General features: G+C 65.9%; 50 protein-coding genes and 1 tRNA gene (2 of these 51 only partly in view). 15 read left to right on the forward strand and 36 right to left on the reverse strand.

The features are described from left to right. A protein-coding gene (gene sufB / locus AC1M0F_RS01525) for a Fe-S cluster assembly protein SufB (RefSeq protein ID WP_480236442.1) crosses the window boundary here: on the reverse strand, positions 1-263 show its beginning. The gene continues 1156 nt to the left of window position 1, outside the view; only the first 263 of its 1419 coding nucleotides appear in the window; its start codon is at positions 261-263; its stop codon lies beyond the left edge, outside the window. Between the two features lie 271 nt (positions 264-534). Between sufB and AC1M0F_RS01530 the strand changes: the two genes are divergently transcribed. Next, positions 535-1494 carry a COX15/CtaA family protein gene (locus AC1M0F_RS01530; RefSeq protein WP_480236443.1) on the forward strand — a complete coding sequence of 320 codons (960 nt, stop codon included), beginning with the start codon at positions 535-537 and terminating at the stop codon, positions 1492-1494. A 53-nt stretch (positions 1495-1547) separates the two neighbouring features. On the opposite strand, the gene AC1M0F_RS01535 is transcribed toward AC1M0F_RS01530, so the two are convergent. Together AC1M0F_RS01535 and AC1M0F_RS01540 are read right to left on the reverse strand one after the other, a co-directional pair. Beyond that, positions 1548-2114, reverse strand: coding sequence for an NUDIX hydrolase (locus tag AC1M0F_RS01535; protein ID WP_480236444.1), 567 nt, complete (start codon positions 2112-2114; stop codon positions 1548-1550). A gap of 21 nt (positions 2115-2135) precedes the next feature. Continuing rightward, complete coding sequence (locus AC1M0F_RS01540) at positions 2136-3056, reverse strand: heme o synthase (protein ID WP_480236445.1); 921 nt, start codon at positions 3054-3056, stop codon at positions 2136-2138. A gap of 279 nt (positions 3057-3335) precedes the next feature. Between AC1M0F_RS01540 and tkt the strand changes: the two genes are divergently transcribed. From tkt to pgl, 6 genes are read left to right on the forward strand one after another with little or no spacing between them, the layout of a single operon-like run. Then, complete coding sequence (gene tkt, locus AC1M0F_RS01545; RefSeq protein WP_480236446.1) at positions 3336-5426, forward strand: transketolase; 2091 nt, start codon at positions 3336-3338, stop codon at positions 5424-5426. A 22-nt stretch (positions 5427-5448) separates the two neighbouring features. After that, on the forward strand, positions 5449-6561 hold the full coding sequence (gene tal, locus AC1M0F_RS01550) for a transaldolase (protein ID WP_480236447.1): 1113 nt from the start codon (positions 5449-5451) through the stop codon (positions 6559-6561). Further along, on the forward strand, positions 6558-8168 hold the full coding sequence (locus AC1M0F_RS01555; protein WP_480236448.1) for a glucose-6-phosphate isomerase: 1611 nt from the start codon (positions 6558-6560) through the stop codon (positions 8166-8168). The genes tal and AC1M0F_RS01555 overlap by 4 nt, the downstream gene beginning before the upstream one ends. Before the next feature lie 36 nt (positions 8169-8204). Further along, positions 8205-9749: a glucose-6-phosphate dehydrogenase gene (gene zwf / locus AC1M0F_RS01560; protein WP_480236449.1), complete on the forward strand. Its 1545-nt coding sequence runs from the start codon at positions 8205-8207 to the stop codon at positions 9747-9749. After that, positions 9746-10699 carry a glucose-6-phosphate dehydrogenase assembly protein OpcA gene (locus tag AC1M0F_RS01565; protein ID WP_480236450.1) on the forward strand — a complete coding sequence of 318 codons (954 nt, stop codon included), beginning with the start codon at positions 9746-9748 and terminating at the stop codon, positions 10697-10699. Before zwf ends, AC1M0F_RS01565 begins: the two co-directional genes overlap by 4 nt. A gap of 6 nt (positions 10700-10705) precedes the next feature. Beyond that, positions 10706-11476: a 6-phosphogluconolactonase gene (gene pgl, locus AC1M0F_RS01570; RefSeq protein ID WP_480236451.1), complete on the forward strand. Its 771-nt coding sequence runs from the start codon at positions 10706-10708 to the stop codon at positions 11474-11476. Between the two features lie 73 nt (positions 11477-11549). On the opposite strand, the gene AC1M0F_RS01575 is transcribed toward pgl, so the two are convergent. From AC1M0F_RS01575 to uvrA, 10 genes are all read right to left on the reverse strand, one after another. Next, positions 11550-11915: an RNA polymerase-binding protein RbpA gene (locus AC1M0F_RS01575; RefSeq protein ID WP_480236452.1), complete on the reverse strand. Its 366-nt coding sequence runs from the start codon at positions 11913-11915 to the stop codon at positions 11550-11552. A gap of 8 nt (positions 11916-11923) precedes the next feature. Then, on the reverse strand, positions 11924-12175 hold the full coding sequence (secG, locus tag AC1M0F_RS01580; RefSeq protein WP_480236453.1) for a preprotein translocase subunit SecG: 252 nt from the start codon (positions 12173-12175) through the stop codon (positions 11924-11926). 70 nt (positions 12176-12245) lie between these two features. Next, a complete protein-coding gene (gene tpiA, locus AC1M0F_RS01585; RefSeq protein WP_480236454.1) occupies positions 12246-13049 on the reverse strand; it encodes a triose-phosphate isomerase in 804 nt (267 codons plus the stop codon). After that, on the reverse strand, positions 13037-14254 hold the full coding sequence (locus AC1M0F_RS01590; protein ID WP_480236455.1) for a phosphoglycerate kinase: 1218 nt from the start codon (positions 14252-14254) through the stop codon (positions 13037-13039). Before AC1M0F_RS01590 ends, tpiA begins: the two co-directional genes overlap by 13 nt. Before the next feature lie 16 nt (positions 14255-14270). Beyond that, entirely contained in the window at positions 14271-15275 is a 1005-nt protein-coding gene (gap, locus tag AC1M0F_RS01595) for a type I glyceraldehyde-3-phosphate dehydrogenase (protein WP_480236456.1), read from the reverse strand. A gap of 102 nt (positions 15276-15377) precedes the next feature. Further along, positions 15378-16004, reverse strand: a complete 627-nt coding sequence (locus tag AC1M0F_RS01600) for a superoxide dismutase (protein WP_480236457.1) — start codon at positions 16002-16004, stop codon at positions 15378-15380. Between the two features lie 112 nt (positions 16005-16116). Beyond that, positions 16117-17097: a DNA-binding protein WhiA gene (gene whiA / locus AC1M0F_RS01605; RefSeq protein ID WP_480236458.1), complete on the reverse strand. Its 981-nt coding sequence runs from the start codon at positions 17095-17097 to the stop codon at positions 16117-16119. A gap of 48 nt (positions 17098-17145) precedes the next feature. Continuing rightward, positions 17146-18021 carry an RNase adapter RapZ gene (gene rapZ, locus AC1M0F_RS01610; protein ID WP_480236459.1) on the reverse strand — a complete coding sequence of 292 codons (876 nt, stop codon included), beginning with the start codon at positions 18019-18021 and terminating at the stop codon, positions 17146-17148. A 55-nt stretch (positions 18022-18076) separates the two neighbouring features. Further along, complete coding sequence (gene uvrC / locus AC1M0F_RS01615; RefSeq protein ID WP_480236460.1) at positions 18077-19963, reverse strand: excinuclease ABC subunit UvrC; 1887 nt, start codon at positions 19961-19963, stop codon at positions 18077-18079. Beyond that, positions 19964-22855 carry an excinuclease ABC subunit UvrA gene (gene uvrA, locus AC1M0F_RS01620; RefSeq protein WP_480236461.1) on the reverse strand — a complete coding sequence of 964 codons (2892 nt, stop codon included), beginning with the start codon at positions 22853-22855 and terminating at the stop codon, positions 19964-19966. Positions 22856-22911: 56 nt separating this feature from the next. Between uvrA and AC1M0F_RS01625 the strand changes: the two genes are divergently transcribed. Next, positions 22912-23583: a protein-L-isoaspartate(D-aspartate) O-methyltransferase gene (locus AC1M0F_RS01625; RefSeq protein ID WP_480236462.1), complete on the forward strand. Its 672-nt coding sequence runs from the start codon at positions 22912-22914 to the stop codon at positions 23581-23583. Between the two features lie 9 nt (positions 23584-23592). On the opposite strand, the gene uvrB is transcribed toward AC1M0F_RS01625, so the two are convergent. The 10 genes from uvrB to polA form a co-directional block, all read right to left on the reverse strand. Continuing rightward, on the reverse strand, positions 23593-25659 hold the full coding sequence (uvrB, locus tag AC1M0F_RS01630) for an excinuclease ABC subunit UvrB (protein ID WP_480236463.1): 2067 nt from the start codon (positions 25657-25659) through the stop codon (positions 23593-23595). Between the two features lie 211 nt (positions 25660-25870). Continuing rightward, the gene (coaE, locus tag AC1M0F_RS01635; protein ID WP_480236464.1) at positions 25871-26479 is read right to left on the reverse strand and encodes a dephospho-CoA kinase; all 609 of its coding nucleotides are present in this window, start codon (positions 26477-26479) and stop codon (positions 25871-25873) included. Between the two features lie 20 nt (positions 26480-26499). Then, complete coding sequence (locus tag AC1M0F_RS01640; RefSeq protein ID WP_480236465.1) at positions 26500-27159, reverse strand: TetR/AcrR family transcriptional regulator; 660 nt, start codon at positions 27157-27159, stop codon at positions 26500-26502. Between the two features lie 176 nt (positions 27160-27335). Continuing rightward, complete coding sequence (rpsA, locus tag AC1M0F_RS01645) at positions 27336-28781, reverse strand: 30S ribosomal protein S1 (protein WP_480236466.1); 1446 nt, start codon at positions 28779-28781, stop codon at positions 27336-27338. A 178-nt stretch (positions 28782-28959) separates the two neighbouring features. Next, positions 28960-32457, reverse strand: a complete 3498-nt coding sequence (locus tag AC1M0F_RS01650; protein WP_480236467.1) for a hypothetical protein — start codon at positions 32455-32457, stop codon at positions 28960-28962. 111 nt (positions 32458-32568) lie between these two features. After that, entirely contained in the window at positions 32569-33483 is a 915-nt protein-coding gene (locus tag AC1M0F_RS01655; protein ID WP_480236468.1) for an ATP-grasp domain-containing protein, read from the reverse strand. Positions 33484-33498: 15 nt separating this feature from the next. Further along, positions 33499-34485: an epimerase gene (locus AC1M0F_RS01660; protein ID WP_480236469.1), complete on the reverse strand. Its 987-nt coding sequence runs from the start codon at positions 34483-34485 to the stop codon at positions 33499-33501. Next, positions 34482-35132, reverse strand: coding sequence for a DUF4166 domain-containing protein (locus AC1M0F_RS01665; protein WP_480236470.1), 651 nt, complete (start codon positions 35130-35132; stop codon positions 34482-34484). The genes AC1M0F_RS01660 and AC1M0F_RS01665 overlap by 4 nt, the downstream gene beginning before the upstream one ends. After that, complete coding sequence (locus AC1M0F_RS01670) at positions 35122-36798, reverse strand: DUF885 domain-containing protein (RefSeq protein WP_480236471.1); 1677 nt, start codon at positions 36796-36798, stop codon at positions 35122-35124. The genes AC1M0F_RS01665 and AC1M0F_RS01670 overlap by 11 nt, the downstream gene beginning before the upstream one ends. Before the next feature lie 45 nt (positions 36799-36843). Further along, positions 36844-39504, reverse strand: a complete 2661-nt coding sequence (gene polA, locus AC1M0F_RS01675) for a DNA polymerase I (RefSeq protein ID WP_480236472.1) — start codon at positions 39502-39504, stop codon at positions 36844-36846. A 57-nt stretch (positions 39505-39561) separates the two neighbouring features. Between polA and AC1M0F_RS01680 the strand changes: the two genes are divergently transcribed. Further along, on the forward strand, positions 39562-39984 hold the full coding sequence (locus AC1M0F_RS01680; protein WP_480236473.1) for a hotdog fold thioesterase: 423 nt from the start codon (positions 39562-39564) through the stop codon (positions 39982-39984). A 143-nt stretch (positions 39985-40127) separates the two neighbouring features. Here the strand turns inward: AC1M0F_RS01680 and AC1M0F_RS01685 are convergent, their stop codons facing one another. Further along, on the reverse strand, positions 40128-40733 hold the full coding sequence (locus AC1M0F_RS01685) for an ANTAR domain-containing response regulator (RefSeq protein WP_480236474.1): 606 nt from the start codon (positions 40731-40733) through the stop codon (positions 40128-40130). A gap of 38 nt (positions 40734-40771) precedes the next feature. Between AC1M0F_RS01685 and AC1M0F_RS01690 the strand changes: the two genes are divergently transcribed. Beyond that, positions 40772-40854: transfer RNA gene (locus AC1M0F_RS01690), tRNA-Leu, on the forward strand. A gap of 59 nt (positions 40855-40913) precedes the next feature. On the opposite strand, the gene AC1M0F_RS01695 is transcribed toward AC1M0F_RS01690, so the two are convergent. Continuing rightward, positions 40914-41390: a DUF6194 family protein gene (locus AC1M0F_RS01695; protein ID WP_480236475.1), complete on the reverse strand. Its 477-nt coding sequence runs from the start codon at positions 41388-41390 to the stop codon at positions 40914-40916. A 94-nt stretch (positions 41391-41484) separates the two neighbouring features. Here AC1M0F_RS01695 and AC1M0F_RS01700 point away from each other — a divergent pair, with 94 nt between their 5' ends. Next, entirely contained in the window at positions 41485-41934 is a 450-nt protein-coding gene (locus tag AC1M0F_RS01700; RefSeq protein WP_480236476.1) for a hypothetical protein, read from the forward strand. 35 nt (positions 41935-41969) lie between these two features. Here the strand turns inward: AC1M0F_RS01700 and AC1M0F_RS01705 are convergent, their stop codons facing one another. From AC1M0F_RS01705 to AC1M0F_RS01715, 3 genes are all read right to left on the reverse strand, one after another. Further along, positions 41970-43040 (reverse strand): fatty acid desaturase family protein, encoded by a 1071-nt coding sequence (locus AC1M0F_RS01705; protein ID WP_480237343.1) that lies wholly within the window; start codon positions 43038-43040, stop codon positions 41970-41972. A 154-nt stretch (positions 43041-43194) separates the two neighbouring features. Then, positions 43195-43506 (reverse strand): DUF7882 family protein, encoded by a 312-nt coding sequence (locus AC1M0F_RS01710; protein ID WP_480236477.1) that lies wholly within the window; start codon positions 43504-43506, stop codon positions 43195-43197. A 64-nt stretch (positions 43507-43570) separates the two neighbouring features. Beyond that, positions 43571-44446: a transposase gene (locus tag AC1M0F_RS01715; RefSeq protein WP_480236478.1), complete on the reverse strand. Its 876-nt coding sequence runs from the start codon at positions 44444-44446 to the stop codon at positions 43571-43573. A gap of 149 nt (positions 44447-44595) precedes the next feature. On the opposite strand from AC1M0F_RS01715, the gene AC1M0F_RS01720 reads away from it, so the two are divergent. Both AC1M0F_RS01720 and AC1M0F_RS01725 read left to right on the forward strand, forming a co-directional pair. Then, positions 44596-45483: a hypothetical protein gene (locus AC1M0F_RS01720; protein WP_480236479.1), complete on the forward strand. Its 888-nt coding sequence runs from the start codon at positions 44596-44598 to the stop codon at positions 45481-45483. Then, positions 45476-45955, forward strand: coding sequence for a ribosomal maturation YjgA family protein (locus AC1M0F_RS01725; RefSeq protein ID WP_480236480.1), 480 nt, complete (start codon positions 45476-45478; stop codon positions 45953-45955). The genes AC1M0F_RS01720 and AC1M0F_RS01725 overlap by 8 nt, the downstream gene beginning before the upstream one ends. Here AC1M0F_RS01725 and AC1M0F_RS01730 read toward each other — a convergent pair. From AC1M0F_RS01730 to AC1M0F_RS01740, 3 genes are all read right to left on the reverse strand, one after another. Beyond that, positions 45878-46393, reverse strand: a complete 516-nt coding sequence (locus AC1M0F_RS01730) for a CinA family protein (RefSeq protein ID WP_480236481.1) — start codon at positions 46391-46393, stop codon at positions 45878-45880. The genes AC1M0F_RS01725 and AC1M0F_RS01730 overlap by 78 nt on opposite strands. 60 nt (positions 46394-46453) lie before the next feature. After that, on the reverse strand, positions 46454-47422 hold the full coding sequence (locus tag AC1M0F_RS01735; protein ID WP_480236482.1) for a DNA topoisomerase IB: 969 nt from the start codon (positions 47420-47422) through the stop codon (positions 46454-46456). A 69-nt stretch (positions 47423-47491) separates the two neighbouring features. Next, complete coding sequence (locus AC1M0F_RS01740) at positions 47492-48373, reverse strand: SDR family oxidoreductase (RefSeq protein ID WP_480236483.1); 882 nt, start codon at positions 48371-48373, stop codon at positions 47492-47494. Positions 48374-48539: 166 nt separating this feature from the next. Between AC1M0F_RS01740 and AC1M0F_RS01745 the strand changes: the two genes are divergently transcribed. Then, positions 48540-50033 (forward strand): FAD-dependent oxidoreductase, encoded by a 1494-nt coding sequence (locus AC1M0F_RS01745; RefSeq protein ID WP_480236484.1) that lies wholly within the window; start codon positions 48540-48542, stop codon positions 50031-50033. A gap of 1 nt (position 50034) precedes the next feature. On the opposite strand, the gene ku is transcribed toward AC1M0F_RS01745, so the two are convergent. Next, positions 50035-50874: a non-homologous end joining protein Ku gene (gene ku, locus AC1M0F_RS01750; RefSeq protein ID WP_480236485.1), complete on the reverse strand. Its 840-nt coding sequence runs from the start codon at positions 50872-50874 to the stop codon at positions 50035-50037. Between the two features lie 33 nt (positions 50875-50907). Continuing rightward, positions 50908-51444 (reverse strand): DUF6328 family protein, encoded by a 537-nt coding sequence (locus AC1M0F_RS01755; RefSeq protein WP_480236486.1) that lies wholly within the window; start codon positions 51442-51444, stop codon positions 50908-50910. A 152-nt stretch (positions 51445-51596) separates the two neighbouring features. Between AC1M0F_RS01755 and AC1M0F_RS01760 the strand changes: the two genes are divergently transcribed. Beyond that, positions 51597-51767, forward strand: a complete 171-nt coding sequence (locus AC1M0F_RS01760) for a hypothetical protein (RefSeq protein WP_480236487.1) — start codon at positions 51597-51599, stop codon at positions 51765-51767. A 59-nt stretch (positions 51768-51826) separates the two neighbouring features. On the opposite strand, the gene pyk is transcribed toward AC1M0F_RS01760, so the two are convergent. From pyk to gltB, 3 genes are all read right to left on the reverse strand, one after another. After that, entirely contained in the window at positions 51827-53266 is a 1440-nt protein-coding gene (gene pyk / locus AC1M0F_RS01765) for a pyruvate kinase (protein ID WP_480236488.1), read from the reverse strand. A gap of 87 nt (positions 53267-53353) precedes the next feature. Continuing rightward, a complete protein-coding gene (locus AC1M0F_RS01770) occupies positions 53354-54811 on the reverse strand; it encodes a glutamate synthase subunit beta (RefSeq protein ID WP_480236489.1) in 1458 nt (485 codons plus the stop codon). Continuing rightward, positions 54804-57671, reverse strand: the 3' portion of a protein-coding gene (gene gltB, locus AC1M0F_RS01775; protein WP_480236490.1) for a glutamate synthase large subunit. It continues 1710 nt past the right edge of the window; the window shows 2868 of its 4578 coding nt (coding positions 1711-4578); its start codon lies beyond the right edge, outside the window; its stop codon occupies positions 54804-54806. Before gltB ends, AC1M0F_RS01770 begins: the two co-directional genes overlap by 8 nt.

The raw sequence follows: 57671 nt of genomic DNA on the forward strand, positions 1-57671 counted from the left end.
ACGAAATACTTGATGTTGTCGAAGTCGATCTCGGAGAGGTCTGCTCCCCAGGCCGGCATCGGCTTGCGCTCGAACAGGGCGAGGCCCTTGAGGCGCCGTTGCAGCATCCAGTCGGGTTCCGACTTGAGGTTGGAGATGTCGGTGACGACCTCGGGCGAGACACCACGACGGGCGGACGCGCCAGCGGCGTCAGAGTCTGCCCATCCGAATTCGTACTGCCCAAGGCTTGCGAGTTCGGGGCGGTCAATCAGAACATCTGACATGTCAACCTCTTTCCTTCTCAGCTGCGTAACAGGATTTCTGCGCGTCGCATTCCCGCGCACGCCCCAGCAACGATGATTGCTCAGGAATGTGCAGGCGGCTGATTTGCGTATCTACAATTGTTCAAGGACGGGGGCCGCGCTGCTCCCGCGCCGTTCGCTGGCGAGTGCCAGAACTGATTGCTTGAACCTCATGATTCTACAGGTTGTGCAGACAAATAGCAGCAGGGCAGTGACCAGTCACAGCAACAACACAAGTGAGGAACGTTCGAGAGTGAACAAGATCGGCACGTCGGCCAGACGCTTCTGGAACTGGCTTCCCACCCACGTCGACCGCCGCGTCCGCGTGGTGGCGTGGTTGAACCTGGTCGCCCAGACGGTTCTCGTCGGAACCGGAGGCGCTGTGCGGTTGACGGGATCCGGCCTCGGCTGTCCGACCTGGCCGAGGTGCACCGCAGAATCCTTCGTCAGCACGCCGGAGATGGGAATCCACGGCGTCATCGAATTCGGCAACCGGACGCTCTTCTTCGTGCTGCAGGTGATCGCGATCTTCGCTCTCCTGTTCGTGCTCAAGTACCGCGCCGAGCGCAGAGACCTCTTCGTTCTCACCCTCATCCCCGCGTGCAGCGTCCTGCTCCAGGCGGTAGTCGGTGGCATCACGGTGCTCAGCGGTCTCAACCCCTACGTCGTCGGATTCCACTTCGTTCTCAGTGTCGCCCTCGTGGTCCTGGCCGCCGTTCTGGTGTTCCGCGTCTACAACGGGAACGGACCGCGCACGAGGATCGCGCCGGTCTGGCTCGTGGTGACCACCCACGTGGCCTCATTCTTCGTCGCTGTGACCATCATCGTCGGGATCCTCACCACGGGGTCAGGGCCGCACGCCGGTGACAAGGGCGCGGCGCGCAACGGACTCGACCCTGAGGTCCTGCAGCACGTGCACTCCTGGCCGGCGTACATCACCCTCGCCCTCACGATCGTGATCGTCGCAGCCGCTTGGCTCGTCCCCGTGCCTCGCCTCCGGCTGCCGTCCTTCGTGCTGCTCGCGGTCGAAGGGGTCCAGATCGTCGTCGGTGTCGCGCAGGCGCGGATGGGCCTCCCCGAGATCCTCGTCGGCCTGCACATGGTGCTTGCCTGCGTCCTCGCAGCAGCGATGACCGTGACGGTGCTGAACCTCAAGGCCTCTTCCCCCGTCGCGGCCGAGCAGAAGCCGGTCGAGGCGCTGCAGGCGTCATAAACCTCTCGGCCACTCGGTCGCCGTGTGAGGTTCGTGACCCGTTTGGTGGAGCTCTACCGCCGCTCCCGGACGGCGTCGACGATCCGCCTGACCCGGGCAGGGAATCCGGCGGGAACGTCGGCAGGAAGAGCATCGACGGGCCACCACCTCACGTCGTCGCTCTCGTCGCTTGGGACAGGCAGGGACGCGGCAGGGGCCATGGCGGCGAACCCGATGTCCCAGTGCACAGTGCAGCGGCCGAACCGGGTGCTGAGCGCGTGCCTGTCGACATCGAGAGGTCCCTCGGAGACAGGGGCGACGCCGACTCCCCCCTCCTCGACCGCCTCACGGAACGCCGCTGCAGACACCGACCGGTCTGCTGCCTCGATGTGTCCTCCGAGCTGCACCCAGAATCGACCCTTCCTGTGGAAGCACAGCAGGACGCGGGTGAGGTCGGGGGTCAGGACGAAGCAACTGGCGGTGAGGTGCTCACCGTCACTGTGCCTGTCTGCTGCGGCCGGTCCACGCTCGCTCAGGAATACCAGGTAGTCGTCCCGCAGGAGCACCTGGTCACGGGCAGCCGGATGCCACGACGCGAGCTGGTCCGTCAGCGCCTGGACGATCGAAGGATCGTGTGTCACCGTTGCCGTGTTCCGAGTGGATCAGAAGGGCAGGAGCGGGTCGATTCCGACAGCGAGGAACAGCAGCGTGAGGTAGCTGATCGAGCCGTGGAACACCCGCATCGGCGAGACCTTCTCGTGCCGGATGGCCAGGTTGTAGAGGCGGTGCGTCTCGTAGATGAACCAGCCGCCTGAGGCGACGGCAACGACCGTGTACAGGAGTCCCATCGACGCGACGGGGATCAGCAGGAGCGAGCACGCCACGGTCGCCCAGGCGTAGAGGATGACCTGCAGGCCGACTTGCGCGCGGCCGCGGACGACCGCGAGCATCGGGACGCCGACGGACTTGTAGTCGTCGCGGTATTTCATCGACAGCGGCCAATAGTGGGGCGGGGTCCAGAGGAAGACCACGCCGAAGAGGATGAACGGCGCCCAGCTCAGCGAGTTGGCCACTGCCGCCCAGCCGATCAGCACGGGGAAGCAGCCGGCGATCCCGCCCCAGATGATGTTCTGCGACGTCCAGCGCTTGAGCCAGAGCGTGTAGATGACCACGTAGAAGAAGATCGCGCCGACCGAGAGCGCGGCGGTGAGCGGGTTCGTCGTGACGTAGAGCCAGACGGTCGACACAACCGCGAGAACCCACGAGAAGACGAGTGCTTCCCTGGGGGTGAGGACTCCGGTGACGAGCGGGCGGTTGCTCGTCCTCTTCATCACCTTGTCGATGTCACGGTCGATGTAGCAGTTGAACGCGCCGGCCGATCCGGCGCTCAGGGCTCCGCCGATGACCGTTGCGAGGACGAGCCACAGGTTGGGGATCCCGCCGTGCGCGAGAATCATCACCGGGACTGTCGTCACGAGCAGCAGTTCCATCACGCGGGGTTTGGTGAGGGAGACGTATCCCCTGACCTTGTCGACGGCGCTCACACGTGCTGGTGTGACGCGGTCTTCTACAGCAATGTTCATCGCTCCTCTAACCGGTGGATTGCCCCCTCATTCTAGGCGATGCTCTCCGCAGACGGCCTCCAGGATGCTCCGCACGGCCGGTTCGTCGTAATCATCACGGTGTCGACATGCCCTTTCCGTATACTGGGAGTGCTCGCCAAACCGTTCGAGGCGCCCACTCCCCCTGTTCGTTCAGGGGTGAGATGTGTCCGGCGGAGCCAATGAAGCCAATGTGCGTGTTTCGCGCTCAGTCGGCGGGTCAGAGATGGCCCGACGATTCCGATCAGAAGGGTCACTAAAGTGGCAGCTTTGCAATGGGATTCCATTGACAACACGGCGGTAGACACCGCCCGCCTCCTTGCAGCGGATGCGGTAGAGAAGGTCGGCAACGGCCACCCGGGAACGGCCATGAGCCTTGCTCCTGCCGCTTACCTGCTCTTCCAGAAGGTCATGCGCCGTGACCCGAGCGACCAGCACTGGCTCGGACGGGACCGCTTCGTGCTGTCCGTCGGTCACAGCTCGCTGACGCAGTACGTCCAGCTCTACCTCGGCGGATACGGGCTGGAGCTCGACGACCTCAAGGCGCTCCGCACCTGGGGCTCGCTCACGCCCGGCCACCCGGAATACGGTCACACCGACGGCGTCGAGATCACCACGGGGCCGCTCGGCCAGGGACTCGCCTCTGCGGTCGGCTTCGCGTACGCCTCGCGCTTCGAGCGCGGCCTGCTCGACCCGGACACCGCACAGGGCAAGAGCCCCTTCGATCACTTCGTCTACGTGATCGCCGGCGACGGCGACCTGCAGGAAGGCATCACGAGCGAGGCATCCTCGCTCGCGGGCCACCAGCAGCTCGGCAACCTCATCGCCATCTACGACAGCAACCAGATCTCGATCGAGGACGACACGAACATCGCCTTCACCGAGGACGTCGCCAAGCGCTACGAGGCGTACCACTGGCACGTCCAGACGGTCGACTGGAAGAAGACCGGCGAGTACGTCGAAGACCTCCACGCACTCAACGACGCGATCGAAGCGGCCAAGGCCGAGACCGACCGTCCGTCGCTCATCATCCTCCGCACGATCATCGGCTGGCCCAGCCCGAAGAAGCAGAACACCGGAAAGATCCACGGTTCGGCTCTCGGCGCAGACGAACTCGCCGCGGTGAAGGAAGTCCTCGGCTTCGACCCGGCAGAGAGCTTCGTCGTCGCGGACGAGATCCTCGCCCACACCCGCAAGGCCGTCGAACGTGGGCGTGCTGACCGTGAAGAGTGGCAGAAGGGCTTCGACGCCTGGTCGACGGCGAACCCGGACAAGGCAGCCCTTCTCGAGCGCCTCCTCTCCGGCGAGCTGCCCGACGGTGTCGAAGACGCCCTCCCTGTCTTCGAACCAGGCAAGGACGTGTCGACCCGTGCGGCATCCGGCAAGGTCCTCAATGCCCTCGGCCCCGTCATCCCCGAGCTCTGGGGCGGCTCAGCCGACCTCGCCGAGTCCAACAACACGACCATCGAGGGTGCTGCATCGTTCGTTCCGAGCGAGCACTCGACCCACGAGTGGACAGGCAACAAGCACGGCCGTGTGCTGCATTTCGGTATCCGTGAGCACGCGATGGGCGCCATCCTCAACGGCATCGCCCTTCACGGTCCGACCCGCTCGTACGGTGGAACGTTCCTGATCTTCAGCGACTACATGCGTCCGGCCGTCCGTCTGGCCGCGCTGATGAACGTGCCGTCGATCTTCGTCTGGACCCACGACTCCGTCGCACTCGGCGAAGACGGCCCGACGCACCAGCCGATCGAGCAGCTGGCAACGCTCCGTGCGATCCCGAACCTCGCCGTCGTCCGTCCCGGCGACGCGAACGAGGTCGGTTACGCCTGGCAGGAGATCCTCGCCCGCCGGGGTGGCCCTGCAGGCATCGCCCTGACCCGTCAGAACATCCCCGTGTTCGAGCGTGGCGAAGGTGAAGCCTCCGGTGACACCTTCGCGGCGGCATCGAACGTGTCCAAGGGCGCGTACATCCTCGCCGAGGCGCCGAACGGCACGCCAGACGTGATCCTCATCGCCACCGGCTCAGAGGTGCACCTCGCTGTCGAGGCGCGTGAAATGCTCAAGGCCGACGGCGTGAACGCCCGTGTCGTCTCGGTCCCGTGCCTCGAATGGTTCGAAGAGCAGGATGCCGCGTACCAGGAGAAGGTCCTCCCCCGTGCGATCACCGCCCGGGTATCGGTTGAGGCCGGACTTGCGTTGACCTGGAGGGACATCGTCGGAGACGCCGGCCGCTCCGTGTCGATCGAGCACTTCGGTGCATCCGCCGACTACAAGACACTGTTCCGCGAGTTCGGCATCACCACTGAAGCCGTCGTCGCTGCCGCCAAAGAATCGCTCGGCAAGTAGCGCCGGGCACAAGGAGAAGAACATGACTGAATCCACCCCCACCGCCCAGCTCTCCGCCGCCGGCGTCAGCATCTGGCTCGACGACCTGTCCAGAGGCCGCATGGACTCCGGAAGCCTGCAGCAGCTCATCGACACCCGCAACGTCGTCGGCGTCACCACCAACCCGACGATCTTCGCCGGGGCCCTCAGCAACGGCGAGAGCTACGCGGAGCAGGTCTCCGAGCTCGCAGCTGCGGGCAAGGATGTCACCGAGTCGGTCTTCGAGATCACCACGGCTGACGTCTCCCGTGCAGCAGACATCTTCCGGCCGGTCTACGACGCCTCCAACGGCTTCGACGGCCGGGTCTCGATCGAGGTCGAGCCGAACCTCGCCCACGACGCCGCAGGCACCATCAGCGAGGCGAAGCAGCTGTGGGCGAAGATCGACAAGCCCAACGTGATGATCAAGATCCCGGCGACCATCGCCGGCCTCGAGGCCATCACCGCCGCGATCGCCGCAGGCATCAGCGTCAATGTGACCCTGATCTTCAGCCTGCAGCGTTACCGCGAGGTCATGAACGCGTACCTCACCGGTCTCGAGCAGGCGAAGGCGGCAGGGATCGACCTGTCGACCATCCACTCGGTCGCCTCCTTCTTCGTGTCGCGCGTCGACACCGAGATCGACAAGCGGCTCACGGCTATCGGCACCGACGAGGCACTCGGCCTCAAGAGCAAGGCCGGTGTCGCGAACGCGCAGCTCGCCTATGAAGCGTTCGAGCAGACGTTCGCGTCCGAGCGGGCCGCTGGCCTTCTCGCGGCTGGCGCCAACAAGCAGCGCCCGCTCTGGGCCTCGACCGGGGTGAAGGACCCAAGCCTTCCCGACACGCTGTACGTCACGCAGCTCGTCGCAGACGGTGTCGTGAACACCATGCCCGAGAAGACCCTCGAGGCAACGTTCGACCACGGCCAGATCGACGGCGACAGCGTCACCGGCTCTTACGACGAAGCCAACAAGGTCCTCGACAAGCTCGACGGCCTCGGCATCTCGTACGACGAGGTGACCGCTCTCCTGGAGAAGGAGGGCGTCGAGAAGTTCATCGTGTCATGGGACGAACTGCTCGAGACGGTCACCGCAGCTCTGGCGGCCGCAAAATGAGCTTCAAGATCCACGTCTCCGGCGCCGCCAAGGCCGCCGTCGACGCGGTGGTCCCCACCCTCGTGACCGACATGGTCGCGTCGGGGATCACCGGGCAGGACGCCGCGCTGTGGGGCCCTGCGGCTGAGGACGAAGCAGGCAAGCGTCTCGGCTGGACCGAGGCGACCACGGTCTCCCGTCCGCTCGTCGCCGAGATCGAGGCGCTCCGCGCCGAGCTCACGGCAGCAGGGGTCGAGCACATCGTCCTCGCAGGCATGGGCGGCTCGTCGCTTGCGCCAGAGGTCATCACGCGGACGCTCGGCGGGAACCTCACGGTTCTCGACTCGACCGCCCCCGGCCAGGTCCTCACCGCACTGGCCGACCGGCTGGAGGCATCCGCCCTCGTCGTGTCGTCCAAGTCAGGCTCGACCGTCGAAACCGACAGCCAGCGTCGTGCATACGAGAAGGCGTTCACCGACGCGGGGATCGACCCGCGCGGCCGCATCATCGTGGTCACAGACCCGGGCTCGCCGCTCGACGCGTCCGCCCGTGAAGCGGGTTACCGTGTCTTCAACGCCGACCCGAACGTCGGAGGCCGGTACTCGGCTCTCACGGCATTCGGACTCGTCCCCTCCGGACTTGCCGGCGTGGATGTCGGGGCGCTCCTCGACGAGGCAGACTCGGTCGCCGTCGAACTGTCGATCGATGACAAGCACAACCCGGGGCTCATCCTCGGTGCCGCCATCGCCGGCACGTCGCCGTTGCGAGACAAGCTCGCCATCGTCGCAGACGGAACCCACATCGTCGGGTTCGCCGACTGGGCCGAACAGCTCATCGCCGAATCGACGGGCAAACAGGGCACAGGCCTTCTGCCCGTCGTGGTGGACACCGTGGCCCCGGAGATCTCCGGTTCGTACGACGACGTCCAGGTCGTCCGTCTCGTGGACGACGCGGGAACGCTGCACCTGTTCCCCCACGACCGCCACAAGGGCGAGATCCTCGTGTCGGGCACCCTCGGAGCGCAGATCCTCGTCTGGGAGTACGCCACAGTCATCGCCGGCCGCATCCTCGGGATCAACCCCTTCGACCAGCCGGACGTCGAGTCTGCGAAGATCGCGACCCGTGGCCTGCTGGACGCCCGCCCGGAGCCCACCGCTCCCCTGTTCGTTGAGAACGGCATCGAGGTGCGCGGCGACGCCGACGTCCTCGCCGGGGTCTCGACGGTCAAGGAAGCCATCGACGCTCTGATCGGCCGACTCGATGACAACGGCTACCTCTCGGTGCAGGCATACGTCGACCGTGTCGCGCTTCCTCAGCTCGAGGGTGTCCGCGGGATGCTCGCCGGAATCGCCGGTCGCCCGGTCACGTTCGGCTGGGGCCCGCGCTTCCTGCACTCCACGGGGCAGTTCCACAAGGGCGGACCCGCTGTCGGCGTCTTCCTGCAGATCACCCAGGAATCACCGGTCGACCTCGAGGTCCCCGGCCGCCCGTTCACCTTCGGCCAGCTGATCCAGGCCCAGGCACAGGGTGACGGCAGCGTTCTCGCGGATGCCGGTCGCCCGGTCGTCACGTTGAACCTGACCGACCCTGACAACAACATCGTGTCACTGTTCGAGGCGATCAACTAGCTCACGCTGGTTGGTCCGCCGTTACCGAGGAGCCGTATGTCCCCCGTGGATATCACCCCGGAGTTCAACCCGCTGCGGGTGGATTCCGATCGCCGACTGAACCGCATCGCCGGGCCGAGCGGCCTCATCATCTTCGGCGTGACAGGTGACCTGTCTCGCAAGAAGCTGATGCCTGCCGTCTACGACCTGGCGAACCGCGGACTCCTTCCCCCCGGGTTCTCGCTAGTCGGGTTCGCCAGGCGGGACTGGGAGGACCAGGACTTCGAACAGGTCGTGCATGACGCCGTGAAGGCGTACGCACGGACGGAGTACCGGGAGGAGGTGTGGAAGCAGCTCGCCCAGGGCATCCGTTTCGTCTCGGGTGAATTCGGTGACGACGCAGCATTCGAGCACCTCAAGGAAACGGTGGAGAAGCTCGACGAGGAACGCGGAACGATGGGAAACCACGCGTTCTACCTCTCGATCCCGCCGAAGGCGTTCCCCGAGGTGACCGAGCAGCTTCGGCGCTCGGGCCTCGCGGACGCGAGCGAGGGCCAGTGGCGTCGAGTCGTCATCGAGAAGCCGTTCGGGTCCGACCTGAAGACCGCCCGTGAACTGAACGCGGTCGTCGAGTCGGTCTTCCCCGCTGACTCCGTGTTCCGGATCGACCACTACCTGGGCAAGGAGACGGTGCAGAACATCCTGGCGCTGCGTTTCGCCAACCAGATGTTCGAACCGATCTGGAACTCGCACTTCGTCGACCACGTGCAGATCAGCATGGCCGAGGACATCGGAGTCGGCGGACGGGCCGGGTACTACGACGGAATCGGTGCCGCTCGAGACGTCATCCAGAACCACATCCTCCAGCTTCTGGCCCTCACCGCCATGGAGGAGCCGCTCTCGTTCGACGCCAAGGATCTTCGCGCAGAGAAGGAGAAGGTTCTCGCGGCGGTCAGCCTGCCCGAGGACCTCGGCACGGCCACGGCTCGCGGACAGTACGCCGGCGGGTGGCAGGGCGGCGAGAAGGTCCCCGGATTCCTCGAGGAAGACGGTATGGCCCCCGAATCGACGACCGAGACCTATGCGGCCATGCGGCTCGACATCAAGACCAGGCGCTGGGACGGCGTCCCGTTCTACCTGCGGGCAGGTAAGCGCCTCGGACGCCGGGTGACCGAGATCGCCGTGGTGTTCAAGCGCGCCCCCCAGTTCCTCTTCGCCGAGAGCCAGACCTCCGAGCTCGGCCAGAACGCCCTCGTGATCCGGGTCCAGCCCGACGAGGGTGTGACCATCCGTTTCGGCTCGAAGGTCCCGGGCGCAGGCACCCAGGTGCGCGACGTCACCATGGACTTCGGCTACGGGCACGCCTTCACCGAGGCCAGCCCCGAGGCCTACGAACGACTCATCCTCGACGTGCTGCTCGGCGACCCGCCGCTGTTCCCCCGTCACCAGGAAGTCGAACTGTCGTGGAAGATCCTCGACCCGATCGAAGAATACTGGGCCGCCCAGGGCGGACCGCTCGAACAGTACCAGCCGGGCTCGTGGGGTCCGGCATCCGCCGACGCGCTCCTCGCGCGCGACGGACGCACCTGGAGGCGACCATGATTGTCGATCTGCCCGACACAACGATCAGCAAGCTGTCGAAGAAACTCGTCACCCTGCGTGAGGACGGTGGAGCCGTCGCGCTCGGCCGGGTTCTCACCCTGGTCATCGTTTCCCAGTTCGGTGAGGAAGAGGAGGCCATCGAGGCCGCCAACGACGCCTCCCGCGAGCATCCGATGCGCGTTCTCGTGCTCTCCAGGATCCCCGATGACGCAGGGGAAGCCGAGAGAATCGATGCCCAGATCCGCGTCGGAGGCGATGCGGGGGCCAGTGAGGTCATCATCCTCCGCGCCTACGGCGACGCCGCGAGCAACGAGGAGAGCCTCGTCAACGGCCTCCTACTGCCCGACGCACCCGTCGTGGCCTGGTGGCCGATCGAAGCGCCCGCAGACGTGGCGAAGACCGCCATCGGGCACATCGCCCAGCGCAGGATCACCGACGCCTCCGAACACGAAGACCCGCATGCAGCGCTCGTCGACCTGTCCGGCTCGTACGCGCCGGGTGACACCGACTTCGCCTGGACGAGGCTCACCCTGTGGCGGGCGCAGCTCGCAGCCGTTCTCGACCAGCCGCCGTACGAACCGGTGACCAGAGTGACCGTCTCCGGCGCGTCGGATTCGGCGTCGACGGTCCTCCTCGCCGCGTGGCTGCAGATGCAGCTCCAGGTCGAGGTGGTGCAGGAACTGACCCCGCGCGGTTCAGGTGATACCGGCATCCACGGCGTTCGGCTGTCCCGCGCGAGTGGCGACATCGTCCTCGAGCGCCCGTTCGACGCGATCGCCCAGCTCACGCAGCCGAACCAGCCGACCCAGGAGCTGACGCTGCCACGGCGCAGCCTCAGGGACTGCCTCGCCGAGGAGTTGCGCAGGCTCGACCCCGATCCGTTGTACGGTGAAGTGATCACCAAGGGTGTGCGACAACTCGGAGCCGAGACCGCCGCCGCGGAAAGGTAAGACTGAATGACCAACGAACGACGCGTGCTTGTGCACTCAGACAGCGACGCCCTGGCCGCCTCCATCACAGCGCGGTTCCTGACGAAGACCGTCGACCTGCTGGATGAGAACGATCGGGTCAACATCGTGCTGGAGGGCGGGCGCATCGCCATCAAGGTCCTTGCCACCATCAACGCTTCTCCCGCTCGTGACAGCGTCGACTGGTCACGCGTCCATTTCTGGTGGGGTGACGAACGCTGGCTCCCGGCAGGCGATGCCGAGCGCAACGACGTGAAGGCGCGCGAAGCGCTGATCGACCATCTCGACATCCCCGCGGAGAACGTGCACACCTGCCCGGCGTCCGGCGGGGAGCTCGACCTCGATCAGGCGGCGGCAGCGTATGCGGACGAGCTGGCGCGGCACGCGGACGGCGAAGGAGGACTCCCCCGCTTCGACATCACCTTCCTCGGTGTCGGGCCTGACGGTCACACGGCGTCCTTGTTCCCTGACCGCCCCGAGGTGCTCGAACGCGACGCCACCGTCGTCGCCGTGCGTAACTCTCCCAAGCCTCCCGCTGAGCGGATCAGCCTGACCCGTCCGGCGATCAACTCGTCACAGCGGATCTGGGTGGAGCTGTCAGGAGCAGACAAGGCGTCGGTTCTCGGACTCGCCCTGGCCGGCGCTGCGTACACAGAGGTTCCAATCGCCGGGATGAAGGGGCGCAAGCGCACCGTCTTCTTCGTCGACTCGGATGCGGCGTCCGAGGTCCCCGAAAGCCTCATCGCTCCGACCTACTGACACCGAACACGAGAAGAGCCCCTGTCGAATCGACAGGGGCTCTTCTCGTGGTCCGGCAAGCCGGAACGAAATGCTACTGGGCTGACGCGGTTCCGCGGCGGGCGCGCAGCTGCTGCAGTGCCTCATCGAGAAGGGCTTCCGCCTCTTCCTCGGTGCGACGCTCCTTCACATAGGCCAGGTGAGTCTTGTACGGCTCCAGCTTGGCGACCTCGGGCGGGTTGGCCCTGTCACGCCCTGCAGGCAGACCGGAAGACGGGCTGTCGATGATCTCGGGGATCTCCTCGTCTGGGAGGCTGGCAGCGAAATGCCGAACCGTCTCATTCCCGAGGATGTCCCAATACGACACCGCTACCCGTTCCGCATGGAAACCGTGATCCTGTTCACCCATGGGGCCAGCCCCGACGCGTGAACCGCGAATTGCGCTACCTCCGGCAGCCATATGTCCTCCTACGCGCCCGAGGTGAACTTGGTGATGAGACCAAGCGCCACGATCGAACTGAACCAAACGAGACTGAGTACGACCGTGAACCGGTTGAGGTTACGCTCGGCGACTCCGGACGAACCGAGGCTCGATCCCATGCCACCGCCGAACATATCCGACAGCCCACCGCCGCGCCCCTTGTGCAAGAGGATGAGGAATGTGAGCAGGAGGCTCGTGATACCGAGCACCACCTGCAGAACGACCTGAAGTATCTCCACAAAGGACCTTTCATGTGGCGGCCATGGAGTTCCATGAACCGCCCTCAATTATAGCGTGAGCGTGCGGGTGCTACAGTCCCACGTGCTTCTGGTAGCGCACGATGCTCGTGAACTCGTTCAGGTCGAGGCTGGCACCGCCGACGAGAGCACCATCGACGTTCGGTTCCCGCATGAATCCGGCGATGTTGGATGCCTTCACCGAACCACCGTAGAGGATGCGGGTCTTCGCGGCGACGTCATCACCGAGCGTCTCGACGAGGACGGCACGCAGAGCTGCAGCGACCTGTTCGGCCTGCTCAGGCGTTGCTGCCTGGCCGGAGCCGATGGCCCAGACCGGCTCGTACGCCACGACGATGTCCACCGTAGACGAGATCCCGGCGAGTGCCGCACGAAGCTGGGCGACGGGAACGGCGCTCGGGCCGTGCGTCTCCAGGTCTTCGGCGGTCTCCCCGACACAGATGATCGGAGCGAGGTTGTGCTTGAGCGCTGCGGTCACCTTTGCGGCGACGTCGTCGTCGGACTCACCGTGCAGCGTACGCCGCTCGGAGTGCCCGATGATCACGTAGCGGCAGTCGAGCGCTGACAGGAACGCGCCGGAGATCTCCCCCGTGTACGCACCTGAGTCGTGCGCTGACAGGTCCTGCGCTCCGAAGGCGATCGGCAGCTTGTCTGCCGAGACGAGCGTCTGCACGCTGCGCAGGTCGGTGTATGGCGGGAACACCGCCACCTCGACCGTGGACACGTCGTGCTTGGCGTCTGCGAGACCCCAGGCGAGTTTCTGAACGAACGCGATCGCCTGGAGGTGGTCCAGGTTCATCTTCCAGTTCCCAGCGATGAGCGGGGTCCTGCGTACTGACGAGGTCACTGTTGCCATCCCAAAATCTCCAGTCCGGGAAGCCGCTTGCCCTCGAGGAACTCGAGACTCGCGCCACCTCCGGTCGATATGTGTCCGAATTGATCGTCATCGAAGCCGAGTGCCCGAACCGCAGCTGCGGAATCTCCTCCGCCGACGACGCTGAGGCCGTCGACCTCGGTGAGAGACTGGGCGACCGTCTTCGTTCCTGCGGCGAACGGTGCGAGTTCGAACACGCCCATCGGGCCGTTCCAGAACACCGTCTTCGATGAACGGATGATCCCGGCGAAGCGGGCGGCTGTCTCCGGTCCGATGTCCAGGCCGAGGCCGGACGCACCGAACGGGGTGTCCTCGATCGCGTCAGCGGGCTGGACGACGTGGTCGGCGTCAGCGCTGAACGACGCGGCCACGACGACATCCGTCGGGAGCACGATCTCGACGCCGAGCTTCTCGGCTTCGGACAGGTACCCCTTCACGGTGTCGATCTGGTCTTCCTCGAGCAGGCTCGAGCCGACCTTGTGCCCCTGCGCTGCGAGGAACGTGAACAGCATCCCTCCGCCGATGAGGAGCGTGTCGACCCGGGGAAGCAGGTGTCCGATGACACCGAGCTTGTCCGACACCTTCGAACCGCCGAGGACGACCGCGTACGGGCGGTCAGGCGATTCGGTGAGGCGGTCGAGGACATCGAGCTCGGTGGAGATGAGCAGGCCGGCCGCACTCGGCAGGAGCTTGGGCAGCTCGTAGACGCTCGCCTGCTTGCGGTGGACGACTCCGAACCCGTCTGAGACGAAGGAATCGCCGAACGCGGCGAGCTTCTCTGCGAAGGCGGTGCGCTCGGATTCGTCCTTGCTCGTCTCCCCCGGGTTGAAGCGGAGGTTCTCGAGAACGGCGATGTCACCGTTCCCGAGGGAGTCGACGGCATCCTGAGCGGCCTGGCCGACGGTGTCGGAGGCGAACGTGACGGCTGAGCCGAGGAGTTCGGACAGGCGCTGCGCCACAGGGGCGAGGCTGTACCTGTCGTCCGGTGCGCCATCGGGCCTGCCCAGGTGGGAGACGACGACGACGCGTGCGCCCTGGCTGAGCAGGGCGTTCAGAGTGGGAAGCGACGCCCGCACGCGCCCGTCGTCGGTGATGACCCCGTCCTTGAGAGGAACATTGAGGTCACACCTGACGACGACGCGCGTGCCGGCGAGCGAGCCCAGCGATTCGAGTGTACGAAGCGACACGGCTTGGTGATCGTCTCTAGAGACGGTCTGCGACGTACTCGGTGAGGTCGACGAGACGGTTGGAGTAGCCCCATTCGTTGTCGTACCAGCTCACCAGCTTGACCTGGTTGCCCATGACACGCAGCAGGCCGGCGTCGAAGATCGACGAGTGCGGGTCGGAGACGATGTCGCTCGAGACGATCTCGTCCTCGGTGTACTTGAGGATGCCCTTGAGTGGTCCCTCTGCTGCAGCCTTGTACGCGGCCTTGATTTCCTCGACGGTGACGGGGCGCGACGACTCGACCGTGAGGTCGGTGATCGAACCGGTCGGCACAGGAACGCGCAGCGCGAAGCCGTCGAGCTTGCCCTTGAGCTCGGGCAGGACGAGGCCGATGGCCTTCGCTGCACCGGTCGAGGTCGGGACGATGTTGACAGCGGCGGCACGGGCACGACGCAGGTCGCTGTGCGGGCCGTCCTGGAGGTTCTGGTCAGCGGTGTACGCGTGAACGGTGGTCATCAGGCCGCGTTCGATACCGAACTCATCGTTGAACACCTTGGCGAGCGGCGCGAGGCAGTTCGTCGTGCAGGAGGCGTTCGAGATGATGTGGTGGTTTGCCGGGTCGTACAGGTCCTCGTTGACGCCGATGACGAAGGTGGCGTCTTCGCCCGTTGCCGGTGCGGAGATGAGGACCTTCTTGGCGCCTGCGGCGATGTGCTTCTTCGCGTCGACGGCCTTGGTGAAGAAACCGGTGGACTCGATGACGATGTCGACACCCAGTTCGCCCCAGGGGAGGTTGGCCGGGTCGCGCTCCGAGAAGACCTTGATGGCCTTGCCGTCGACCGTGATCTTCTCTTCGTCGTACTCCACTGTGGCGTCGAGGCGCCCGTTGATGGAGTCGTACTTCAGAAGGTGGGCGAGGGTCTTGTTGTCGGTGAGGTCGTTGACCGCGACAATTTCGAGGTCGCTGCCCTTGGCGAGAGCTGCGCGGAAGTAGTTACGGCCGATGCGGCCGAACCCGTTGATACCGATCTTTACGGACAAGGATCTCTCCTGTTGCTGAGGCGCCGAAGCGCGTGTTTGTTGTGCAGTTGTGGTCGGAAGAAGGGAAAGGTCGTCCGGGTGAACCCCGGACGACCTCGTCGGTTATGACAGTAGCAGCAGCCCGGAGGTCTTCTCGCGAGCGGTCACGAAACGTTCAGAGACGTTCTCCCAGTTGGTGATGTTCCAGAACGCCTTGACGTAGTCGGCACGGACGTTCTTGTAGTCGAGGTAGTAGGCGTGCTCCCAGACGTCGAGAAGCAGGACGGGGACAGTGCCCGCGGCGAAGTTCGACTGCTGGTCGAAGAACTGCTGGACGATGAGCTTCTGCCCGATCGAATCCCAGACGAGGGCGGCCCATCCTGAGCCCTGCACGCCGAGCGCTGCAGCGGTGAAGTGGGCGCGGAACTTGTCGAACGAACCGAAGTTGTCGTCGATCGCAGCGGCGAGTTCGCCGGTGGGCTTGTCTCCGCCGTTGGGCGAGAGGTTGGTCCAGAAGATCGAGTGGTTGACGTGTCCGCCCAGGTTGAACGCGAGGTCCTTCTGGAGCTTGTTCACGTTGGCGAGGTTGTCCGAGTCGCGAGCTTCAGCGAGCTGTGCGAGGGCGGTGTTCGCACCAGTCACGTATGCCTGGTGGTGCTTCGAGTGGTGCAGTTCCATGATGGCCCCAGAGATGCTCGGCTCGAGTGCCGAGTAGTCGTAACCGAGGTCAGGGAGGGTGTAATCAGCCATTGTTTCTCTCCTCTTCTTGTGCCGCTGGCCGCTGTTGGCGCGGCTGTGAACGACCTTTCCAGTCTAGTCAGGTCGTTCAGGACATCGGCGCGTGCGTGCCAACTGTGACGGATCAGACGTCGTCGAGGTCAGGCGGCAGGTTCGCATCCGTGCCGGGGAGCCCGAGGTCCTGTGCCCGTTTGTCTGCCATGGCGAGGAGGCGACGGATCCGGCCGGCGATGGCATCCTTCGTCATGGGCGGGTCGGCGTGGTGACCGAGCTCGTCGAGGCTCGAGTCCCGGAATCGCAGGCGGAGCTCCCCCGCGTACCTGAGGTGCTCGGGGATGTCGTCTGCCAGGATCTCCATGGCGCGTTCGACCCGCGCGCACGCCGCGACTGCTGCCTGTGCCGAGCGGCGCAGGTTGGCGTCGTCGAAGTTGACGAGGCGGTTGGCTGTCGCCCGGACCTCACGACGCTGCCGGAGGTCCTCCCACGCCTTCACCGTGGCATGCGCTCCCATGAGCACGAGCATGGCGCTGATCGCTTCGCCGTCACGGATGACGACACGGTGCACGCCGCGGACTTCTCGCGCTTTCGAGGCGACACCGAGGCGACCTGCTGCGCCGACGAGCGCCATGGCGGATTCGTTGCCCGGGCATGTGATCTCCAGCGCGGCGGAGCGGCCGGGATCGGTGAGGGTGCCCGCTGCGAGGAACGCGCCGCGCCATACGGCGGCGAGCTCGGCCCTCGTGCCCGTGGTGAGCCGGTTGGGCAGGCCGCGGATCGGGCGGCGTCGTGCGTCGAGCAGTCCGGTCTGCCTGGCGAGAGTCTCCCCGCCGTCCTGGACCCGCACGAGATAGCTCTCCCCGCGGCGGGTGCCTGAGCCGCTGATCATGCTGACTTCGCTGCGGACGCCGTACAGTTCGGCGAGATCCTTGCGGATGCGACGGGCCAGCTGCGGAGTGTCGAGTTCGCTCTCAATGGCGATGCGACTCGAGATGAGGTGGAGTCCGCCGCTGAAGCGCAGGATCGAGGTGAGCTCCGCTGCCCGCACGGCCGTCTTCGCTTCCACGATTCCGGCCAGTTCTTCTTTGACCTCAGCAGTCAGTGCCAATCGTTGTCCCATCTCGTGTGTTCATGTGTGATCGTCTGTGCCGCTGGTCTACTCGCGACCGAGGTCGCGATGCTTGACGCTGACGGCGACACCGGGCTGCTCAGCGAGTTTGTCGGCGAGCTTCAGTGCGAGCGCGACCGAGCGATGCTTTCCGCCGGTGCACCCGATTGCGAAGGTGGCGAATCGTTTGTTCTCCCGCTGGTAACCGGCAAGAACCGGTGCGAGTGCCGCAGCATAGCTGTCCAGGAACTCCCTGGCGCCCGGCTGGTTGAGTACGAAGTCGCTGACTTCGGCGTCCAGTCCAGTATGCGCCCGCAAGTCGGGAACCCAAAACGGGTTGGGCAGGAACCGGGCGTCCGCGACTGTGTCCGCGTCAGAGGGAAGGCCGTACTTGAAGCCGAAACTCATCACTGTGAGTTTCACGCCCGGCGTGCCCTCAGCGGCGAACAGTTCGGATGTCTTCGTGGCCAGCTGGTGAACGTTGAGGTCGGAGGTATCGATGACGATGTCGCTGGATTCACGGATGGTGGCGAGCCTGGCACGCTCACTGGTGATTCCGTCGAGGATGGTGCCGCCGCCCTGCAGCGGGTGCGGGCGACGCACCGCGTCGAACCGGCGCACGAGTGCGGCATCCGTGGCATCGAGGAAGACGACCCGGAGTTTCGTGCCCGAGCGCAGCGACTGGATCATCTGCTGCAGGTCGCTGAAGAAGTCACGGCCGCGGACGTCGACGACGGCAGCAATCCTGGGCAGAGCACCCTCGGCGCGTTCCGCCAGGTCGATCAGAGGCCTGAGCATCTGCGGAGGAAGGTTGTCGACCACGTACCAGTCCAGGTCTTCCAGGGCGTTGGCCACTGTGGAGCGGCCGGCACCCGACATGCCCGTGACGATCAAGACTTCCTGCTGAGGGATCGGCTGGTCCACCGGTTTCCTGCACTTTCGATTTGCTCGCGCAGCCTGATGCGGCTGCTCCCCCAGCCTACCGACTGTTCAACTGGGCGTGGATTGTCGTCGCCAGCGCCGGGCCGATGCCGGCGACCTCGGTGATCGCCTCAGGCGCCGCCTGGCGCAGCTTGGCGACCGAGCCGAAATGACGCAGCAGGGCCTTGACCCGCGCCGGCCCGAGGCCGGGGATGTCTGCGAGCACGCTCGAGATGTCCTTCTTGCGTTTGGTGCGCTGGTAACTGATGGCGAAGCGGTGTGCTTCGTCGCGGACCCGCTGGAGCAGGAACAGGGCCTCGGAGTTGCGCGGGAGGATCACCGGGTAGTCGTTGTCAGGCAGCCAGATCTCCTCGAGCCGCTTGGCCATGCCTGCCAGCTGGATGTCCGTCCTGCCGGATTCGACGAGGGCGCGCTGGGCTGCCTGCACCTGCGGTTGCCCGCCATCGACGATGAGAAGCTGGGGCGGATACGCGAACTTGCGCGGCTTCGACACCCCGTCTGCACCGGTTTCATCGACGTCTGGTTCGGGTTCCGGGTCGGTGAGGTAGGCCAGCCGGCGGGACAGCACCTGGTAGATCGACTCGGTATCGTCGCTCGACTCGGCGATTCCGAAGCGCCGGTACTGGTCCTTCCTCGGCAGTCCGTCCTCGAAGACGACCATGGATGCCACGATGTTCGTGCCCGACAGGTGCGAGACGTCGAAGCATTCGATGCGCAACGGTGCCTGATCCATCCCGATGGCATCCTGGATGTCGGTGAGCGCCTGGGAACGCGCGACGAAATCGGCGCTTCGCCTGGTCTTGTAGAGCATCAGCGAGTTCTTCGCGTTGATCTCGGCGGTCTGCATGAGAGCGGCCTTCTCGCCGCGCTGGGCGGTGTGCAGCCTGACCTTGCCCTTGCCTCGCAGGCCGGCGAGCCAGGTCTCCAGCTCGGCGGAATCCTCTGGGAGCTCAGGCACGAGGATCTCACGGGGGATGTCGACGATTCCGCCGGAGTCGTATGCCCGCTGCAGGACGCTGTCGACGAGTTCAGCGGTCGACAGGTCGAGCTCCTTGTCCACGGTCCAGGACCGCACACCGCGGATCCTGCCCGAGCGGACGATGAACTGCTGCACGGCGGCGGACAGTTCGTCGTGGGCGAGTCCGAACAGGTCGGCGTCGACCGAGTCCTTCAACACGACGGCGCTCTTGTCGAGCACGGCCTCGAGCGCCTGGAGACGGTCGCGGTACCTGGCCGCCGACTCGTAGTCCTGCACGGCAGCGGCCTCACGCATCCGTTTCGTGGCCTCCGTGACGAAGCGTTTGTCGTTACCGTTCATGAAGCTGACGAAATCGTCGACCATCGCGCGGTGTTCCTCGATGGTCACGCGCCCGGAGCACGGGCCGCCGCAGCGCCCGATCTGACCGGGGAAACACGGGCGTCCTGACTGCATGGCCCGCTTGTAACTGGAGTCAGAGCAGGTGCGGATCGGGAACGCCTTGATCATCAGGTCGATGGTCTCGTGCACCGCCCAGATCTTCGGGTACGGGCCGAAATACTTTGCCCCTCGGATGCGCGGGTTGCGGGTGACGAGCACCCGTGGAGCCTCATCCCCGAGGGTCACCGCGAGGTAGGGGTACGTCTTGTCGTCGCGGAACTTGACGTTGAACGGCGGCTCGAACTCCTTGATCCAGGTGTACTCCAGCTGGAGGGCGTCGATGTCGCTGCCCACGACGGTCCATTCGACGCCGGTCGCGGTGGTAACCATCCGCCTGGTGCGTTCGTGCAGACTCGGCAACGGGGCGAAGTAGTTGCTGAGCCTCGCCCTGAGATTCTTCGCCTTGCCGACGTAGAGCACCCGACCGGTGTCGTCGCGGAACCGGTAGACACCCGGGCTCGTCGGAATCTCGCCTGGGCGTGGCCGGTAGGCCAGAGCCGATCTCACCTATCCGGCCTTACGGGCGACGATCTCGCCGGCCTCCAGGACTTCCTTGAGGTAGTACCCGGTGTGGCTCTTCTTCACGTTGGCGAGCTTTTCAGGTGTTCCGGTGGCGAGCACGCGGCCACCGCCTGCACCGCCCTCGGGACCGAGGTCGATCAGCCAGTCCGCCGATTTGATCACGTCGAGGTTGTGCTCGATGACGATGACCGTGTTTCCCTTGTCGACGAGGCTGTTGAGCACGAGGAGGAGCTTACGCACGTCTTCGAAGTGGAGTCCAGTGGTCGGTTCGTCGAGAACGTATACGCTGCGGCCGTTCGTCCGCTTCTGGAGTTCGGTCGCCAGCTTCACCCGCTGTGCTTCACCGCCGGAGAGTGTCGTGGCGCTCTGGCCGAGACGCACATAGCCGAGGCCGACTTCGACCAGGGTCTTGAGATAGCGGTGGATCGAGGTGATCGGCTCGAAGAACTCCGCAGCCTCAGCGATGGGCATGTCGAGCACTTCAGCGATGTTCTTGCCCTTGTAGTGCACCGAGAGGGTGTCGCGGTTGTACCGTGCTCCCCCGCACACCTCGCACGCCACGTAGACGTCGGGAAGGAAGTTCATCTCGATCTTGATCGTGCCGTCGCCTGCGCACGCCTCACAGCGCCCGCCCTTGACGTTGAAGCTGAACCGGCCAGGAAGGTAACCGCGGGTCTTGGCCTCGATCGTTTCGGAGAACAGGTTCCTGATGCGGTCGAAAACGCCGGTGTATGTCGCCGGGTTCGAGCGCGGTGTGCGGCCGATCGGCGCCTGGTCGACATGGATCACTTTGTCGAGCTGTTCGAGTCCGGTGACACGCGTGTGCTTGCCGGGGACCTTGCGCGCCCCGTTGAGCTTGTTCGCGAGGACGCGGTAGAGCACGTCGTTGACCAGTGACGATTTGCCCGAGCCGCTGACGCCGGTGACGGCCGTGAACGTGCCGAGCGGGAAATCGACGGTGACCTTGCGCAGGTTGTTCGCCTCGGCGCCGACCACAGTGATCATGCGTTCGGGATCGATCGGCCGGCGGGTCTCGGGGATGCCGATCTCCTTGCGCCCCGACAGGTAATCGCCGGTGAGCGACCGAGTGTTCGTGACCAGGTCTTCGTACGAGCCCGAGTGGACCACTTTTCCGCCGTTGACCCCTGCGCCTGGGCCGATGTCGACGATCCAGTCTGCCGTCCGGATGGTGTCTTCGTCGTGTTCGACGACGATGAGGGTGTTTCCGAGGTCACGCAGGGTGACCAGGGTCTGAATGAGACGGCGGTTGTCGCGCTGGTGCAGGCCGATGCTCGGTTCGTCGAGCACGTAGAGCACACCGGTGAGCCCTGAACCGATCTGGGTGGCCAGGCGGATGCGCTGCGCCTCACCTCCGGACAGTGAACCGGCGTTGCGGGAGAGGTTCAGGTAGTTGAGCCCGACCTGGATGAGGAAGTCGAGGCGCACCTTGATCTCGCGGAGCACCTGGGCGGCGATCATGCCCTCCCGGTCGCTCAGCTCCATCCGGTCCATGAACGCTCGGGCGTCGCTGAGGCTCAGCTCGGCGACATCTGCGATGTTCGCGCCGTGGATGAGGACGCTCAGCACCTCAGGCTTGAGCCGCTTGCCCTCGCACACCGGGCAGGGGATCTCGCGGAGGTATTCGGCCCAGCGGGCACGCTGCACATCGGTCTCGGCCTGCGCGTATTGACGCTCGATGTACGGCATCACGCCCTCGAACCCGGAGGTGTAGCTCACCTCACGGCCGTAGCGGTTCTTCCACTTGACCTTGACCTTGAAGTTCTCGCCGCGGAGGACAGCCTCCTGCACGTTCTTCGGCAGCTTCTTCCACGGGGTCTTGAGGGAGAAGCCGAGGTCACGGGCCAGACCCTCGAGAAGCTTCTCGTAGTACTGGTAGAGACCCTTGCCCTGAGTCGTCCACGGGATGATCACGCCGTCGTTGATGCTCAGTTCTGAGTCGCCGATCAGGAGTTCCTGGTCGACGGACATCCGCGTGCCGAGGCCGGAGCACTCCGGGCAGGCGCCGAACGGCGCGTTGAAGCTGAACGTGCGCGGTTCGATCTCGGTGAGTTGCAGCGGGTGGTTGTTCGGACAGGACAGTTTCTCGCTGTATGAGCGGATCGAGTCAGGACCCTCTTCGTCGACAAGCTTGATCTGGACCAGTCCGTCGGTCAGGCCGAGGGCGGTCTCGAGGGAATCCGTGAGCCGGCTGAGGGCGTCTGGCCCGGCGACGAGGCGGTCGACGACGACGGAGATGTCGTGCTTGTACGACTTCTTCAGGACCGGTGGCTCGTTCAGCTGGATCTGCTCGCCGTCGACGAGGGCACGAGCAAAGCCCTTTGCCGCGAGCTCCTTGAAGAGGTCGACGAACTCGCCCTTCTTCTGTGAGACGACGGGGCTCATCACCATGTATCTGGTGCCCTGCTCGAGTTCCATCAGCTGGTCGGCGATCTGCTGCACGGTCTGACGTTGGATCGGCTCACCGCACACGGGGCAGTGCGGCACGCCGATCCGTGCCCAGAGGAGGCGCATGTAGTCGTAGACCTCGGTGATCGTGCCGACCGTGGAGCGCGGGTTTCGGTTCGTCGACTTCTGGTCGATCGACACGGCGGGGCTCAGGCCCTCGATGAAGTCGACGTCTGGCCGGTCGACCTGGCCGAGGAACTGGCGGGCGTACGCCGAGAGGGATTCGACGTAGCGTCGCTGCCCCTCGGCGAAAATCGTGTCGAAGGCGAGCGACGACTTGCCCGATCCGGACAGGCCCGTGAACACGACGAGCGAGTCCCTCGGGATGTCGAGGTCGACGTTGTGCAGGTTATGCACGCGGGCACCGCGGACGCTGAGTTTTGAGGCTGAATTTACCTTCGAAATTGACACCCATTGAGTCTACGTCGACCCACTGACATCACCGTCCCCGGGGTGGACAATGAGCTATGGACCCGTATGCGGCCAAGCGGGACAGGATGGTGTCGGAGCAGATCGCTGCGCGTGGCATCCGTGACGAACGCGTGCTGGAAGCGATGCGACGCGTCCCGCGGGAGGAGTTCGTGCTGAGGAACTCCCGGGCGAGCGCGTATGAAGATCACCCGCTCCCGATCGGTGACGGGCAGACGATCTCGCAACCGTACATCGTCGCGCTGACCGTCGAGGCCGCACGGGTCGACGAAACATGTTCCGTGCTCGACGTCGGCACAGGCTCGGGCTATGCGGCCGCCGTGATGGCCGAGATCGCCGGAGACATCGTCTCGATCGAACGTCACGAGGGCCTGGCCTCTGCTGCCAGCCGCGTGCTCGAGCGGCTCGGCTACTCCAACGTCACGGTCGTCGTCGGCGACGGAACGCTGGGCTGGCCGGATGCAGCGCCATACGACGCGATCATGGCCGCGGCGGCCGCGCCGCGGGTTCCAGCGCCGTGGCTCGACCAGGTGCGCGTGGGAGGCCGGCTCGTGATGCCCGTCGGGACGCCGGGGTTCGGCCAGCGACTGCAGCGGATCACGAGGACGGATGGCACGCCCCTGGTCGACGATCTCGGAGGCGTCACTTTCGTCCCGCTCATCGGAGCACACGGAGTCGGAGCGCCGATGTTCGAGGAACGGGACGACTGACCCGTGAGGTCAGCCCAGGTGTCCGGCCTTCTCCATCTGCCTGAGGTCGCGTTTCAGGTCAGACAGTTCGTCACGGAGCCGCCCGGCCAGCTCGAACTTCAGCTCGGCGGCGGCGGCCAGCATCTGGTCGTTGAGGTCGGCGATGATTCCCTCAAGTTCTGCGGCGCCCTCTGACGCGATGCCCTCGCGCCGCAGTCGCGGTGTCGGGCTCTTCTTGCGAGAGTCGCGGTTCGCCAGCATCGCAGCCGTGTCTGCGCCCTCCCGAGCAAGAGCATCCGTGATGTCTGCGATTTTCTTGCGCAGCGGGGTCGGGTCGATGCCGTTCTCGACGTTGTACGCCACTTGCTTCTCACGGCGCCTGTCTGTCTCTTCGATCGCACGCTTCATCGAGTCGGTGAGCACGTCTGCGTACATGTGCACCTCGCCGGACACGTTGCGGGCCGCGCGTCCGATGGTCTGGATGAGCGACGTGGATGACCGGAGGAAACCCTCCTTGTCTGCGTCGAGGATCGCGACGAGCGAGACCTCCGGAAGGTCGAGGCCCTCACGGAGGAGGTTGATCCCGACGAGGACGTCGTAGACACCTGAGCGGAGTTCGCTGAGCAGTTCGACCCGGCGGAGGGTGTCGACGTCTGAGTGCAGGTACCTCACCCGCACGCCGGCTTCGGTGAGGAAGTCGGTGAGTTCCTCGGCCATCTTCTTCGTCAGAGTGGTGACCAGGACGCGTTCGTCACGACCGGCACGGAGGCGGATCTCCTCGAGCAGGTCGTCGATCTGGCCCTTCGACGGCTTCACGACGATCTGCGGGTCGACGAGGCCCGTTGGCCGGATGATCTGTTCGACGATGCCGTCGGCGATCCCCATCTCGTACCGGCCCGGGGTCGCGGACAGGTAGACGGTCTGGCCGACCCTGTCCTTGAACTCATTCCACTTGAGCGGGCGGTTGTCGAGGGCGCTCGGCAGCCGGAAACCGTGCTCGACCAGGGTGCGCTTGCGCGAAGAGTCGCCTTCGTACATCGCCCCGATCTGCGGAACGGTGACGTGGGACTCGTCGATGACGACGAGGAAGTCGTCGGGGAAATAGTCGATGAGGCAGTGGGGTGCCTGACCTGGTGACCTGCCGTCCATGTGGCGCGAATAGTTCTCGATGCCGGAGCAGAAGCCGATCTGCTGCATCATCTCCAGGTCGAAGCTCGTCCGCATCCGCAGTCGCTGGGCTTCGAGCAGCTTGCCCTGGCGCTCGAGTTCGGTGAGCCGCTCCCCCAGTTCCTCCTGGATGGTGCCGATGGCGCGCTGCATGGAGTCCGTGCTCGCGACGTAGTGGGAACCGGGGAACACGGACACCGAGTCGAGTTTGCGGACGACGTCGCCGGTGAGCGGATGCAGCGAGTACAGTCCCTCGATCTCGTCACCGAACATCTCGATCCGGATCGCCAGTTCTTCGTACACAGGGATGATCTCGATCGTGTCGCCGCGCACACGGAAGTTGCCGCGGGAGAAGTCGACGTCGTTGCGGTTGTACTGCATCGAGATGAATTTGCGGATCAGCCAGTCGCGGTCGACCCGCTGGCCGACCTGCAACGCCATCATGGCGTTGAGGTATTCCTCCGGCTTGCCGAGTCCGTAGATGCAGGAGACCGTCGAGACGACGATCACGTCTCGCCGGCTCAGCAGCGAGTTGGTCGTCGAGTGGCGGAGACGCTCGACCTCGGCGTTCACAGACGAGTCCTTCTCGATGAAGGTGTCGGTCTGGGGCACGTAGGCCTCTGGCTGGTAGTAGTCGTAGTACGAAACGAAATACTCGACCGCATTGTTCGGCATCAGTTCGCGGAACTCATTGGCGAGTTGGGCGGCGAGGGTCTTGTTGTGGGCAAGAACGAGAGTCGGTCGCTGCACGGCCTCGATCAGCCAGGCCGTCGTCGCGGACTTGCCGGTTCCTGTGGCACCGAGCAGAACGACATCCGTCTCGCCGGCGTTGATCCGGCCGCTCAGTTCGGCGATCGCCTTGGGCTGGTCGCCGCTGGGGGTGTATTCGCTGATGACCTCGAACGGGTGCACAGAGCGCGTGGGTTGCATGCTTCGAGTCTAGGCACGTCCACTGACATCGAAGCGTGCGGCAGGTGTGAGGTAACCCGGCCACGCGGATGCCGGTCGGCACGTCGAGGTGCCCCGACGTGCGGTCCGACCCGCGACTGGACGACCTTGTGGGGCAACTCGATCGCCTTGACAGCCGATGGGGGAAACTCGCCTCATCCCGGGTGCGGCATCGACGACCCGAAACCCCGGGTCAGCGCGACGAAGAGGACCGGGCCAGGTCCCAGAGCGCGTCTGCCTGCTCGACGGTGGCGTCGATCGTTCCATCCGTGTCGATGACGCGGTCGGCGACGGCGAGCCGTTCGTCGTCGCTGGCCTGCGATGCGATGCGCCTGCGGGCCTCTTCGGGAGACATCCCACGCATGCCGACGAGGCGGGAGATCCTCGTGTCTGGCGCGGCGCTGGCGACGACGACGAGGTCGAAGGCGTGCGGGACCTGCGCTTCGACGAGGAGGGGGACGTCGTAGACGACAACGGCGTCGGGATCCGCCTCTTCGGCGGAGGCGATCCGACGGGCTGTGAGTTCGCGCACAGCCGGATGGACGATGGCGTTGAGGGCCTGGAGGGCTTCGGGGTCGGAGAACACGATCCCGCCGAGTTCGGCGCGGTTGAGGCTGCCGTCATCGTTGAGGACGCCTGGCCCGAACCGCTCGACCACGGCCGCGAGGGCTGGGCTGCCGGGCTCGACCGCTTCGCGGGCGAGGACGTCTGCGTCGATGTGGACGGCACCACGTTCGGCCAGCCGACGTGCGATGGTCGACTTGCCTGAGGCGATTCCGCCGGTCAGGCCGATCAGGTACACGGAGTGGTCACCTGTGGGAGTCAGGCCGTCGGGACGAGGTGACCCTCGAGGTAGCCGACAGGAACGGCGCGGGCTTCGGCGAGAAGCCAGGGGTCACCGTCTGTGGAGGCGTCAAAGGCGAGGCGCTGCAGTGCGCGGGAGAGTTCGACGGCGACGTTCAGGTGGACGAGCCAGCGTTCGTCCGTCGGGAAGTCGAACTGTGAGAGCAGGTCGGCCAGTGCGGCGACGTACTCGTTCGACCCCTTGAGGTACTGTTCCTGGCTTTCCTCGTCGCCGAGGATCCTGTACTGGGTTGCCTTGAAGCCGGGGATGGTGCGCCTGGCCAGGACGGACGTGTCGGTCATGATGCCGAGCGCTTCCTGCCACGTCGTCGGTTCGGCGTCCAGGAGCTTGTCGATGCACAGAGCCACGTACTGGTCCTGCATGTACTGGTAGACGCCGAGCATGAGGGCGATACGGTCCGGGAAGAAGCGGTAGACGGTTCCGATGGCCATCTCGGCACGCTTGGCGACTTCGGCCGTCGTCACACCTGCGTGACCGGACTCGTCGATGATCTCGCCGCAGACACGGAGGATCGCCTCGAGACTCTGGCGGCTTCTTTCCTGTTGGGGGCTGTTCCTGAGTGACTTCTCATTCGAGATGTCAGTTGCCAGGTACTGCCGCAGAGAACCAACGTCCACGTCGTCCCTTCGAAGGTTGTGTCGTACGAGAAGCCGTCGCATTTCGCGGCACGGCCAACATTATCAGTCAGGGTGTTTTACGAAGCCCCCAACAAGCGGGTCAGGCGGGATCCGCCTGCACACACGTCGACTGGCCGGCCCCGTCAGGGACCGGCCAGTCGACGTGTTCGTGGTGCTTAGGAGTTGCTGGTCAGCTTCTCACGCAGAGCCGCGAGCGACTCGTCGTCCGCGAGGGTGCCGCTGCCGGCCGTCTCGCTGGAGAAGCTCGAGCCTGCTGACGGGGCGGAGGCAGCGACTGCCTCTTCCGTTGCGGCCGTAGCAACCTGCTTCTTGTGAGACTCCCAGCGAGCCTGGGCTGCAGCGTAGTCCTGCTCCCACTTCTCGCGCTGGGTGTCGAAGCCCTCTTTCCACTCGTTGGTCTCCGGGTCGAAGCCCTCAGGGTACTTGTAGTTGCCCTGGTCGTCGTACTCGGTGAGCATTCCGTAGAGTGCCGGGTCGAACTCGGTGCCTTCGGGGTCGACGCCTTCGTTGGCCTGCTTGAGGCTCAGCGAGATGCGACGGCGCTCGAGGTCGATGTCGATGACCTTGACGAACACCTCGTCACCGACGGAGACGACCTGCTCGGCCAGCTCGACGTGCTTGCCGCTGAGCTCGGAGATGTGCACGAGGCCCTCGATGCCGTCTGCGACGCGAACGAACGCACCGAACGGAACGAGCTTGGTGACCTTGCCCGGTGCAACCTGGCCGATGGCGTGGGTGCGGGCGAAGACCTGCCACGGGTCTTCCTGCGTCGCCTTGAGCGACAGGGAGACACGCTCGCGGTCGAGGTCGACTTCGAGGATCTCGACGGTGACCTCCTGGCCAACTTCGACGACCTCGGACGCGTGCTCGATGTGCTTCCAGCTGAGTTCGGAGACGTGGACGAGACCGTCGACGCCACCCAGGTCGACGAACGCACCGAAGTTGACGATCGACGAGACGATGCCCTTGCGGACCTGGCCCTTCTGGAGGTTGTTGAGGAACGTGGTGCGGCTCTCAGACTGGGTCTGCTCGAGCAGTGCACGACGCGACAGAACGACGTTGTTGCGGTTCTTGTCGAGTTCGAGGATCTTGGCTTCGATCTCCTGGCCGAGGTACGGCGTGAGGTCGCGAACCCGGCGAAGCTCGATGAGCGATGCGGGCAGGAAGCCACGGAGTCCGATGTCGACGATGAGGCCACCCTTGACGACCTCGATGACCGAACCGGTCACGACGCCATCGGTGTCCTTGATCTTCTCAACGTCGCCCCACGCACGCTCGTACTGTGCGCGCTTCTTGGACAGGATGAGGCGGCCTTCTTTGTCTTCCTTCTGGAGGACGAGGGCTTCGACCATGTCGCCGACCTGGACGACCTCGCTGGGGTCGACGTCGTGCTTGATGGAAAGTTCGCGAGAGGGGATGACACCCTCGGTCTTGTAGCCGACATCGAGGAGGACCTCGTCGCGATCGATCTTGACGACGGTGCCCTCGATGAGGTCTCCGTCGTTGAAGAACTTCAGTGTTTTCTCGACCGCGGCCAGGAAGTCTTCAGCCGATCCGATGTCGTTGATAGCGACCTGCTTGGCGGTCGTTGCGGTTGTCATGTAGTGGTTGCTCCAGTAAGGACTGATTTCAGGCCGACACGATCCTCGTCAATCAGGGATTGTCTGGGATGTTTCCGTGCACGGCGAACGGATAGAACGTCACAAAAGTGACATGTCAGTCTATCGGTTCGCGCTGGCGGTAAGCAACCTGCGTGAAACCGCGGGAATCGAGGGGCGATCAGCCGCCTGCCGGGGTCCGTGTTGCATTCAGAACGAGGTCGAAACTCACGTCAGGGGTCCCCCGGTAATTGAGGTGAACGGAGGCGGACAGCACGTTGGTCCCGGAGTTCAGGAGCGACGCAGGAACGCTGAACGTCGCCGGGGATGCGACCGCCGCGGACGTCCGTGGCGCCCCGAGCGGATAGGTGCTCGCCGTGATCGGGCCTGTCGGCATGTTCGATCGGCCGATCTCGACGCCGTTCAGGTAGACGACGACTCCGTCGTCTGCGCGGGTCGTCGCGGAGATCGCGGAGAGTTCCGAGATGTCAGCGAGGGTGAAGGTGTGGCGGAACAGCGCGGTTCTCGGACGGTTGCTTGTCGGCGGTGGGACGTCGATGTTCGTCTGGACGCCGGTGAAACCGAAGCCGAGCGGTGCGCGGCCGGTCGGCCACGCGGTGTCATCGAAGGCGAGGTTCGTCCAGCCGGCGGGCCAGGCAGTGTTGGAGTAGAGCCACGACCAGGTGGACCCTCCTGGAACCAGGACGACCGGCCCGCCGGTCGGCGGCTGTGCCGGAGTCGTTGCCGAGGCAGTGCCCGCTGTCGAGGTCAGCCCTGTCGTTCCGACGGCGACGACCGAGTAGGAGTACGTCGTCGACGGCGCCAGGCCGGTGTCGGCGAATGTCCTGGTCGGCTCTGTGGCCGTGCCGACCTGGCTGCCGTTGCGCAGGACGCGATACGACGCGGCCTGCGCTCCGGTGCCAGGCGCCCAGTCGACCCGGACGGCCGTCGGACTCGTCGCGGTCGCCGTGACCGCCGGAGCGCCAGGCGGGTCGGTCGTCGGCTGTGCCGGAGTCGTTGCCGAGGCAGTGCCCGCTGTCGAGGTCAGCCCTGTCGTTCCGACGGCGACGACCGAGTAGGAGTACGTCGTCGACGGCGCCAGGCCGGTGTCGGCGAATGTCCTGGTCGGCTCTGTGGTCGTGCCGACCTGGCTGCCGTTGCGCAGGACGCGATACGACGCGGCCTGTGGACCTGTGCCAGGCGTCCAGTCGACCCGGACCGCAGTCGGGCTCGTCGCCGTCGCCGTGACCGCCGGAGCGCCAGGTGGGACCTGTGCCGGTCCCCCTGTCGTCCGCTTGCCGGCGAGCGACAGTTCCATGCTGGCATCCGTGGTTCCCCGGTAGTTGAGGTGGACGGAGACGGCGACGACGTTGACGCCGTCCCTGAGCAGAGCGGGAGGGACGTCGAAGAGGACAGGTGCCGCGATTGCTGCGCTCGTCCGCGGAGCCGCCGTCGCGTATGTGGTGGTGCTCAGTGTTCCGGTGGGCAGGCTCCGCCGCCCCACCTCTGTGCCGTTGACCCACACGGCTGCGCCGTCGTCGGCGCGCGTAGAGATGACCATGTCGGAGTATTCGGATGCCGTGGCGAGCGTGAAGGAGTGCCGGAACAGCGCCGTGCGCGGCCTGTTCGAGGTCGGCGGGGGCACGTCGATGTTCGTGGCGATGGTCGTGCTACCGAATCCGAGCGGTGCCTGGCCAGCGGCCCATGCGCTGTCTGCGAAGGACGGACCCGTCCATCCGCTCGGCCACGCGTTCGAGGAGTACAGCCACTTCCAGCTCGACCCTGAGGGAATCACGGTGACCGGGTTGGTTGTGCCGGCCGGGGGTGGCAGGGTGACGGATGCCGTTCCGGCCGGCGAAGTCAGACCGGTCGGGCCGACCGCGACAACGGTGTAGTCGTGCTGGGAACCGGCGGCAAGGCCGGAGTCGGTGAAGGTTCGCGTCGGCTCGGTCACGGTCTGCGGTGCCCCACCGTCACGGCTGACCCGATATTCGACCGCTGCGGGACCGGCCCCAGGGGTCCAGTCGACGCGCGCCGTGGTGCTGTCGACGGCCGTCGCGGTCACGGTCGGACGTCCGGGCGGCACTGGGGTGGGTTCGCCACCCTGGCGGAGCGCCGTCATGACGAGGTCGAAACTGAGGTCGGCTGTCCCACGGTAGTTGACGTGCACGGATGCCGTGACGACGTTGGTGCCGTTCTGCAGCAGCGCTGCGGGAACCGTGAACACAGCAGGTGCAGCGGTTGCCGCGTTCGTGCTCGGCGCTGCCGTGGCGTATGTCGCGTTGGTGATGGTTCCCGTCGGCATGTTCTTCCTGCCGACCTCGACGCCGTTCACACTGACGACGAGGCCGTCGTCAGCGCGCGTGGTGAGACTGACTCCGCTCAATTGAGCGGCATCCGCCACCTGGAAGGTGTGCCGGAAGAGCGCACTTCTTCCCCGGTTCGAGGTCGGTGGGGGCACGTCGATGTTCGTCGTCCTGCCGTTGTTGCCGAAGCCGAGGACGGCGTTCCCCCTCGCCCAGCTGCCGTCGGCGAACCCCGTGGTCGACCAGCCGGCAGGCCAGGCGACGTTCTGGTACCACCAGGCCCATTCGCCGCCGCCGCGCACGAGCAGTTCCCGCTCGCCTGAGCTGGCAGGCGACATGTCGTAATTGAGGCTGAACTCACTATCCGCGTCCGTTTCGAACCTGCCCAGCGTCGGCGAGTAGGTCTTCGCTGCGATCGTTCCCGCGGTGGGACTGAACGTGTAGTACCGCATCCAGCCGTCCCCGCCGTTGATGCGGGACTGGTAGTCGGAGAGAATCTGGTGCACCGGCTGACCGCACGCGTTCGGGTCGGTGCGGTTAGCTTCGCCTTCGTCACCGTCGTGCCAGTGCCCGTTGAGGACGAGGAAGATGTTGCAGTTGTCGTAGATCAGCTCGTTCCAGACCTGCACGGCCGAGTTGATGCCCGGGTCGCTGCGCACTGTGGTGTTCGAGCGGCTCCCACCGGTCGTGATGAACCCGTGGGTGGAGATGATGGCGCGCCGGTCCGGGTACGCGTCGAGCACCTTCTGCGCCCAGTCGAGGGTGTAGTCCGGCGATTCGAATTCGAGGTTGATCAGGACGAAGTCCATGCCGCCTGCGGTCAGCAGGCCGAAGTTGTCCTTGTTCTTGCGGTCGACGGGGTCCGGGCCGAACAGATTCTGGCCGAGGTATCCGCCGTATGAGGCCTCAGGCGAGTTCCAGGATGCCCCTGAATACCTGCTCGGAGGGAAGTACGTGTCGTATGTGGTCGCCTCACCGGTGACGATGTTCATGTCGTGATTGCCCGGCAGCACGCTGTTCGGAACGCCCGCGTCGTCGAGGACCTTCATGTACTTGCTTGCCCGATTCCAGTGATTCACGTTCGGCCACGACTCGACGAGGTCGCCCAGCTGCGTCACCCACGCGATATTGAGGTCGTCCTGGTTCTCGACGATCCAGTCGACCTGGTCCTCGAACTTCGACTCGTTGGTGGCGGACACTGTGTAGCCCTGCGTGTCAGGGATCACGGCGATGGTGAAGTCCTCGCCCGGCGGAGGCGGATCGGCCGCGAAGGCCGGTGCTGTCGGAACTGCGAGGGCGATGATCAGGGCCGGGATGCATGCCGCCCGAAGCAGCGCCAGACGGGAACGGGCTTCGCCCGGCTGTCCGACCATGGAAACTCCTGCCGTCCTGCGCCCGGAAAGGGTCACTGGTGTCAGGAGTAGTCCCCCATCGGGGTGGCACACCAGTCCCCCAAGTGAGGGACACTCACGTTTGGGAGGCGGTCAGTCGCGAGGGGCGCGCTCCCGGAGAGCCGCGACGAAATTGCCGACGGCATCCGGATCCGAGTGAAGGAACAGCGACGGTTCGAAGAGCTCGGCTTCGAGCACCAGCGGGCCCTTCACCGGATCGTCGACCACGTCGATGCGGGCATAGAGCGGAAGAGACTCCGCGTCGCTCAGGCCTCTGTCGGCCAGGACGGCGCGGATCGCGGTGACGAGCGCATCACAGACCGCCCGTTCGTCCGCGGACGGATCGACGCCGGCAACGACCTCCGTGTACACGCCGCCGAGCAGCCCGCCGCCGACGGCGAGCAGCGGACCCTTCGAGATGGCGTGGCTGAACCGGCCGTTGAAGTAGAGAAGCGCGTGTTCGCCGTGTTCCTGGACGCCGTCGATCGCCGGCTGGACCATCACCGTCTTCCCGAGGTCGAGGATCAGGTCGGCGAGGACCAGGGCCGCGGGATCGCCGACGTCGAACAGGCCGGTGTTCTGCGAACCGGCGGAGACGGAGGGCTTGATGACCAGTCGGGTCGCGTCGATGGCAGCGCATGCTGTTTCGACCTCGGCGTGCGTGTTGCAGAACGTGGTGGGGACGAGGGGGACGTCCGAGACGGCCGCGATGTCGCGCAGGTAGGTTTTGTCGATATTCCAGCGGATCAGGTCGGGGGCGTTCAGGACCGTGGTGACGGCCGCAACCGAGTCGAGCCAGTCGAGGAACTCCCTCGGACGTTCCGGGTAGTCCCACGGCGAACGGATGACCACCAGGTCGAAGTCCTGCCAGACGATCGACGGGTCAGTCCAGAGCACAATCCTGGCCGGGATGCCTGCGACGGCCAACGCATCGGTGAGCAGGGGAAGATCGTGGTCGGTGTAGACGGGGTCTGTGATTCCATGGCTGACGAGGGCGATCCTGGACATCTGGTTCTTTCGGGTTCAGGCGGGAAGCGGGCTGTCGAGCGTACGGGCCCTCGGCGAGACGATCGACCGGAGGGCGGGCTCGAGGTCCGGGTGCGCGAATTCGTACCCGGCGGCGGTGAGCCGTTCAGGAACGACCCAGCGGCTCTTCAGGACGAGTTCGGTCTCACTCCGGATGACCGCGGTTCCCAGTTCGAGCATCCAGCGTGTGGTCGGCAGCCCGAACGGCATCCCGAGTGTGCGGCGCAACGCCGCCATCAAGCCGCGGTTGTCAGTGGGGTTGGGTGCAGCGGCATTGACGATGCCGTCGATGTCGTCGGTCTCGCGGAGGAACCGGATGATGCGCTCGACGTCGTCGACGTGGATCCAGCTGAACTTCTGCCGGCCCGCTCGCGCTCCGAAGGCGTGGTAGGTCCCCGCCGCCAGGCGGCTCCGTGATGCGGGCCAGCGGCCGTCGCGCTGGGTGCCGCCGAGGCCGAACCTCGTGAGCAGTCGCAGCGGCGTCAGTGCGCTTCCATCGCCGAGGACGATGGCGAGCCTCAGCGCCACGCGACGGGTGCCTGGGAGGTCGTTGGCGAAGAACTCCTCTTCCCAGGCGCGGGCGATGCCGACGCTGAACCCGGTGCCGAGGTCGCCCGTCGATTCGGTCATCGGCCGGTCTTCAGCGTGCCGGTAGATCGTCGCCGTCGATGAGTTCACCCAGAGCGCCGGTGGCGCGATGCATGCCCGGACGGCGGCGTTCAGTTCCCTGGTCGTCTCCACGCGGGATCGGAGGATTTCTGCGCGGTTGGCCGGCGTGTACCGGCAGTTGACGCTCTTCCCCGCCAGATTGATGAGAAGGTCTGCTCCGTCGAGAAGACGGGTGATCCGAGCGGTGTCGCCCCAGACGGCATCCGCAGAGCCGCGCCCGACAGTGCTCACCGTGGCGCCGTCGGCCCGGAACCCGGCGACGAGATGATGGCCCAGGAAGCCGGAGGCCCCGGCGATGACGATGCGATCGGTCACGACGGATCTCCCCCACTGCTGACGGAATACCGGAAGGCCCCGCTGTACTGATAGAGCCTACCGACGAGTGGCGCGTCGATCGTGACGGCGACCTGCTGCATCGTCGTCGCGTCGTCGAACCGTTCGGTCAGTCGGACCACAGGGGCCAGGCCGTGCGGGATCGGGATGGCGAGGGTTCCGAGATGGATGACGACGCGGGTGGATCTGAGGTGGAGTCCGCCGTCCACGACGCGGGAGCTGAAGGCGGCCTCGATCAGGCCACCGGATCCGAGACGGTCGACCAGCCCTCCCGGTTGTGCCGAGATGACGTCGATCATGTCCCTGGAACCGTGGTCAAAGCTGAACCGACGCACCGCGCTCACTGCCGGCCGGCCGCCGGCATCCGCCGGCGTGTTGGTGACCGTGAACGGCACGTCGCGTTCCCACACCGGGAAGACGACACCGGCCAGTCCGAGCAGCCACAGCGCGGGCCAGAGCCAGCGCCTTGACGTGCCGACGACGTCGAACACACCGTTCCCCGTGCCGATGCTCCCGGACGGGATCGTCGAGAAGTAGGCGTGCAGGCGTGGATGCAGCCCCGCGAACTCCGGCCCGAGGATGCGTTCGTACGGAGACAGCGCAGGCGCAGGAGCCGGATCAGTCGGCAAGGAGGGTGCGCTTCAACGTGTCGAGTCCGACTCCGCCGAGGTCGAGTGCCTTCCGGTGGAACGCCTTGATGTCGAAGCTCGCGCCCTCGCGGCGCGCGTACTCGTCGCGCAGCTGCTCCCAGATCCGCTGGCCGACCTTGTAGGAAGGCGCCTGGCCGGGCCAGCCGAGGTACCGGTTGACCTCGAAGCGGACGAATCCGTCGTTCATGTTGACGTTCTTCCTGAGGAAGGCGAACGCGTCGTCAGCGGTCCACGGGCGACTGCCGTCCGGGAGCGGCTTCTCCAGGTGTACGCCGATGTCGAGAACGACCCTGGCTGCACGCATCCGCTGGCCGTCGAGCATGCCCAGCCGGTCGGCGGGGTCGTCGAGGTAACCGAGCTGCTCCATCAGCCGTTCGGCGTACAGTGCCCAGCCCTCGGCGTGTCCTGACGTGCCTGCAAGCTGCCGACGCCAGGTGTTCAGTTTCGCGCGGTTGTAGACGGCCTGGCCGATCTGCAGGTGATGCCCTGGAACGCCCTCGTGGTAGACGGTGGTGAGTTCGCGCCAGGTGTCGAACTCGGTGACACCCTCTGGGACCGACCACCACATCCGGCCTGGCCTGGAGAAGTCATCCGTCGGCCCGGTGTAGTAGATCCCACCCTCCTGGGTGGGCGCGATCATGCACTCGATGGTGCGGATCTCCTCGGGGATGTCGAACTGGCTGCGGCCCAGTTCTTCGACGGCTCTGTCACTGGTCTCCTGCATCCACTTCTGCAGAGCGTCCGTGCCGTGCAGCTTGCGGCTGGGGTCTCCGTCGAGGAACGCGATCGCTTCCTCGACGCTCGCACCTGGCTTGATCTCCCTGGCGATCGACTCCTGCTCGTCGACCATGCGGGCGAGCTCGTCGATGCCCCACTCATAGGTCTCGTCCAGGTCGATCGTGGCCCCGAGGAACCTGCGGGACTGGAGCGCGTAGATCTCGCGCCCGACGGCATCCTTCTCCTGGGCGACGGGTTCGAGTTCGTGGGCGAGGAAGTCGGCCAGCGAGCGGTATGCCACGGCGGCCTGCCCGGCGTTGACAGCGAGGTCTGAGGCGAGGGATGCGGGGAGCTGGCCCTTCTCCGGAGCCGCCGTCGCCGCGAGCTCCATGAAGAATCCTTCGTCGGCGCCGTACTTCTTCGCCTGCTCGAAGACCTCGCGGACCTGGCGTTTCGCCGGGGTGATCCCGCGCTCGATACCGAGGCGGAGAGTTTCGACGTAGCCGGCGACCGCAGCAGGGAGGGCCTTCAAGCGGGACGAGACGTCATCCCAGTCGTCGACGGTCGACGTCGGCATGATGTCGAAGATCTCCCGGATGCCCTGGGCAGGTGAGGCGATGACGTTGAGGTCGCGCAGCTGAAGCTGCGCGTCCGAACTCTCCAGGTCGAGGCGGAGCTCGTTGGTGAGGTCTGTCTTCGTGACCTCGTCGATGCTGTCGACGGGCGTTGCGGCGTCGAGCGCGGCCAGCACCTTCTTCACTTCGCCGATGTACCGGTCATGACCGGCAGGTGACAGGTCGCCGAACCGGCTGTTCGCTTCGGTCCTGCCGATGTATGTTCCGAGCAGGGGATCGAGTTCGACGAGCGTGTCGACCCAGTCTTCGGCGATCGCGTCGACGGCGGACGGAGTGCGCTGCGGTTCAGTCATGGAGTCGAGCCTACGACAGCGGCGACCGCGCGTCACGGAATCCGGTCAGTGCGCTGCGGCGTCCCAATCGTGCCCGCGACCGACGTGCACGTCGAGCGGCACGGTCAGGTCGGCGGCGTTCGCCATCCGGGCGCGGACGATCGTCTCCAGGTCGTCCCACTCCCCCTGCACGACCTCGAAGATGAGCTCGTCGTGGACCTGCATGAGCATGCGGGAACCCAGACCGGCCGCGGCGACGTCTGCCTCGATGTTGACCATGGCGATCTTCATGATGTCGGCCGCCGAGCCCTGAATCGGCGCGTTGAGAGCCGCCCGCTGAGCATTGTCCCTCAGCACCCGGTTGGGGCTTTTCAGGTCGGGGAACGGACGCCGCCTGCCGAAGATGGTCGTCGTGTAGCCGTCGTCCACGGCCTGCTCGACGACGTTGCGCAGGTAATCGCGCACGGCGCCGAATCGGGCGAAGTAGTCGCTCATGAGCTTCTTGGCCTCGGACGAGTCGATGCGCAGCTGCTTGGAGAGGCCGAAGGCACTGAGTCCGTAGGCGAGGCCGTACGACATCGCCTTGACCTTGGTGCGCATCTCGTTTGTCACGTCTGCCGGCTCGACGCCAAAGATCCGCGCACCGACGAACCGGTGGAGGTCCTCGCCGGACCGGAAGGCCTCGATCAGCCCTTCGTCACCGGAGAGGTGCGCCATGATGCGCATCTCGATCTGGGAGTAGTCGGCGGTGAGCAGCGTCTCGTACCCGGCGCCGGCTTCGAACGACGCGCGGATGCGCCTGCCCTCTTCGGTGCGGACGGGAATGTTCTGCAGGTTGGGGTCCGTGGACGAGATCCGGCCGGTCGTCGTGCCCGTCTGCACGTAGCTCGTGTGGACGCGGCCGTCGTCTGCGATCGCCTTGTCGACGGTTTCGACGATCTGACGCAGCTTGGTGGCGTCGCGGTGTTCGAGCAGGAGCCCGAGGAACGGATGCGGATTGGATGCCTGCAGATCGGCCAGCGCGCCGGCATCCGTCGAATAGCCGGTCTTGTTGGCTCGGGTCTTCGGCATGTCGAGCTCGTTGAACAGCACCTCCTGGAGCTGCTTGGGCGAGCCCAGGTTCACCTCGTGACCGATGATGGCGTATGCCCGCGACGCGAGATCGGCAGCCTTCGCTCCGAGCTCGGCGGACAGCTCGGTCAGCTGTTCGTGGTTGACGGTGACGCCGCGCAGTTCGATGTCGACGAGGGTGAGCAGCGTCGGCATCTCGATGTCACGGAGAACCTTGAGCGAACCATCGTCGAGTGCCTCGGTCAGCGGGGCGACGAGGCGGACGGTGTACCAGGCCTCGAGCGGAGCCGTCGCCGGGTCGTCGAGCGACAGCTGGTTGGGGTCCGACTTCGGGACAGACTCGTCGAGATACCGGGAGACGAGGTCAGCGAGGGTCTTCTCTGTTCCGCTCGGGCGGAGGAGCCAGCCGGCGATGTGGGTGTCGAACGCGATGCCGTCGAAGGCGAGGCCGGCCGACGTCAATGCCTTCAGTTGCCGTTTCGCATCCGTCATCACCTTGGGAGCGTCGCTGGCGAGCCAGGCTTCGAACGGTGCATAGTCAGCGCGGCCCTGCTGCCACGCGAGAGCGACGGACTCGGTCGGTGTGGCGATTCCGACACCGACGGGCTTGCCTTCGAAGACGTCGATGGAGAGCCCGAGGCCCGTGGGGTTCGCCGTGGTCGCGCGTGTCAGCCAGGCGCCGAGCTCCTCGTCGAGCAACTGCTGTGCGGCCGGGATCTTCGCGGCACCCACGCGAACGGAGGGGATCCCTGTGGACTCCTCGTCGAGCCCCTCGGCCTTGAGGAGGCGATCGAGCATCGTGCGGAATTCGAGTCGCGCGAAGATCTCGCGGACGGCCTCTTCGTCGATCTGGCGCTTCTCGAGCGAGTCGAGGGTGACGGGAAGCTCGACATCGGTGAGCAGGTGGTTGAGCCTGCGGTTGCGGATCGCGTTCTCTTTGTGCTCGCGGAGGCTCTCCCCCACCTTGCCGCCGATCTTGTCGGCGTTCTCGAGGATCCCGTCGAGGGTGCCGTACAGGTTGAGCCACTTCACGGCGGTCTTCTCGCCGACCTTCGGGACTCCGGGGAGGTTGTCGCTCGTCTCACCGACGAGAGCGGCGACCTCCGGGTACTGGTGTGGCTGGATGCCGTAGCGTTCCATCACCTTGGCGGCGTCGTACCTGGTCAGGTCTGAGACCCCCATGCGCGACGGGTAGAGCAGGGTGACGTCGTCGTTGACGAGCTGGATCGTGTCGCGGTCTCCGGAGACGACGAGGACGCGATAGCCCTGTTCCCTGCCCTGGACGGAGAGGGTGGCGAGGATGTCGTCTGCCTCGTAGTCCTCGATCGAGATCGTGGTGATGTTCATTGCAGCAAGGGCGTCCTGGAGCAGGGGAACCTGACCGATGAACTCCGACGGAGTCTCGCCTCTGGTGCCCTTGTAGTCCGGGTACTCACGGGTGCGGAAGCTGAACCGCGAGATGTCGAACGCCACGGCGATGTGGGTCGGCTTGTGGTCTCGGATGAGGTTGATGAGCATCGCGAGGAAGCCGTGGATCGCGTTGGTGTGCTGGCCGTCCTTCGTGGAGAAACTGTCCACAGGCAGGGCGTAGAACGCCCGGAATGCGAGGGAATGACCGTCAATGACGAGGAGGGTAGGCTTTTCGTTGTCCGACACCACCCCAGCCTACAAGCGACAAGCGACAGTGGGTTTCGAGCACGAGCAAAGGCGACGATGACCGCGAAGACCCCCAACGACCTCGATTACGTCCTGCAGCGTGGAGGGGGTGCACTCGCCGCAAAGATGGGGATCGAGTTCGTCGAGTTCTCTGTCGACAGGGCCGTCGCCACGATGCCGGTCGAGGGCAACACCCAGCCGGCCATGTTGCTCCACGGGGGCGCCTATGTGGTCCTCGGCGAGTCCCTCGGGTCGATGTCGGCGAACCTCTGGGCCGGCGCGGGCAAACTGGCCGTCGGTATCGACATCAATGCCACCCACACGCGCTCGGCGACGTCTGGGATCGTGACAGGTGTGTGCACGCCGATCCACCTGGGACGGTCGATGACCGTGCACGAGATCGCGGTGACCGACGAACAGGGCCGCAGGTGCTCGACCATCCGGATCACGAACCTGATCAAGGATCTGCCTGTCGGCTGACGGCATCCGCCCGTCCGACCGAAAGCATCGTTTCCGGTCGAGAGTCCCCCGCGCTCGTGATGCCTTCGACCGCATCTGATGCCCTCGAACTACCTGTTAACGACGAAACGGACCGGTGGACCGGCCCGTTTCGACGGTGAGAGCTACTTCTTTGCGGTGAGCTGCTCGACGATCGCCTGTGCGACGTCGTGCATGGTCAGGCGGCGATCCATCGATGCCTTCTGGATCCAGCGGAACGCCTCTGGCTCGGTGAGGCCCATCTTCTCGTTGAGGAGACCCTTGGCGCGGTCGACGAGCTTACGGGTCTCGAAGCGCTCGACCATGTCGGCGACCTCGGCCTCGAGGGTGATGATCTGCTGGTATCGGCTGAGAGCGATCTCGATGGCCGGCAGCAGGTCGTTCGGGGTGAACGGCTTCACGACGTAGGCAAGGGCGCCCGCTTCGCTCGCACGTTCGACGAGTTCCTTCTGGCTGAACGCGGTGAGGAGGACGACCGGTGCGATCTGGGCCTTGTTGAGACGTTCAGCGGCGGAGATTCCGTCCAGCTGAGGCATCTTGACGTCCATGATGACGAGGTCAGGACGCAACTCGGTGGCCAGCGCAACAGCGGTTTCGCCGTCACCTGCCTCGCCGACGACCTCGAAGCCATTGTCTCGGAGGATCTCGACGATATCGAGGCGGATCAGCGATTCGTCTTCGGCTACGACTACTCGACGAGGGGCTGCTGGAGTTGCTTCTGGCTCGGTCACGGCTTAATCCTACGGTACTCTGGTGCACGTTGTTGTGCGCCGGTGTGGCGGAATGGCAGACGCGGAGCACTCAAAATGCTTTGTTCGAAAGGACGTGTGGGTTCGAGTCCCACCACCGGTACAACAGGGTGACCCCTCGACGTTCCAGCGCAAGCGCGAACGTGGAGGGGTCGTTTTCGCTCAGAGCGACGTCCGCCGATCGTGACGCTGCGCGGCGAGATCTCGGGCAGCGCTGATCAGTGCACGGGCCTGATCGCCGGTCCGCTCCCCCGGATTGAGGATCGACACCCACGCCTGCGAGGCATAGATCGGATGCGGCAGGATCCGGTCGAGCTCGGCGTAGTCGTAGTCACCTGATCGTGCGGTGTGTTCGTCCGGCGTGTGACCGAGCAGCTCGGCATAAACGGCTCGCCCGACGGCGATGTTGAGCCGGTGCACGCCGGGGCGGTCGAGCTCGGATGACTCATCGAAACCCGGGTAGTTGCTGACCACGATCGTGGTGAACGGCATCCGCCTGTTCTCGTCGTCGTCGTCCGGGTCGTAGTAGAAGAAGCTGTCGCCCCATGCGGATGCCGGCGCCCCTGACGCTTCATCGGCCGTCATCACGACGACACCGGGGAGGCTCTCGCCGAAGTCCAGGAGGTCACTCTCGCTCATGCGCGACAGTCTGCCAGAATCCTCATTCCCCGCCCAGTGCCCCCGGCGCAAGGGGATGGTGCGGCCGAAGGGACGGCAGCCATACTTGCTGGCTATGAGCTCTTCAGACACCGGCCCCGATTCCGCCCACCGCCGCCCACCAGGGGTCAGCGACGACACGGTCGAAGCGCTCGGAAAGCTGTCGGAGGCGCTCGAGGTCGTCGAGCACGCCCGCGGCTATCTCTACGGGTTCCACCGGCTCACGGGCAAAGCCGACCTGGCGCTCGGCGAAGCTGTCGACCTTCTCCGCGCGGCCGGGCACACCGAACTGGCCGAGGAGATCGCGCGCGACATCGTCGGGCGCAACGTTCTCCATGGTCGCTGGACCTTCCAGATCGTCGAGGATTACGACGACAACTACTACTCAGCCGTCACCGCCGCCGAAAGAAGGGCACGGCAACAGCTCGTCGACGGGAAGCGGCACCTCTTCGAGGCCGAAATGAAGGAAGACCGCCGGAGCCGCGGTCGGCCGCACCACGAAGCCCTTCCAGACGGCGAGAACTGACAGGCCCGCTCGCGCGGGCCTGTCTCCCCCTCAGGTCAGATGGCCGCGCGCTCGGCCACGAGCGGGCACGCGAACGGATCGCTCTCCCCCAGGCCGACGCGGTTGATGTACTTCAGCACGATCCCGTAGGACTGGAACAGCCCGGTCTCGGTGTACGGCACATCGTGCGACCGGCAGTACTCGGCAACGAGTGGCGCGGCACGGCGCAGATGGGGGCGGGGCATCGACGGGAACAGGTGGTGTTCGATCTGGTAGTTGAGCCCGCCCATGGCGACGTCGAGGAAGCGGGAGCCCTTGACGTTGCGGCTCATCATCACCTGGCGACGCAGGAAATCGAGCTTCATGTCCTTCGGCACCAGCGGCATCCCCTTGTGGTTCGGAGCGAACGCGATGCCCATGTAGAACCCGAACAGGCCCAGCTGCACACCGAGGAACGCGAAGGCGATCCCGGGTGAGAGAACGAGAAAGACCAGGGTGAGGTACCCGGCCAGCCGAATCGTGATGAACGCCATCTCGACCCAGCGACGGTCGATGTGGTCGCGGCTGCAGAGCCGGCGGACACTCGAAGCGTGCAGCGAGAGTCCCTCGAGCAGCAGAATCGGGAAGAAGAAGAGGCCCTGGTGGGCGATGAGCCACCCGGTGACGGGGTTGCGCCGGTTCCGGGCCTGGGCGGGCGTGAACGAGATCACCGGAAGGTCGATGTCCGGGTCCTTCCCCTCCTGGTTCGGGTTGGCGTGGTGGCGCGTGTGCTTGTGCTGCCACCAGCCGTAGCTCATCCCGACGAACAGGTTGCCGATGATGAGGCTGGTCCAGTCGTTCCACTTGCCCGACTGGAAGATCTGCCTGTGGGCGGCGTCATGCCCGAGGAATGCCGTCTGGGTGAACAGCACTGCCAGCCCCGCGGCGACGAGCAGTTGCCACCAGCTCTCGCCGATGAGGATGAACGCCGCGGCCGACGCTGCGAACACGACAGGGACCGCGATGAGCTTGGTCCAGTAGTAGCCGTACCGGCGGCGGAGCAGACCTGACGCCTTGACGGCGTGCGCCAGGTCGGTGAAATCCCCCAGCACTGCACCGCCCGGACCGCCGGGATGTGTGCGGATGATTCGAGTGGATACGTCGACGGATGCCACGGTGTCCTCCAGACCAAGAGACGGAATCGCTGGGGGCGACCGAGGTCTGGGGCTGCCGGTGAATCGAGTCTACGCTTCGCGCCGCGAAGCGCGGCCGATCCTCAGCGGACCCGAAGAAAGAGGGATCTCAGTGGGATTCGGGTGGTTCAGGCGAGACCCGGAGACTGCCCCCGCCATTCGCGGACGCCATCAGGTCCTCGAGCCAGGTCCGGTTGAGCTTGTCCTCGCCCAGCCCGTCGAACTGGAACTGAATCGGAATCGCCGGATGGATCCAGATCACCCGCCTGCCGGACTGATCCGTTCCGATCCGGCCGTCGACGGTGAAGGCGAACATCTCACTCCGCCGCAGCTTGGTGATGATGACGACCTTGACGTGCGCCAGTTCCCTGTCGGTCAGTTCGATCTCGACCGGCGGTAACCCGTACAGCAGTTTTCCCACGGTTCACACCCTCCCGCATCGGGCGACGCCTTCCTATGCACGATAGCCCGCCGCGGCCCCTGAGTCACGCATTGCGACTTTCTTGCAGGTCCGCCAGCCGTTTCTCCGCGCGCTCCGCGGCGCGGGTGGCCACATCCGCGGTGCGATCAGCGGATGCCGCCGCGCGGCTGAGTGCCTCGTCGTCGCGATCGAGGGCGGCGAGATCCTGTTCGACGGCGGCCAGCTTCGCCTCGAGCTCGTCACGTGCTGTTCCGAGTGCGAGTCGTCGCTCTCCCAGGGCGGTCCGTCTGGTTCGCAGTTCCGCCCTGGCATCCTCGGCCGCTGTGGCGCTCGCACGCGCATCCCGTGCCTTCGCCTCCGCCTCGGCGAGCCGTCGCCCGGATGCTTCGTCGTCCACGGCCCGCAGTGCAGGGCGGGAGGCCCGTTCGACGATCACTGAGGGAAGAGCGACGGCACCGTCGAGGTCGACAGGGTCGATGCCTGACGAGGTGAGCCCCCGCAGGAGCCTGCCGCTCCGGATCGCGTCTGCCGCTCCTGCATCGGCCATCGCTGCGTGGAGCGTCTGTTCGACCTCGATGAGCGCGGCGGCGCTCATCCGATGGCCTGCCTCAGCCGCGAGGTCATTACCGAGCGCGGCGATCGATCGGATGAGAAGCAATCGCTGTTTCCCGAGACGGCGCAGGTCGCCGGCATCCAGGTCTTTCTCGGCCTCGCGCATCTCGGCGCCCAGCGCGACGAGCTGGTCGATCTCGGCCGATTTCCGGGCCGAGAGGAGGTTGACCAGCCACGCTGCCGCCGAGGGTTTCGGCAGCCGGCCGATCGTCCTGGCCAGGTCGGCATCGCCGTCGTCCCTGGCGGTCGCGACCCGCGACGCGCGCACGGCGGTGAACTCGGCCGGTGTGCGCAGGTACAGGTCGACGAGCACGTCGTCCAGGTCCATGCGCTCTCCTTTCACGTGCCATTCTCGGGCGTCTGCGTTCAGGATACGCGGGCGTCGCGGGGTCAGGCGGGCTGCCGAAAACGGACGCGGCGAACGAGTGCCCGGACGGGGGTGCACCGTGAACGCCCCACGTCCGTCATGATTGATGCGTGCCCAACAAGCTCTTCGCACGTCTGCGGCGCCGTGCGCCGGTGGTCGCCACGCCCGGGCAGGACGAGGCGTACTCTCCTGCGCCTGAAGGAGATGCCCTGCTGGACACCGGGGCCGACCAGTTGCGGGCATACCTGGTCCTCCACCCGAGGCGCGCAGCCGCCCTGGAAGCAGCTTGCCTGCCGTTGAGGAAGCGACTGCTCGACCTCGCCGCAGCCGGCGACACCACGAGCGATCTCGCAGCCATGCTCCCGCACTGCGCGCGGGCCGCCGCCACGAACGCGCCGACTCTCTGGGACGCCGTGTTCACCGACCTCGTCGAAGCGACACAGGGCGGCCCAGGCATCACGATGAGCCCACTCGTCGTGCTGATGAGCACGGCCATCTCACGAAGCGTGTACGGGTCGGACGACGAAGGCCTTCTCTACGTGTCATCCGAGGCACGCTCAACGGCCGACGAGCTCGTCGCAGACGTCCCAGGGATCGGCAAGGTCATCGCAGACCTCATGGAGATCTCCCGCAGCACGATCGCGGCCAGGGCTACCCAGGCCGGCATCGACAGCGTCCTCGTGCACCGGCGATTCCGGATGACGGAGGCCACGGACGCGGTTCTCATTCACCAGCTCGAGAGCGGACCGCCCGGGGATCTGGTGAACCGGGTTGCGGACGACATCGACTTCCACACCCTGTCTGTGTGGTTCGCTGACATCCGGGTCGCCCGCGACTGGTCGCCGTCAGCGGATCCGGCTTCGACGAGCGTCGTCATCCTCAGCGTTCGCGTGCCGGTGTCGTCGATCTGGCTGGCCCCGCGTCGTGAAAGCGGGGAGTTTCTGATCAGCGCCGAGGCGCTCGTACCCGAGCACAGCGAAGTCCTCAACCGTGACTGACGACCGAAGACGGACGCGGCGGTCGAGAGGGGTTCTTCTCGGCGTCTCTGTCGTCGTGATCGTCTCTGGGCTTCTCGTTCGTGCCATTCCCGGAGCGATCGGCGACGTGACCGGCGGCATCCTCTACGCCGTACTGGTGTTCCTCCTTGTCGCCGTCCTGGTGCCGGCGGCGTCGACCGTTCGGATCGGCCTGGTGGCGTTCGCGATCTGCGTGGCGGTCGAGCTCCTGCAGCTCACCGGGCTTCCATCAGCGCTGACGGGCGTCTTTCCGCCTGCGCGCCTGGTACTGGGCACGACCTTCGTCGCCACGGACCTGGTCAGCTCCGCTGTCGGAGTCGGCCTCGCCGTGATCGCCGACCGACTGCTCCGGCGTCCATCCGGGACCCTGGACGACTCAGTGAGTGCGCGCGCTCTGCTGGACGAGCGCGTGGACGCGGGCCTCGAGCAGCCGGAGCGCCGCGACGACCGCTGAATCCACGATCTCTGCCGGGCTTCCACCGAGGTGGCGTTCTGCGACGTGGAGTTCGCCGCGCGGTGAGTGCACACCGATGAAGATCGTGCCGACCTCCTGCCCGTCCTGTTCGTCGGGACCGCCTACACCGGTGACGGACAGGGTGAGGTTGGCCCGCATGAGCTTGGCGACGCCGGTGGCCATCTGCTCGGCGGCCCTCGCTGAGACGACGGGGCCTTGCCCGAGTTCGAGCACGTGGTGCTTGGACTCGGTCATGTACGCCACTATTCCCCCGGCGAACCACTCTGATGAGTCCGGTGCTGCGCCGAGTCTCACGGCGATCGCGCCGCTCGTCAGCGACTCAGCGACGGCGATCCGCAGCGAGGTCCCGCGCACTGCAGCGGCGATCGACTCGGCGAGGACGATCGCGTGGGCTTCACTGGGGTCAGGGGAAGGCATACGTCCATTGTGAGTGCCGCTGCCTGACCTCCCAAGGGGTTGACACTGTCCGGCGCCGGATCAGGAACCAAGGATGAGGTTCCTCAGCGCCGTCTCCGGCGCGATCCCCCGATTCTCGAGCAGATCGCCGGACTGGTAGCGGTCAAGCACGCGAGGGTCGATGTAGCTCGACCGCGCGATCGCGGGAGTGTTGCCCAGCGCTTCTGCCGTCTCTTTCACCGCGACAACGACGTTCCTGGCGCACCGGGTGGCATTGGACGCCGGCCCCAGGCGGCGCAGGGCGGTGGCCGCAATGATGCTCCCGTGAAGCGTGCGGAAGTCCTTGGCCGTGAAGTCGCCGTTCGTGCGCCTGCGCACGTATTCGTTGACCTCCTGGGCGTTGAGCGGGCGCCAGTGATCGTCCGACTTCCAGGCGAGGAGCCGAGCCCGTGGACCCCGGGTCTTCAGGGATCGGATGACGGCGGCGAGGTCCTCGTCCTCGGTGTCACTCGACCATGCCTGTCCGCTCTTGCCGGGGAAATCGAGGAGGACCCGGTCGCCGCTCACCGTCGCGTGGGCACAGAGCAATGTGGTCAGTCCGTGGCTGCCGTGCTCGAGGGCGAACCGTTCGCTCCCGACCCTGAGCCTCGCGGAATCGAGGAGACGGAAGCCGGCGGCGAGGGCGCGTTCCTTCGAGCCGGTCACCCCGCGAAGATCGAGTGTCACCAGCCTGCGGGCGGACGGCAACGCCGACGCGAGGTCGAGGGCCCTGTCGAACTTTCGCTCCGCCTGCTTCCTCGACCAGGCCTCGTGGTAGAGATACTGCCTGCGTCCCGCACCGTCTGTCCCGACGGCCTGGATGTGGGCGTTCGGATGGGGCGCGATCCAGACATCCGACCACGCCGGCGGGATGACGAGTGCGGTGATCCGTTCGATCGTCCCCTCATCCCGGAGCGGGTGACCTCCCTCATCGACATAGCGGAATCCTGAACGGGTCCGTCGACGCCCCAGGCCTGGGGCGGTGGGGTCACTCCGGCGCAGGCGCGGCACTGCGGCTCCGTCCCTGTGTGCGTTCGTTCCCCTTCGGCATGGCGCCCCTTACATTCCTGGGAGTCGGGCTCACAGCGCCTTGCCGCCGGTGACCGGCAGGACGGCTCCTGAGACGTACGATGCCTCGTCCGACGCAAGGTAGACGTATGCAGGCGCGAGCTCGGCCGGCTGGCCTGCCCGGCCCAGCGGTGTGTCCTGTCCGAACGTAGGCACCTTGTCCGGCCATGAGGTCGCCGGAATGAGCGGGGTCCAGATCGGACCGGGAGCGACCGCGTTGACGCGGATCCCCCGATCGCCGAGCTGATCGGCCAGTGCCTTCGTGAACGCGACCTGAGCGGCTTTCGTCATGGCGTAATCGATCAGTTCAGGGGCGGGCTGGAACGCCTGGATCGACGCGGTGGTGAGAATGGATGCCCCGGGTTTGAGGTGCGGGATCGCTGCGCGCGCCGTCCACATCGGTCCGTAGAGGTTCGTCTTGAACACCCGGTCGAATTCTGCGGTCGGAAGGTTCTCGAGTCCGTTCCTGTTCTCCTGGTACGCGGCGTTGAGTACGAGCACGTCGAGACGGCCGAACTCCCCCATCGTGAGTTCGACGATGTCTGTGCTGAATTGCTCGTCCGTGACATCTCCGGGCAGGAGCAGCGCCCGTCTGCCCGCCTTCTCCACCCAGGTCGCCGTGTCCTCGGCGTCGTCCTGTTCCTCGGGAAGGTAGGCGATCGCGACGTCCGCGCCCTCCCTGGCGAAGGCGATCGCGACGGCCCGCCCGATTCCTGAGTCGCCTCCGGTGATCAGTGCGACCCGGTCGGTGAGCCTGCCGGTCCCGACGTAACTGTGCTCGCCGTGGTCGGGCGTCGGAGAGGTCTTGGCGGTGAGGCCGGGCTGGTCCTGCTCCTGGCGGGGGAAATCCTCCGAGGTGTATTTCGTCCTCGGGTCGGGGTTCTTCGCGGTCACACCACGCCTTTCGTTGGTCCCGGCGCACGAGGCGCCCAGCTGACAGTGGCAGCCACCATACGCCGCGGCTCTCGGCGCGTTCAAGGGGCTGGCGTGTTCGGTCGGAACCCCAGTAGCGTTGTGCGGCTGTGGGCGCTCCGTGCGCCCCGTCGAAAGGACGGAACCCATGTTCGATCCGCCGCTGCGCCGCTCGCTCTGGCTCGACCGTCCCTCGCCGATTCCGACGGACGAATGGCGTTCGCTCGACGCCGTCGACGTCGTCGTGATCGGCGGAGGGATCTCCGGCCTCTCGCTCGCCGCGATGGTGGCCGAACAGGGCCGCTCCGTCGTCGTCCTCGAGGCGCGACATGTCGGCTCTGTCACCACCGGCAACACGACAGGCAAGGTGACCCTGCTCCAGGGCTCCCAGCTGTCGCAGATCCGGGATGCCGTGTCCCGCGAGCTCGCTGAAGCGTACGTTGCGGCGAACAGGGCCGGGCAGGACTGGTTGATGCGGCACCTCCGCGACAACGCCGTTCCATTCGACGAACGGACCGCTGTGACGTACGCGACGACGGATGCCGGCGCTCCGATCGTGGAGGCAGAGCTCGACGCGGCATCCGATCTGGGTCTCGCAGTCTCGGCGAGACGGACCCTGGAGCTGCCGTTCCCGATCACAGCCTCGGTCTGCCTTCCCGGCCAGTTCCAGGTCGACGCTGTCGACGTCCTCGATTCGCTCGTGCGCACTGTTCGGCGCCACGGCGGGTTCGTCATGGAAGGGGTCCGCGCCACCGAGGTCGATTCGGGCGGCCCCTGCGTCGTGTCGACCAACAGGGGCGATGTCACCGGCGACCGCGTCGTCGTGGCCACAGGAACGCCGTTCCCGAAACGCGGGGGCCATTTCGCCACGCTCGAACCCCGTCGTTCGTACGCTCTCGCCTATCGTTGGCCTGATCATTCGTTTGAGGGCATGTACCTGTCTGTCGACGAACCGTCGAGGACGATCAGGGACGCAGGACGCGAGGACGGGCGCTACCTGGTCGTCGGCGGCAACGGGCATCGGGGCGGGAAGGGCGCACCGACGTCCGCGCGGGTGGACGACCTCGTGGAGTGGACGACCGCTCTGTTCCCCGACGCCGTGCCGACGCACTCCTGGTCGGCTCAGGACTACCACTCCACCGACCACCTTCCCCACTTCGGTCCCATCACCGGAGGCGACGACCGGGTGTTCGTGGCGACCGGCTACGACAAATGGGGCCTCACCAACGGCGTGGCTGCGGCGATAGCCATCTCCGGCCGGATGTCAGGAGCCCGGCCGGGCTGGGCGGTCAGCCTGGAGGACCGGCCGCCCGCATTCACCTCAGTGGGCAGCACACTGGGGGCGGGAGCACACGTGGCAGCCGACCTGGCACACGGCTGGGTGGCAGCCGAACTGTCGCCCGAGCCCGCAGATCCGCCTGCGGAAGGCGATGGCGTCGTCGTGAGAGACGGTGTCTCCCCCGTCGCGGTCTGCACGGTGGACGGGGTCACGCGGCGTCGATCTGCTGTCTGCACCCATCTCGGAGGCATCGTCGGCTGGAACAGCGCAGAGCGGTCATGGGACTGCCCGTTGCATGGGTCGCGGTTCAGCCCTGCAGGCGACGTTCTCGAAGGCCCGGCAGTCCTCCCTCTGAACGACTGACTCAGGCGGGTTTGCTGGCTTTCTTCTTCGCAGCCGGTGCCTTCTTCTTGGCGGTGCGCGATTTCTCGACGCTGCGGCGGAGTGCCTCCATGAGGTCGATGACCTCGCCGGATTCGCCGGCCTCGTCGCCGGTCTCGCCGAAGGTGGCATCCGTGTCGACGGCGTCGCCCTGCTCGAGCTTGGCCTCGATGAGCTTGCGCAACTGGTCCTGGTAGTCGTCGTGGAACTTCTCCGGTGTGAAATCATCGGCGAAGCTGTCGACGAGCGACGCCGAGAGTTCGAGTTCCTTCGCGGAGATCCGCACCTTTTCATCGAGTGCGGGGAACTCGGCCTTCCTCACCTCGTCCTCCCAGAGCAGCGTCTGGATGAGAAGCACGCCGTCGCGGGACCGCAGCGCCCCCAGGCGGGTCTTCTGGCGGAGGGCGAACTGCACGATCGCTGTCCGGTCGGTGGATTCGAGGGTTTTGCGCAGGAGCACGTAGGCCTTCGCTGACGAGGAGTCCGGCTCGAGGAAGTAGCTGCGGTCGTACATGATCGGATCGACCTGGTCGCTGGGGACGAACTCGACGACCTCGATCTCGCGGCTCTTCTCCTCGGGAAGGGAGGCCATGTCCTCAGCGGTGAGGATCACCGTCCTGTCGCCGTCCTCGTAGGCCTTGTCGATGTTCTCGTACTTGATGATCTTGCCGCAGATCTCGCAGCGACGCTGGTAGCGGATACGGCCGCCGTCCTTGTCATGCACCTGATGGAGGGCGATGTCGTGGTCTTCGGTCGCGCTGTACACCTTCACCGGCACGTTGACCAGTCCGAAGGTGATCGCGCCCTTCCAGATAGCTCTCATCCCCCCAGTGAACACCAGCGGGGCGGTCGGTGCCTACCCCTTGCCGTCCTCGTCGCGCCTCGACATCGTGTGCCGCACGATCAGGGGAAGCAGCAGGCCGAGTGACACGGTGATGACGGTGATGACGACGGCGGCGATGACCCCGGCCTGGTGACCGAGGACGAAGTCGAAGATCAGCATCGCGGTTCCGATCATCGTCAGGGACACTCCGACGAGTACCGCCTTGAGCATCCGGTCGCCGATCCGCACCGTCGCCTCCTTGACCAGGTGGCGGAACAGGATGCGATGGGCGCTCACCGGCAAGAGGCTGAGGACCGTTGTGAGGATCGAGACCGAGACAAGTGTGAGATAGAGGCCGAGCTGGAACGCGTCGAGCTCGGTGAACCGCGGCTGGAACGCGATCGCCAGGAGGAAGGCGGTGAGGATCTGGGTCCCTGCCTGCAGGACCCGCAGTTCCTGGAGCAGGTCGGCCCAGTTGCGGTCGGACCGTTCGGACTCGGTCTCGCTGCGGCCGTCGTGGACCGCGTCGGCGCTGGGCTGGACGGCGTCCCCGTCGTGCTCGGTCACCATCGTGTCGCTCCGTTTCCCGTCGACTCATCCTGCCACTGCCATGAGTGACGGCCAGGGGCTTCCGCCCCGGCGTCCGCCAGCCTAACCTTTCCTGCACACGCGGGCGTCGATCCACACGCGCCCGCCCGGAAACGGTGAGGAGAGCGACCGACATGACGAATCCCATACCGGACGACTACCCGGTGGAGTACACCGAGGACGAAGAACTGGCGATCCTGCCCGACGACCTCGACGACGATGACCTCGGCGTCGCATTCGACGACGACCGGCCGATCGATGAGGCGGATTACGAGCCGGACGACGTGCTCCCCGACGACCAGTAGCGCCGGAACGACACAGCGCGGGCCCCGAACGGGACCCGCGCTGTGTCGTGCGGCCTGGGCTACTGGTAGGCGGGCACGACGCCGTGGTGTGCGTCGCCGACCTTGTGCACGCGGAGGTCGTTGGTCGAACCGGTGATTCCGGGAGGGGAACCGGAGATCACGACGACCTTGTCTCCGATGGCGGCCCTGCCTGAGCCGAGCAGGATGTCGTCGACCTGGCCGAACATCGCGTCCGTGTGCGTGACGCGGTCGACGAGGAACGTCTCGACTCCCCAGTTGAGCTGCATCCGGCGGCGGATGCTCTCCTCTGGCGTGAATCCGAGGACGGGGATGGTGTGGCGGATGCGGACCATCCGGCGTACGGAGTCACCCGACTCGGTGAAGACGCAGAGGAACTTGGCGTCGACGAACTCGGCGACCTCGCTGGCGGCCAGCGTGATGGCACCGCCCTGGGTGCGCGGCTTCGTTCCGAGCGGCTGGATACGCTCCAGGCCGTGGTCCTCGGTGGACTCGATGATGCGGGCCATGGTCTGCACGGTGATCACAGGGTAGGCGCCGACACTGGTCTCGCCGCTGAGCATCACTGCGTCAGCACCGTCGAGGACGGCGTTCGCGACGTCCGACGTCTCGGCGCGGGTCGGGATCGGGCTGGAGATCATCGATTCGAGCATCTGCGTGGCGACGATGACCGGCTTTGCCATCCGGCGACAGAGTTCGACGGCGCGCTTCTGGACGATCGGGACGGCCTCGAGCGGAAGTTCGACGCCGAGGTCACCACGGGCGACCATGATGCCGTCGAAGGCGTCGATGATCTCTTCGAGGTGGTCGACGGCCTGCGGCTTCTCGATCTTGGCGATGACGGGGAGGCGCTTGCCTTCCTCGTCCATGATCTCGTGGACGCGGCGGATGTCTTCGGCGTTGCGCACGAAGGACAGCGCGATGAAGTCGGCACCGAGCCGGAGGCCCCAGCGGAGGTCCGCCTCGTCCTTGTCGCTCAGGGCGGGGACGTTGACGGCGACGCCGGGCAGGTTGATGCCCTTGTTGTTGGAGACGGCTCCTGCGACGATGACCTCGGTGGTCACGACGACGCCGTCCGTCTCGAGGACCTTGACCTTGACCTTGCCGTCGTCGATGAGGAGGAAGTCACCGGGCTTCACATCGTTCGGCAGGCCCTTGAAGGTGGTGCCGGAGAGTTCCTTGGTGCCGACGACATCCTCGGTGGTGATCTTGAAGATGTCGCCTTCGGCGAGGTCGTACGGGCCGCCCTCGAACTTTCCGAGGCGGATCTTCGGACCCTGCAGGTCGACGAGCACAGCGACCGGCTTGCCTGCGTCGGCAGCGGCCTTCCGAACGTTGGCGTAGACACCCTCGTGGACGTCGTACGATCCGTGGCTGAGGTTCATCCTGGCCACGTTCACTCCGGCGTCGATGATGGCGCGGATGTTCTCATAGCTGGCGGTTGCCGGGCCGAGGGTCGCGACGATTTTAGCTCGTCTCATAGGTGCTGCTCCATATTTCTGCGCGAACGCGCACTGGCGGGATCTGAGGGGAAAAGGAGGAGGAGGCGAGAAGCCTCGCCACCGAGTCTAGAGCGAGATGGCGTGATCGGTCGGGCGTACAGGGGACGGCAGGCTGGTTTCGCCCTCGAGGTACTTGTCGACGGCGGATGCCGCGGCCCGGCCTTCGGCGATGGCCCAGACGATGAGCGACTGCCCACGTCCGGCATCCCCGGCGACGAAGACGCCCGGTTCGCTGGTCTGGTAGTCGTTGTCGCGCTCCACGTTTCCGCGGTTGTCGAACGGGACTCCCAGCTGCGGGGCGATGTGCTCGGACTCAGGTCCGGTGAACCCCAGGGCGAGGAGCACGAGGTCGGCCGGGATCTCCCGCTCGGTTCCGCTCTTGGGAACGCGGCGTCCGTCGAGGAACTCGGTCTCGGCCACGCGGATGGCGCGGACCTCGCCGGACTCGTTGCTGAGGAACTCGACCGTGGACACGAGGTACTCCCGGTCGCCGCCTTCTTCGTGGGCGCTCTGGATCTCGAACAGGGTCGGCATGGTCGGCCAGGGCTGTGCGTCAGTGCGCACCGGCGACGGCTGCTTGCCGATGGCCAGGTTGGTCACGGATGCGGCACCCTGCCTGTGCGCGGTTCCGATGCAGTCCGCTCCGGTGTCGCCACCGCCGAGCACGACGACGTGCTTGTCCTCGGCCGTGATCTGGCCGGGAACGTCGTCGCCTGCACCCGCCTTGTTCTGCGGGACCAGGTAGTCCATGGCGAAGTGCACGCCGGCCAGGTCGCGGCCGGGAATCGGAAGGTCGCGCGGCACCATGGCGCCAGTGGCGATGATGACGGCGTCGTAGCGCGAGCGGAGGTCGTCCCAGGTGATGTCGACGCCGATGTTGACTCCGGCGCGGAAGCGCGTTCCTTCGTCGGCCATCTGCTTGAGACGGGCGTCGATGTGCTTCTTCTCCATCTTGAAGTCCGGGATGCCGTAACGGAGCAGTCCGCCGATGCGGTCGTCCCGCTCGTACACGGCGACCGTGTGCCCGGCGCGGGTGAGCTGCTGGGCAGCGGCCAGGCCGGCAGGGCCGGAGCCCACGACGGCGACGGTCTTGCCCGTCAGGCTCTCCGGCGGGTGGGAGTCGACCCAGCCGTTCGCGAAGGCCTGGTCGATGATCGACACCTCGACCTGCTTGATGGTCACGGCAGGCTGGTTGATTCCGAGCACGCACGAGCTTTCACACGGCGCAGGGCAGAGCCGTCCGGTGAACTCGGGGAAGTTGTTGGTGGCGTGGAGGCGCTCGATGGCCTGCCTGCCCTCCCCGCGCCAGGTGAGGTCGTTCCACTCCGGAATGAGGTTTCCGAGCGGGCAGCCCTGGTGGCAGAACGGCACGCCGCAGTCCATGCAGCGACCGGCCTGGCGCCGGAGCTGGGTCGAGTCACCCTGCTCGTACACCTCTTTCCAGTCCATCAGACGGATCGGGACCGGGCGCCGCTTGGGCAGCTCGCGTTCCGTGACCTTCAGGAATCCCTTGGGATCAGCCACCGGTTACCTCCAGGATTCGGCCCCAGACGACATCACCGTCGGGGTCGAGACCCTCGGTGACGGCGTCCTGGCGGGTGCGCAGCACTGCTGCGTAATCGCGGGGCAGGACTTTGACAAATCTTGCGACGGTGTCGTCGAAGTCGGCGAGCAACCGGGTGGCGAGGGCGGACCCTGTTTCGGCGACGTGGCGCTCGAGAAGGTCACGGACGATCTCGACGTCCGCGCTGCCGAGTTCGGTGAGTTCGAGCTCGCCGAGTTGGACGGCTTCGCGGTTCACCTGCTCCGGCTTGAGATCGAAGACATAGGCGGTTCCTCCGGACATTCCTGCCCCGAGGTTCCTGCCCGTCGACCCGAGGATGAGCGCCAGTCCCCCGGTCATGTATTCGAGGGCGTGGTCTCCGACGCCTTCGACGACGGCCGTTGCTCCTGAGTTCCTCACGAGGAACCGTTCGCCGACGATACCGGAGATGAACATGCTGCCCTGTGTGGCACCGTAGCCGATCACGTTTCCGGCGATGACGTTCTCCTCGGCCGCGAACGTGCTGGTCTTCGGGGGGTGCACGATGATCTCGCCGCCGGAGAGGCCCTTGCCGACGTAGTCGTTGGAGTCCCCTTCGAGGCGCAGCGTGATGCCGTTGGGCAGGAACGCGCCAAGCGACTGGCCGGCCGAGCCGGTCAGGTGGACGTCGATCGAGTTCGCCGGCAGACCGTTCTCGCCATGGCGGAGCGTGACCTCATGGCCGAGCATGGTGCCGACGGCGCGCTCGGTGTTGCGGATCGGGAGGTCGATCCTGATCTGCCCGCCGTGGTCGAGCACGTTGTGGCTGCGCTTGATCAGCTCGACGTCGAAGTGCTTCTCGAGTTCGTGCTTCTGGTCGCGGGCGTGCGTCTTCGGCTCGCCGGGGCGGAACGACGGGCCGATGAGGATCGGCTCGAGGTTGAGCCCGGACGCCTTCCAGTGCTCGATGGCCGTGTTGGCGTCGATGAGCTCGTTGTGGCCGATGGCCTCCTCGAGCGTGCGGAATCCGAGTTCCGCCAGGTACTCCCTGACCTCCTGCGCGATGAACTCGAAGAAGTTCACGACGAATTCAGGCTTGCCCGTGAACCGCTCGCGGAGCACGGGGTTCTGGGTGGCCACGCCGACCGGGCAGGTGTCGAGGTGACAGACGCGCATCATGACGCACCCTGAGACGACGAGAGGCGCTGTGGCGAAACCGAACTCCTCAGCGCCGAGCAGGGCACCGATGATGACGTCGCGGCCGGTCTTCAGCTGGCCGTCCACCTGCACGACGACGCGATCGCGCATGCCGTTGAGCATGAGCGTCTGCTGGGTCTCGGCCAGGCCGAGCTCCCACGGTGTCCCGGCGTGCTTGAGCGAGTTGAGCGGGCTGGCGCCCGTCCCACCGTCGTGCCCGGAGACGAGGATGACGTCGGAGAGCGCTTTGGCGACCCCGGCAGCGACGGCTCCGATTCCCGACTGGCTGACCAGCTTCGTGTGGATCCGCGCGGACGGGTTGGCACGCTTGAGGTCGAAGATGAGCTGCTTGAGGTCCTCGATCGAGTAGATGTCGTGGTGGGGCGGCGGCGAGATGAGCCCGACGCCCGCTGTGGCGTGCCTGGTGCGCGCCACCCACGGGTACACCTTCGTCGGCGGCAGCTGGCCGCCCTCACCGGGCTTGGCGCCCTGGGCGAGTTTGATCTGGATGTCGTCCGCGTGGGTGAGGTACATGCTCGTGACGCCGAACCGGCCGGATGCCACCTGCTTGATGGAGCTCCGGCGTTCGGGATCGAGCAGGCGGTCGGTGTCCTCGCCGCCCTCACCGGTGTTCGACTTGGCGCCGAGCCGGTTCATGGCGATGGCGAGCGTCTCGTGTGCCTCCTGCGAGATGGAGCCGTAGCTCATCGCGCCGGTCGAGAACCGTTTCACGATCGACGCGACCGATTCGACCTCGTCGAGGGGAACCGGCTCGCGTTCGGCCGTCTTGAGCTTGAACAGGCCGCGTAGCGTCATCAGGTTCTCGGCCTGGTCGTCGACGAGCCGCGTGTAGTCGCGGAAGATGTCGTACCGTCTGGTGCGGGTCGAGTGTTGCAGGCGGAACACGGTGTCCGGGTTGAAGAGGTGGGGCGAGCCGTCACGGCGCCAGGAGTATTCGCCGCCCGTTTCGAGGCGCTCGTGCGAGGTCTCGGCGGTGTTCAGCGGGTACGCGGCCTGGTGGCGCTTGAGGTTCTCGGCCTGGATCACGTCGATGCCGACGCCTCCGAGCTTCGACTCCGTGCCGGTGAAGTACTCGTCGACGAAGTCCTGGCTCAGGCCGACGGCTTCGAAGCACTGAGCGCCTGCATAGGACGACACCGTGGAGATGCCCATCTTGGACATGATCTTCAGCACGCCCTTGCCGAGCGCGTAGATGACGTTGCGAACGGCCTTCTCGGCGGTCACTCCTTCGATCATGCCGCTGCGGACGAGGTCCTCGCAGGTCTCCATCGCCAGATACGGGTTGATGGCTGAGGCGCCGTACCCGATCAGCGTGGCGACGTGGTGGACCTCGCGCACGTCGCCGGCTTCGACGACGAGTCCGACCTTGAGCCGGTTCTCCGCCCGGATGAGGTGGTGGTGCACGGTGGCGAGCAGGAGGAGAGACGGGATCGGCGCGAGGTCCTTGTTCGAGTCGCGGTCGCTGAGCACGATGAAGAGGGCGCCGGCCTCGATGGCTTCGTCGACTTCGGCGCAGATGGCGGTGAGGCGGTTGCGCAGGGCGTCGGGACCCTCATCGAAACGGTACAGGCCGCGGATGGTGGTCGTGGTCCTCGAGCCGTGCTTGGGATCGATGTGCTGGATCTTGGCGAGTTCGTCGTTGTC

It is taken from the genome of Mycetocola sp. Y719 (assembly GCF_056713205.1).

What these genes read in the sequence shown, in the direction of transcription:
- AC1M0F_RS01540 (WP_480236445.1), bottom strand. Translation starts at nt 3,056, where the DNA reads ATGAACATTGCTGTAGAAGACCGCGTCACACCAGCACGTGTGAGCGCC.
- tal (WP_480236447.1), top strand. Translation starts at nt 5,449, where the DNA reads ATGACTGAATCCACCCCCACCGCCCAGCTCTCCGCCGCCGGCGTCAGC.
- AC1M0F_RS01555 (WP_480236448.1), top strand. Translation starts at nt 6,558, where the DNA reads ATGAGCTTCAAGATCCACGTCTCCGGCGCCGCCAAGGCCGCCGTCGAC.
- zwf (WP_480236449.1), top strand. Translation starts at nt 8,205, where the DNA reads ATGTCCCCCGTGGATATCACCCCGGAGTTCAACCCGCTGCGGGTGGAT.
- AC1M0F_RS01565 (WP_480236450.1), top strand. Translation starts at nt 9,746, where the DNA reads ATGATTGTCGATCTGCCCGACACAACGATCAGCAAGCTGTCGAAGAAA.
- pgl (WP_480236451.1), top strand. Translation starts at nt 10,706, where the DNA reads ATGACCAACGAACGACGCGTGCTTGTGCACTCAGACAGCGACGCCCTG.
- AC1M0F_RS01575 (WP_480236452.1), bottom strand. Translation starts at nt 11,915, where the DNA reads ATGGCTGCCGGAGGTAGCGCAATTCGCGGTTCACGCGTCGGGGCTGGC.
- tpiA (WP_480236454.1), bottom strand. Translation starts at nt 13,049, where the DNA reads ATGGCAACAGTGACCTCGTCAGTACGCAGGACCCCGCTCATCGCTGGG.
- AC1M0F_RS01600 (WP_480236457.1), bottom strand. Translation starts at nt 16,004, where the DNA reads ATGGCTGATTACACCCTCCCTGACCTCGGTTACGACTACTCGGCACTC.
- AC1M0F_RS01625 (WP_480236462.1), top strand. Translation starts at nt 22,912, where the DNA reads ATGGACCCGTATGCGGCCAAGCGGGACAGGATGGTGTCGGAGCAGATC.
- uvrB (WP_480236463.1), bottom strand. Translation starts at nt 25,659, where the DNA reads ATGCAACCCACGCGCTCTGTGCACCCGTTCGAGGTCATCAGCGAATAC.
- rpsA (WP_480236466.1), bottom strand. Translation starts at nt 28,781, where the DNA reads ATGACAACCGCAACGACCGCCAAGCAGGTCGCTATCAACGACATCGGA.
- AC1M0F_RS01650 (WP_480236467.1), bottom strand. Translation starts at nt 32,457, where the DNA reads ATGGTCGGACAGCCGGGCGAAGCCCGTTCCCGTCTGGCGCTGCTTCGG.
- AC1M0F_RS01655 (WP_480236468.1), bottom strand. Translation starts at nt 33,483, where the DNA reads ATGTCCAGGATCGCCCTCGTCAGCCATGGAATCACAGACCCCGTCTAC.
- AC1M0F_RS01670 (WP_480236471.1), bottom strand. Translation starts at nt 36,798, where the DNA reads ATGACTGAACCGCAGCGCACTCCGTCCGCCGTCGACGCGATCGCCGAA.
- AC1M0F_RS01680 (WP_480236473.1), top strand. Translation starts at nt 39,562, where the DNA reads ATGACCGCGAAGACCCCCAACGACCTCGATTACGTCCTGCAGCGTGGA.
- AC1M0F_RS01695 (WP_480236475.1), bottom strand. Translation starts at nt 41,390, where the DNA reads ATGAGCGAGAGTGACCTCCTGGACTTCGGCGAGAGCCTCCCCGGTGTC.
- AC1M0F_RS01700 (WP_480236476.1), top strand. Translation starts at nt 41,485, where the DNA reads ATGAGCTCTTCAGACACCGGCCCCGATTCCGCCCACCGCCGCCCACCA.
- AC1M0F_RS01715 (WP_480236478.1), bottom strand. Translation starts at nt 44,446, where the DNA reads ATGGACCTGGACGACGTGCTCGTCGACCTGTACCTGCGCACACCGGCC.
- AC1M0F_RS01730 (WP_480236481.1), bottom strand. Translation starts at nt 46,393, where the DNA reads ATGCCTTCCCCTGACCCCAGTGAAGCCCACGCGATCGTCCTCGCCGAG.
- AC1M0F_RS01745 (WP_480236484.1), top strand. Translation starts at nt 48,540, where the DNA reads ATGTTCGATCCGCCGCTGCGCCGCTCGCTCTGGCTCGACCGTCCCTCG.
- ku (WP_480236485.1), bottom strand. Translation starts at nt 50,874, where the DNA reads ATGAGAGCTATCTGGAAGGGCGCGATCACCTTCGGACTGGTCAACGTG.
- AC1M0F_RS01755 (WP_480236486.1), bottom strand. Translation starts at nt 51,444, where the DNA reads ATGGTGACCGAGCACGACGGGGACGCCGTCCAGCCCAGCGCCGACGCG.
- AC1M0F_RS01760 (WP_480236487.1), top strand. Translation starts at nt 51,597, where the DNA reads ATGACGAATCCCATACCGGACGACTACCCGGTGGAGTACACCGAGGAC.
- pyk (WP_480236488.1), bottom strand. Translation starts at nt 53,266, where the DNA reads ATGAGACGAGCTAAAATCGTCGCGACCCTCGGCCCGGCAACCGCCAGC.